The 55,814-nt window shown below is 65.1% G+C and carries 55 protein-coding genes (2 of these 55 only partly in view); 25 read left to right on the top strand and 30 right to left on the bottom strand.

The features are described from left to right. On the bottom strand, window positions 1–132 hold the start of the coding sequence (locus tag AB7290_RS04255; protein WP_085402606.1) for a TRAP transporter substrate-binding protein. The gene continues 897 nt to the left of window position 1, outside the view; only the first 132 of its 1,029 coding nucleotides appear in the window; the start codon lies at window positions 130–132; its stop codon lies off the left edge, out of view. A 158-nt stretch (window positions 133–290) separates the two neighbouring features. Between AB7290_RS04255 and AB7290_RS04250 the strand changes: the two genes are divergently transcribed. From AB7290_RS04250 to AB7290_RS04240, 3 genes are all read left to right on the top strand, one after another. Then, on the top strand, window positions 291–1,025 hold the full coding sequence (locus tag AB7290_RS04250) for a GntR family transcriptional regulator (RefSeq protein ID WP_085402607.1): 735 nt from the start codon (window positions 291–293) through the stop codon (window positions 1,023–1,025). A 198-nt stretch (window positions 1,026–1,223) separates the two neighbouring features. Further along, on the top strand, window positions 1,224–2,453 hold the full coding sequence (gene hemA, locus AB7290_RS04245) for a 5-aminolevulinate synthase (RefSeq protein ID WP_071916882.1): 1,230 nt from the start codon (window positions 1,224–1,226) through the stop codon (window positions 2,451–2,453). A 284-nt stretch (window positions 2,454–2,737) separates the two neighbouring features. After that, window positions 2,738–6,247, top strand: a complete 3,510-nt coding sequence (locus AB7290_RS04240; protein ID WP_085402608.1) for a PAS domain-containing hybrid sensor histidine kinase/response regulator — start codon at window positions 2,738–2,740, stop codon at window positions 6,245–6,247. Window positions 6,248–6,254: 7 nt separating this feature from the next. Here the strand turns inward: AB7290_RS04240 and AB7290_RS04235 are convergent, their stop codons facing one another. From AB7290_RS04235 to AB7290_RS04220, 4 genes are all read right to left on the bottom strand, one after another. Continuing rightward, window positions 6,255–7,079, bottom strand: a complete 825-nt coding sequence (locus AB7290_RS04235; protein ID WP_085402609.1) for an SDR family NAD(P)-dependent oxidoreductase — start codon at window positions 7,077–7,079, stop codon at window positions 6,255–6,257. Between the two features lie 17 nt (window positions 7,080–7,096). Beyond that, on the bottom strand, window positions 7,097–7,660 hold the full coding sequence (locus tag AB7290_RS04230) for a cytochrome P460 family protein (RefSeq protein ID WP_085402610.1): 564 nt from the start codon (window positions 7,658–7,660) through the stop codon (window positions 7,097–7,099). Window positions 7,661–7,732: 72 nt separating this feature from the next. After that, window positions 7,733–8,761: an alpha/beta fold hydrolase gene (locus AB7290_RS04225; RefSeq protein ID WP_085402611.1), complete on the bottom strand. Its 1,029-nt coding sequence runs from the start codon at window positions 8,759–8,761 to the stop codon at window positions 7,733–7,735. Window positions 8,762–8,796: 35 nt separating this feature from the next. Beyond that, on the bottom strand, window positions 8,797–9,216 hold the full coding sequence (locus AB7290_RS04220; protein ID WP_063980781.1) for an organic hydroperoxide resistance protein: 420 nt from the start codon (window positions 9,214–9,216) through the stop codon (window positions 8,797–8,799). 199 nt (window positions 9,217–9,415) lie between these two features. Between AB7290_RS04220 and AB7290_RS04215 the strand changes: the two genes are divergently transcribed. Continuing rightward, the gene (locus tag AB7290_RS04215) at window positions 9,416–12,250 is read left to right on the top strand and encodes an ATP-binding protein (RefSeq protein ID WP_085402612.1); all 2,835 of its coding nucleotides are present in this window, start codon (window positions 9,416–9,418) and stop codon (window positions 12,248–12,250) included. 33 nt (window positions 12,251–12,283) lie between these two features. Here AB7290_RS04215 and AB7290_RS04210 read toward each other — a convergent pair whose 3' ends face one another. Further along, on the bottom strand, window positions 12,284–12,955 hold the full coding sequence (locus AB7290_RS04210) for a response regulator (RefSeq protein ID WP_071917775.1): 672 nt from the start codon (window positions 12,953–12,955) through the stop codon (window positions 12,284–12,286). Between the two features lie 343 nt (window positions 12,956–13,298). Between AB7290_RS04210 and AB7290_RS04205 the strand changes: the two genes are divergently transcribed. Then, window positions 13,299–14,924 carry an MFS transporter gene (locus tag AB7290_RS04205; protein ID WP_193560909.1) on the top strand — a complete coding sequence of 542 codons (1,626 nt, stop codon included), beginning with the start codon at window positions 13,299–13,301 and terminating at the stop codon, window positions 14,922–14,924. A 62-nt stretch (window positions 14,925–14,986) separates the two neighbouring features. Here AB7290_RS04205 and AB7290_RS04200 read toward each other — a convergent pair whose 3' ends face one another. Beyond that, the gene (locus AB7290_RS04200) at window positions 14,987–15,460 is read right to left on the bottom strand and encodes a secondary thiamine-phosphate synthase enzyme YjbQ (protein WP_085402614.1); all 474 of its coding nucleotides are present in this window, start codon (window positions 15,458–15,460) and stop codon (window positions 14,987–14,989) included. 160 nt (window positions 15,461–15,620) lie between these two features. Next, window positions 15,621–16,139, bottom strand: coding sequence for a hypothetical protein (locus AB7290_RS04195; protein WP_085402683.1), 519 nt, complete (start codon window positions 16,137–16,139; stop codon window positions 15,621–15,623). Between AB7290_RS04195 and AB7290_RS04190 the strand changes: the two genes are divergently transcribed. From AB7290_RS04190 to AB7290_RS04165, 6 genes are all read left to right on the top strand, one after another. Then, window positions 16,072–16,362, top strand: a complete 291-nt coding sequence (locus AB7290_RS04190) for a hypothetical protein (RefSeq protein ID WP_167768151.1) — start codon at window positions 16,072–16,074, stop codon at window positions 16,360–16,362. The genes AB7290_RS04195 and AB7290_RS04190 overlap by 68 nt on opposite strands. A 135-nt stretch (window positions 16,363–16,497) precedes the next feature. Next, window positions 16,498–16,872 (top strand): AtpZ/AtpI family protein, encoded by a 375-nt coding sequence (locus AB7290_RS04185; RefSeq protein ID WP_063980777.1) that lies wholly within the window; start codon window positions 16,498–16,500, stop codon window positions 16,870–16,872. Between the two features lie 112 nt (window positions 16,873–16,984). Continuing rightward, complete coding sequence (locus AB7290_RS04180) at window positions 16,985–17,734, top strand: F0F1 ATP synthase subunit A (RefSeq protein ID WP_071916889.1); 750 nt, start codon at window positions 16,985–16,987, stop codon at window positions 17,732–17,734. Window positions 17,735–17,787: 53 nt separating this feature from the next. Beyond that, window positions 17,788–18,018, top strand: coding sequence for a F0F1 ATP synthase subunit C (locus AB7290_RS04175; RefSeq protein ID WP_007599451.1), 231 nt, complete (start codon window positions 17,788–17,790; stop codon window positions 18,016–18,018). A gap of 60 nt (window positions 18,019–18,078) precedes the next feature. Then, on the top strand, window positions 18,079–18,642 hold the full coding sequence (locus AB7290_RS04170) for a F0F1 ATP synthase subunit B family protein (RefSeq protein ID WP_085402616.1): 564 nt from the start codon (window positions 18,079–18,081) through the stop codon (window positions 18,640–18,642). Window positions 18,643–18,647: 5 nt separating this feature from the next. After that, the gene (locus AB7290_RS04165; protein ID WP_085402617.1) at window positions 18,648–19,133 is read left to right on the top strand and encodes a F0F1 ATP synthase subunit B family protein; all 486 of its coding nucleotides are present in this window, start codon (window positions 18,648–18,650) and stop codon (window positions 19,131–19,133) included. A 188-nt stretch (window positions 19,134–19,321) separates the two neighbouring features. Here AB7290_RS04165 and AB7290_RS04160 read toward each other — a convergent pair whose 3' ends face one another. From AB7290_RS04160 to AB7290_RS04140, 5 genes are all read right to left on the bottom strand, one after another. Next, on the bottom strand, window positions 19,322–19,975 hold the full coding sequence (locus AB7290_RS04160) for a hypothetical protein (protein ID WP_085402618.1): 654 nt from the start codon (window positions 19,973–19,975) through the stop codon (window positions 19,322–19,324). A 119-nt stretch (window positions 19,976–20,094) separates the two neighbouring features. Beyond that, window positions 20,095–20,682, bottom strand: coding sequence for a GNAT family N-acetyltransferase (locus AB7290_RS04155; protein WP_014498500.1), 588 nt, complete (start codon window positions 20,680–20,682; stop codon window positions 20,095–20,097). 39 nt (window positions 20,683–20,721) lie between these two features. After that, window positions 20,722–22,011 (bottom strand): M16 family metallopeptidase, encoded by a 1,290-nt coding sequence (locus tag AB7290_RS04150; protein WP_028148714.1) that lies wholly within the window; start codon window positions 22,009–22,011, stop codon window positions 20,722–20,724. Next, window positions 22,008–23,426: a threonine synthase gene (thrC, locus tag AB7290_RS04145; protein WP_014498502.1), complete on the bottom strand. Its 1,419-nt coding sequence runs from the start codon at window positions 23,424–23,426 to the stop codon at window positions 22,008–22,010. Before thrC ends, AB7290_RS04150 begins: the two co-directional genes overlap by 4 nt. 560 nt (window positions 23,427–23,986) lie before the next feature. Continuing rightward, window positions 23,987–24,631 (bottom strand): response regulator transcription factor, encoded by a 645-nt coding sequence (locus AB7290_RS04140; RefSeq protein ID WP_014498503.1) that lies wholly within the window; start codon window positions 24,629–24,631, stop codon window positions 23,987–23,989. An 86-nt stretch (window positions 24,632–24,717) separates the two neighbouring features. Here AB7290_RS04140 and AB7290_RS04135 point away from each other — a divergent pair, with 86 nt between their 5' ends. Further along, window positions 24,718–26,049, top strand: coding sequence for a histidine kinase (locus AB7290_RS04135; protein ID WP_085402619.1), 1,332 nt, complete (start codon window positions 24,718–24,720; stop codon window positions 26,047–26,049). Here the strand turns inward: AB7290_RS04135 and AB7290_RS04130 are convergent, their stop codons facing one another. From AB7290_RS04130 to coxB, 9 genes are all read right to left on the bottom strand, one after another. Beyond that, window positions 26,050–26,415: a nuclear transport factor 2 family protein gene (locus AB7290_RS04130; protein ID WP_085402620.1), complete on the bottom strand. Its 366-nt coding sequence runs from the start codon at window positions 26,413–26,415 to the stop codon at window positions 26,050–26,052. It lies immediately after the preceding gene. 118 nt (window positions 26,416–26,533) lie between these two features. After that, window positions 26,534–27,286, bottom strand: coding sequence for an SURF1 family protein (locus tag AB7290_RS04125; protein ID WP_085402621.1), 753 nt, complete (start codon window positions 27,284–27,286; stop codon window positions 26,534–26,536). Continuing rightward, entirely contained in the window at window positions 27,283–27,684 is a 402-nt protein-coding gene (locus tag AB7290_RS04120; RefSeq protein ID WP_085402622.1) for a DUF983 domain-containing protein, read from the bottom strand. The genes AB7290_RS04125 and AB7290_RS04120 overlap by 4 nt, the downstream gene beginning before the upstream one ends. A 199-nt stretch (window positions 27,685–27,883) precedes the next feature. Beyond that, window positions 27,884–28,780, bottom strand: coding sequence for a cytochrome c oxidase subunit 3 (locus tag AB7290_RS04115; RefSeq protein WP_085402623.1), 897 nt, complete (start codon window positions 28,778–28,780; stop codon window positions 27,884–27,886). 79 nt (window positions 28,781–28,859) lie between these two features. Beyond that, on the bottom strand, window positions 28,860–29,510 hold the full coding sequence (locus AB7290_RS04110) for a cytochrome c oxidase assembly protein (RefSeq protein WP_028151626.1): 651 nt from the start codon (window positions 29,508–29,510) through the stop codon (window positions 28,860–28,862). A 5-nt stretch (window positions 29,511–29,515) separates the two neighbouring features. Beyond that, complete coding sequence (locus AB7290_RS04105; RefSeq protein ID WP_014498510.1) at window positions 29,516–29,692, bottom strand: hypothetical protein; 177 nt, start codon at window positions 29,690–29,692, stop codon at window positions 29,516–29,518. Beyond that, the gene (locus AB7290_RS04100; RefSeq protein ID WP_085402624.1) at window positions 29,689–30,633 is read right to left on the bottom strand and encodes a heme o synthase; all 945 of its coding nucleotides are present in this window, start codon (window positions 30,631–30,633) and stop codon (window positions 29,689–29,691) included. The genes AB7290_RS04105 and AB7290_RS04100 overlap by 4 nt, the downstream gene beginning before the upstream one ends. Before the next feature lie 61 nt (window positions 30,634–30,694). Continuing rightward, window positions 30,695–32,320 (bottom strand): cytochrome c oxidase subunit I, encoded by a 1,626-nt coding sequence (gene ctaD / locus AB7290_RS04095; RefSeq protein WP_085402625.1) that lies wholly within the window; start codon window positions 32,318–32,320, stop codon window positions 30,695–30,697. 87 nt (window positions 32,321–32,407) lie between these two features. Next, complete coding sequence (coxB, locus tag AB7290_RS04090; RefSeq protein WP_063980764.1) at window positions 32,408–33,247, bottom strand: cytochrome c oxidase subunit II; 840 nt, start codon at window positions 33,245–33,247, stop codon at window positions 32,408–32,410. 447 nt (window positions 33,248–33,694) lie between these two features. Here coxB and AB7290_RS04085 point away from each other — a divergent pair, with 447 nt between their 5' ends. From AB7290_RS04085 to AB7290_RS04065, 5 genes are all read left to right on the top strand, one after another. Beyond that, on the top strand, window positions 33,695–34,228 hold the full coding sequence (locus AB7290_RS04085) for an invasion associated locus B family protein (protein WP_085402684.1): 534 nt from the start codon (window positions 33,695–33,697) through the stop codon (window positions 34,226–34,228). A 120-nt stretch (window positions 34,229–34,348) separates the two neighbouring features. Beyond that, window positions 34,349–35,776, top strand: a complete 1,428-nt coding sequence (gene tldD / locus AB7290_RS04080) for a metalloprotease TldD (protein ID WP_085402685.1) — start codon at window positions 34,349–34,351, stop codon at window positions 35,774–35,776. Beyond that, window positions 35,773–36,549 (top strand): signal peptidase I, encoded by a 777-nt coding sequence (gene lepB / locus AB7290_RS04075; RefSeq protein ID WP_085402626.1) that lies wholly within the window; start codon window positions 35,773–35,775, stop codon window positions 36,547–36,549. Before tldD ends, lepB begins: the two co-directional genes overlap by 4 nt. A gap of 9 nt (window positions 36,550–36,558) precedes the next feature. Further along, the gene (locus AB7290_RS04070; RefSeq protein ID WP_085402627.1) at window positions 36,559–36,900 is read left to right on the top strand and encodes an MmcQ/YjbR family DNA-binding protein; all 342 of its coding nucleotides are present in this window, start codon (window positions 36,559–36,561) and stop codon (window positions 36,898–36,900) included. A gap of 12 nt (window positions 36,901–36,912) precedes the next feature. After that, window positions 36,913–37,479 (top strand): nucleotidyltransferase family protein, encoded by a 567-nt coding sequence (locus tag AB7290_RS04065; protein ID WP_085402686.1) that lies wholly within the window; start codon window positions 36,913–36,915, stop codon window positions 37,477–37,479. On the opposite strand, the gene AB7290_RS04060 is transcribed toward AB7290_RS04065, so the two are convergent. Beyond that, window positions 37,480–38,343: a LysR family transcriptional regulator gene (locus AB7290_RS04060; protein ID WP_063986047.1), complete on the bottom strand. Its 864-nt coding sequence runs from the start codon at window positions 38,341–38,343 to the stop codon at window positions 37,480–37,482. It abuts the gene before it with no gap. 98 nt (window positions 38,344–38,441) lie between these two features. On the opposite strand from AB7290_RS04060, the gene AB7290_RS04055 reads away from it, so the two are divergent. Both AB7290_RS04055 and AB7290_RS04050 read left to right on the top strand, forming a co-directional pair. After that, window positions 38,442–39,353: a DMT family transporter gene (locus tag AB7290_RS04055; protein ID WP_085402628.1), complete on the top strand. Its 912-nt coding sequence runs from the start codon at window positions 38,442–38,444 to the stop codon at window positions 39,351–39,353. Window positions 39,354–39,366: 13 nt separating this feature from the next. Further along, on the top strand, window positions 39,367–40,140 hold the full coding sequence (locus tag AB7290_RS04050; protein WP_085402629.1) for an MBL fold metallo-hydrolase: 774 nt from the start codon (window positions 39,367–39,369) through the stop codon (window positions 40,138–40,140). A 95-nt stretch (window positions 40,141–40,235) separates the two neighbouring features. Here the strand turns inward: AB7290_RS04050 and AB7290_RS04045 are convergent, their stop codons facing one another. The 3 genes from AB7290_RS04045 to AB7290_RS04035 form a co-directional block, all read right to left on the bottom strand. Then, window positions 40,236–41,006: a TIGR02186 family protein gene (locus tag AB7290_RS04045; protein WP_063980759.1), complete on the bottom strand. Its 771-nt coding sequence runs from the start codon at window positions 41,004–41,006 to the stop codon at window positions 40,236–40,238. Next, the gene (locus tag AB7290_RS04040; RefSeq protein ID WP_071916904.1) at window positions 41,003–41,920 is read right to left on the bottom strand and encodes a sulfite exporter TauE/SafE family protein; all 918 of its coding nucleotides are present in this window, start codon (window positions 41,918–41,920) and stop codon (window positions 41,003–41,005) included. Before AB7290_RS04040 ends, AB7290_RS04045 begins: the two co-directional genes overlap by 4 nt. A gap of 299 nt (window positions 41,921–42,219) precedes the next feature. Further along, complete coding sequence (locus AB7290_RS04035) at window positions 42,220–45,732, bottom strand: tetratricopeptide repeat protein (RefSeq protein WP_167768153.1); 3,513 nt, start codon at window positions 45,730–45,732, stop codon at window positions 42,220–42,222. Window positions 45,733–46,051: 319 nt separating this feature from the next. On the opposite strand from AB7290_RS04035, the gene AB7290_RS04030 reads away from it, so the two are divergent. Beyond that, complete coding sequence (locus tag AB7290_RS04030; RefSeq protein WP_161495873.1) at window positions 46,052–46,801, top strand: outer membrane protein; 750 nt, start codon at window positions 46,052–46,054, stop codon at window positions 46,799–46,801. Window positions 46,802–46,813: 12 nt separating this feature from the next. Here AB7290_RS04030 and AB7290_RS04025 read toward each other — a convergent pair whose 3' ends face one another. After that, entirely contained in the window at window positions 46,814–47,404 is a 591-nt protein-coding gene (locus AB7290_RS04025; RefSeq protein ID WP_085402632.1) for a PadR family transcriptional regulator, read from the bottom strand. 195 nt (window positions 47,405–47,599) lie between these two features. On the opposite strand from AB7290_RS04025, the gene AB7290_RS04020 reads away from it, so the two are divergent. The 4 genes from AB7290_RS04020 to AB7290_RS04005 all read left to right on the top strand — a co-directional run bounded on the left by AB7290_RS04020 (window position 47,600) and on the right by AB7290_RS04005 (window position 53,454). After that, entirely contained in the window at window positions 47,600–47,986 is a 387-nt protein-coding gene (locus AB7290_RS04020; protein WP_028151642.1) for a nuclear transport factor 2 family protein, read from the top strand. A 40-nt stretch (window positions 47,987–48,026) separates the two neighbouring features. Beyond that, window positions 48,027–49,817, top strand: a complete 1,791-nt coding sequence (locus AB7290_RS04015) for an acyl-CoA dehydrogenase C-terminal domain-containing protein (protein ID WP_085402633.1) — start codon at window positions 48,027–48,029, stop codon at window positions 49,815–49,817. A gap of 69 nt (window positions 49,818–49,886) precedes the next feature. Further along, window positions 49,887–51,095, top strand: coding sequence for an acetyl-CoA C-acetyltransferase (locus AB7290_RS04010; RefSeq protein ID WP_085402634.1), 1,209 nt, complete (start codon window positions 49,887–49,889; stop codon window positions 51,093–51,095). Window positions 51,096–51,240: 145 nt separating this feature from the next. Continuing rightward, window positions 51,241–53,454 (top strand): FAD-dependent oxidoreductase, encoded by a 2,214-nt coding sequence (locus AB7290_RS04005; RefSeq protein WP_085402635.1) that lies wholly within the window; start codon window positions 51,241–51,243, stop codon window positions 53,452–53,454. A 450-nt stretch (window positions 53,455–53,904) separates the two neighbouring features. Here the strand turns inward: AB7290_RS04005 and AB7290_RS04000 are convergent, their stop codons facing one another. The 3 genes from AB7290_RS04000 to gstA form a co-directional block, all read right to left on the bottom strand. Then, the gene (locus AB7290_RS04000; RefSeq protein ID WP_085402636.1) at window positions 53,905–54,213 is read right to left on the bottom strand and encodes a hypothetical protein; all 309 of its coding nucleotides are present in this window, start codon (window positions 54,211–54,213) and stop codon (window positions 53,905–53,907) included. 199 nt (window positions 54,214–54,412) lie between these two features. After that, window positions 54,413–54,757 carry a hypothetical protein gene (locus AB7290_RS03995; RefSeq protein ID WP_085402637.1) on the bottom strand — a complete coding sequence of 115 codons (345 nt, stop codon included), beginning with the start codon at window positions 54,755–54,757 and terminating at the stop codon, window positions 54,413–54,415. A 119-nt stretch (window positions 54,758–54,876) separates the two neighbouring features. Next, window positions 54,877–55,491 carry a glutathione transferase GstA gene (gene gstA, locus AB7290_RS03990; protein WP_071916910.1) on the bottom strand — a complete coding sequence of 205 codons (615 nt, stop codon included), beginning with the start codon at window positions 55,489–55,491 and terminating at the stop codon, window positions 54,877–54,879. A 127-nt stretch (window positions 55,492–55,618) separates the two neighbouring features. Here gstA and AB7290_RS03985 point away from each other — a divergent pair, with 127 nt between their 5' ends. Beyond that, window positions 55,619–55,814: the start of a MarR family winged helix-turn-helix transcriptional regulator gene (locus AB7290_RS03985; protein ID WP_014498535.1), read on the top strand. The gene runs 299 nt beyond the window's last position; only the first 196 of its 495 coding nucleotides appear in the window; it begins with the start codon at window positions 55,619–55,621; the stop codon falls past the right edge of the window.

Genomic DNA, 55,814 nt, shown 5'->3' with positions numbered 1-55,814 from the left:
GTCGGTGTTGTTGAGGTGCCCCCAGCGGATGGTGCGCTCCTGAATGGCCTGCGCCGAGGCCGGCCCCATCGCGCCCAAGGCGACCGCGCCGATCGCCGCCACCAAAGCCAGACCTTTGAACCGAACGGGCATCGCTCCCTCCCCTGTTGATCTCGTTCTTAGGGACAGGAACGTCTTATATGACGAATTATAAATCAACCTATATTTTTGATTTTGTCTGATATTACATGAAACACTTGATAAAGTTTCGAAATTTGGCAAAACGCACGTCCAACGCGCTAGAATGAGGCATGGACACCCTTCCCGACACGACAGCCGAGACGGTGGGCGACAGCGCCTACCGCCGCATCCGCACCGACCTGATCTTCGGCAAGCTGACGCCGGGGCAGAAGCTGAAGCTCGAGCGGATGAGCGGCGCCTATGGCACCAGCATCTCGACGCTGCGCGAGACGCTGAACCGGCTGTGCTCGGAAGGTTTTGTCGTCGCCGAAGGCCAGCGCGGCTTCGAGGTCGCGCCGATCTCGGCAACCGAATTCCAGGAGATCGCGGAGCTGCGCGAGCTGCTCGAGAGCCACATGATCGAGAAGTCGTTTGCGGCCGGCGATCTCGACTGGGAGGCGCACATCGTCTCGGCGCATCACAAGCTCGCGGCGATGGAGCGGATGCTGCTGTCAGGCGAGCGGTCCGATGCGGAAAGCTGGAAACAGTGCGATTTCCAGTTTCATCGCGCGCTCGTCGCGGCCTGCGGCTCGAAGGTGCTGCTCGATGCGCATGCCGCGGTCTATGACCGCTATCTGCGCTACCAGATGATCGCCGTGGTGTTCCGCGGCGAGATGGCTGCTTCCGAGCATCGCGAGCTGAAAGAGCTGGCGCTGAAGCGCGACGCCAAGGGCGCGAACAAGGTGCTGCACACCCACATCCATGATTGCGTGGCGCATGCCTTGCGCAATTCGGATTGGTTAAAGCCGGTGGCCGCCGTCAAGGACGCGCGGAGCGAGCCGCGCAAGAAGGCCAAGGCCGGGTAGACCCGCAGCGCCGCCGATGGTGCAAAGCAACATTGCCTCTCGCGCGAACTTGATCGGGATCAAGTTTCAAATCGCACGATAGGGCATTTTGCCCAAATGCTCCCCATGCCCAAATGTGGGATAGCGCATAGACTCTAGAGCTGGAAAAGCTCTAAGAAGATGCGCCCTTTTTGGTCAGTTCCGTCTTAGGTTTTGCCGATGGATTACGCCCAGTTCTTCAATACCGCCCTCGATCGTCTCCACACGGAGCGGCGCTACCGCGTGTTCGCCGATCTCGAACGCATCGCCGGCCGGTTCCCGCATGCGCTGTGGCACTCGCCGAAGGGCAAACGCGACGTCGTGATCTGGTGCTCCAACGATTATCTCGGCATGGGCCAGCACCCGAAGGTGGTCGGCGCCATGGTCGAAACCGCGACCCGCGTCGGCACCGGCGCAGGCGGCACCCGCAACATCGCCGGCACCCATCATCCGCTGGTGCAGCTCGAGGCCGAGCTCGCCGATCTCCACGGCAAGGAAGCGTCGCTGCTGTTCACCTCGGGCTATGTCTCGAACCAGACCGGCATCGCGACCATCGCGAAGCTCATTCCGAACTGCCTGATCCTGTCGGACGAGCTCAACCACAATTCGATGATCGAGGGCATCCGCCAGTCCGCCTGCGAGCGCGTCGTGTTCCGCCACAACGACCTCGCCGACCTCGAAGAGAAGTTGAAGGCCGCAGGTCCGAACCGGCCGAAGCTGATCGCCTGCGAAAGCCTCTATTCGATGGACGGCGACGTCGCCCCGCTCGCCAAGATCTGCGATCTCGCCGAGAAATATGGCGCGATGACCTATGTCGACGAGGTCCATGCCGTCGGCATGTACGGCCCGCGCGGCGGCGGCATCGCCGAGCGTGACGGCGTCATGCATCGCATCGACATTCTCGAAGGCACGCTGGCCAAGGCGTTCGGCTGCCTCGGCGGCTACATCGCCGCCAACGGCCAGATCATCGACGCCGTGCGCTCCTACGCGCCGGGCTTCATCTTCACCACCGCGCTGCCGCCGGCGATCTGCTCGGCCGCGACCGCCGCGATCAAGCATCTGAAGACCTCGAACTGGGAGCGCGAGCGCCACCAGGACCGCGCCGCCCGCGTCAAGGCGATCCTCAATGCTGCCGGCCTGCCTGTGATGTCGAGCGACACCCATATTGTGCCACTGTTCATCGGCGATGCCGAGAAGTGCAAGCAGGCGTCCGACCTGCTGCTAGAACAGCACGGCATCTACATTCAGCCGATCAACTATCCGACGGTGGCCAAGGGCACCGAACGCCTGCGCATCACACCCTCGCCCTATCACGACGACGGCTTGATCGATCAGCTCGCCGAAGCGCTCTTGCAGGTGTGGGACCGCCTGGGTCTGCCGCTCAAGCAAAAGTCGCTGGCGGCGGAGTAGGCCTGCTTCCACCCTCCCTTGGAGGGAGACGGGGTGGGGTGACAGTCTCTCCACCTCTGACGCTGCTCGTGTGGAAAGATCACCCCACCCCGATCGCGCTTCGCGCGATCGACCCTCCCCCTCCAGGGAGGGTAAGCGGGATCCGCGTCCGCTCGCACCTTAACGACAACCCCAGTTCCCGCCCCGGTACGGCATTTCGCTGTCGCTTGCGACCGCCCAACGCGCTAGATTTGCAGGGAAAATGAGTTCGGGCGCCCCCGCGCCCAGGGAGAAGCGCGCTCGCCATGCTGCACGACTGGGGCGTGATCGCTGCCGCCTTCGGCTATATCGGCTTCCTGTTCCTGGTGGCGAGCCACGGCGACCGCCGCTCGCCGGCCGGGCGCGGCCGCGCGTCCGGGCTGATCTATCCGCTGTCGCTGGCGATCTATTGCACCTCCTGGACCTTCTTCGGCTCGGTCGGCTTCGCCACCCGCGCCTCGACCGACTTCCTCGCCATCTATGTCGGCCCGATCCTGATGATCGGGCTCGGCGCCGGCGTCCTGCGCCGCGTGATCCAGCTCGCGAAAGCGCACAACATCACCTCGATCGCCGACTTCATCGGCGCGCGCTACGGCAAGAGCCAGGCGGTGGCGGCGACGGTGGCGCTGATCGCGATCATCGGCTCGGTGCCCTACATCGCGCTCCAGCTCAAGGCGGTCGCCTCCTCGCTCGAAACGATCCTGAGCGAGGACCAGGCGTTCTCCCACATCCCGATCCTCGGCGACATGGCGCTGATGGTGACGCTGGCGATGGCCGCCTTTGCCGTGCTGTTCGGCACGCGGCAGACCGACGCCACCGAGCACCAGCACGGACTGATGCTGGCGGTCGCAACCGAATCCATCATCAAGCTGATCGCCTTCCTTGCCGCCGGCATCTTCGTCACCTTCTGGATGTTCTCGCCACACGAATTGATCGAGCGCGCGATGAGGACGCCGGAGGCGGTGCGCGCCATCAACTATTCGCCGTCGATCGGCAACTTCCTCACCATGACGCTGCTGTCGCTCTGCGCGATCATGCTGCTGCCCCGCCAGTTCCACGTCAGCGTGGTCGAAAACTCCTCGGATGCCGAGGTCAGCCGCGCGCGCTGGCTGTTCCCGTTCTATCTCGTCGCCATCAATTTGTTCGTGATCCCGATCGCGCTCGCTGGCCTCGTCACCTTTCCGTTCGGCGCGGTCGAACCGGACATGTATGTGCTGGCGCTGCCGATGGAGGGCGGCGCGGGACTTCTCAGCGTCGCCGTCTTCGTCGGGGGGCTGTCGGCGGCGACCGCGATGGTGATCGTCGAATGCGTCGCACTCTCCATCATGGTCTCGAACGACCTCGTGGTGCCCCTGGTGCTGCAGCGGCGGCCGGAGGGGCGCACCGGCGGCGCCGATTTCAGCGACTTCCTGCTGCGCTCGCGCCGGCTTGCGATCTTCGCCATCATGGTGATGGCCTATTTCTACTACCGCGCGCTCGGCAACACCCAGCTTGCGGCGATCGGCCTGCTCTCCTTTGCCGCCATCGCCCAGCTCGCGCCCAGCTTCTTCGGCGGGCTGTTGTGGCGGCGTGCCACCGCGCGCGGCGCCATCGGCGGCATGCTGGTTGGCTTCGCGGTGTGGCTCTACACGCTGTTCATCCCGAGCTTCATGGATTCCTCGACGGCGGGCATCCTGCTGCTCCAGCACGGCCCGTTCGGCATCGAGGCACTGCGGCCGCAGGCGCTGTTCGGCGCCGACCTGCCGCCGCTGATGCACGGCGTGATCTGGTCGCTGTCGCTCAACATCCTGACCTATGTGCTGCTGTCGCTGGCGCGGCGGCCATCTTCGATCGAGCTGGTGCAAGCCGATCTGTTCGTACCCAACACGCTCGCGCCGATCTCCCCGAACTTCCGCCGCTGGCGCACCACCGTTACGGTGCAGGACATCCAGACCACGGTCGCGCAATATCTCGGACCCGACCGCGCCCGGCATTCGTTCGAGGCATTTTCGGTACGGCGCAATGTTCGCCTGGAATCCGGGGCGCCCGCCGATTTCGAGCTGCTGCAGCACGCCGAGCACCTGATCGCTTCTTCGATCGGCGCGGCCTCGTCGCGGCTCGTGATGTCGCTGCTGCTGCGCAAGCGGACGGTCTCGGCGAAGGCGGCGCTGAAACTGCTCGACGATTCCCACGCCGCGCTGCATTTCAATCGCGAGATCCTCCAGACTGCGCTCAACCATGTTCGCCAGGGCATCGCCGTGTTCGACGCCGATCTGCAACTGATCTGCTCCAACCGGCAGTTCGGCGATCTCCTGAACGTGCCGCCGCATTTCATCCAGTTCGGCACGCCATTGCGTGAAATCCTGGAATTCATGGGTGTGAGCGAGCCGGACAATCCGGTCGAGCGCGAAGCCATGCTGGAGCGGCGGCTCGCGGCTTACACCACCGACGGCGAGCCTTATCTCGAGCGCCTGCCCGACCGCCACATGGTGATCGAGATTTTGACCAACCGCATGCCCGGCGGCGGCTTCGTCATCACCTTCACCGATGTCACCCCCACATTCGAGGCCGCCGAAGCGCTGGAGCGCGCCAACGCGACGCTCGAAAAGCGGGTGCGCGACCGCACCGAGGAGCTGACCCGGCTGAATTCCGAGCTGGCGCTGGCCAAGAGCGCGGCCGAGGACGCCAGCATCTCCAAGACGCGATTCCTGGCGGCAGCCAGCCACGACATCCTCCAGCCCCTGAACGCGGCGCGGCTGTATGTCACCAGCCTGGTCGAGCGCCAGCACAGCGGCGAGGAGACGCGGCTGGTCGAGAACATCGACGAATCGCTCCAGGCGATCGAGGAGATCCTCGGCGCACTGCTCGACATATCGCGGCTGGACGCCGGCGCGATGACGACCTCGATTTCGAGCTTCAAGATGGCCGATTTGATGCGCTCGCTGGAGATCGAGTTTGCGCCGATCGCGCGCGCCAAGAACCTCGAGCTCGCCTTCGTGCCCTGCTCGCTGCCGGTCGAGTCCGATCGGCTGTTGCTGCGGCGCCTGCTCCAGAACCTGATCTCCAACGCGATCAAATACACCCCGCGCGGACGCGTGCTGGTCGGCTGCCGCCGCCAGGGCCCTTCGCTGAAAATCTGCGTCTACGACACCGGCGTCGGCATCCCGCCGGTCAAGCGCGGCGAGATCTTCAAGGAATTCCACCGCCTCGAACAGGGCGCGCGGATCGCCCGCGGCCTTGGACTCGGCCTCTCGATCGTCGAGCGTCTTGCACGCGTGCTCAAGCACGGCATCGCCATCGACGGCAACAAGAGCGGCGGCTCGGTCTTCTCCGTGACGGTGCCGACAGCCAAGGCGATCACCCACACCGCTGCCGTCACCAGCGCGACGCCGCTGGCGCGTAGGCCGATCTCGGGCGCCCTCATCGTCTGCATCGAGAACGACGCGGCGATCCTCGACGGCATGCGCACGCTGCTCAAGGCCTGGGACGCCGAGGTGATCGCGGTCGCCGACCCCGAGGGCGCGATCGCCGCGATCGAAGGCGCGGGCCGCCGCGTCACCGGCCTGCTGGTCGATTATCACCTCGACCGCGGCAACGGCATTGCCGCCATCCGCGAGATCCGCCGCCGCTTCGGCGACGGCATCCCTGCGATCCTGATCACTGCCGACCGCAGCCCCGCGGTGCAGGTCGCCGCGCGCGAGGAAAATGTCGCGGTGCTCAACAAGCCGGTGAAGCCGGCTTCGCTCCGCGCCCTGCTGGGACAGTGGCGCACGCAGCAGATGGTGGCGGCGGAGTAAGACGCGGTCAGTAGTCGGTCGAGACGCTGAGCGCGCGCCACTTCTCGAGCTCGTCGAGGCGTTGCCGGTCCGTCGCCGCGATGGCGTTCACGGCGTCGCTGCCGAACGCGATCCGCAGCGGTGGGCTGTCCATGTCGACGAGCTTCAGCACAAGTGCGGCGGCCTTCGCCGGATCGCCAGGCTGGCGGCCATCATAATCGCGCTGCATCCTGACGGCCGCGCCAACGACGGCATCGTACTCCGCCCGCCCTTCGCCGGTCGCATGCGCTGACTGCGCAAAGCCGGTACGGAAGCCGCCGGGTTCGACGATCGTCACGTGCACGCCGATCAACGCCATCTCGCGCGCCAGCGATTCCGAAAAGCCCTCGATGCCCCATTTTGCGGCTGAATAGGCCGCGCGTGCGGGGGCTCCGATCCGTCCGCCGACGGACGAGAACTGCACGATATGCCCGCGGCGCTGCCGGCGCAGCACGGGGATCGCCGCCTTGGTGACGATGATGGTGCCGAGCAGATTGACCTCGATCTGCTGACGGAACGAGGCCAGGCTCGTATCCTCGACCGATCCGAGATCGCCATAGCCGGCATTGTTCACGACCACATCGACGCCGCCGAACGCCTCCACGGCGAGGCCGATGGCCACTTGCGCGGCCGCCTCGTCAGTCACGTCGAGCGTTGCGAGCCGCAGTCTTTCCCCAAAGCGTTCCCGCATCGATTCGAGCGGACCGAGATTCCGGGCAGTGGCAACCACCCGGTGGCCCGCCGCAAGCGCGGCTTCCGTGATGGCGCGTCCGAGCCCGCGTGAGCTGCCGCTGATGAACCAGATCTTTGACACGGTGGGCTCCTGACCGCTCAGGGCGCAAGCCGGGTGAAGACGTAGTCGTGGCTCTTGGCGCGGGCGTCGTGGCAGGTGAAGCAGGTGCGGTGCTGGGCCTCGTCGACCGGCTTGCCATTGATGAAGCGGCCGAATCCCCAGCCGCCGGTGGACGCATATTTCCTGGAATCCTTGACCATCACCTGCACCGTGGTGGCCGCGCCGGGGATCGTCGCGGATGCGAATTCCGGTGACTGTTTCCGCTTCCACGCGCGCTTGACCAGAATGGTGCCATCGGGGAACGGAAGCTTGCCGGCCTGATAAGCGTCGATTGCCGTCTGGTTGCCGACAACGGCGCGAAGCTCGTCGAGTGGCGCCGCCTCCTCGGCGGGCGCGATCAGCTCCCACTGCTTGTAACCCGCAGGAATCGTGACGCCGAAGATCGGCGATGCGTCTGCCGTGTTGCCTTGTGCCGGCCCCTCGGCGAGAGCGATCGAGACCAAGTAGGGCACGCAAGTCAGGAGAACGACGAGAAGGAGCGCGGCAAGCGTGAGAGCCGTCGCATAAGAGCGCTTTTTCATTTCAGGTTCGATGGACGTCATGACGTTCCTTCATGCTGGGAGCGCGGCATAGCCTCGGTCCAGCCGCGCTGGACCGAGGCATCGAATGAACGCTCAGGCGCCGTCGGCGTCGATGACGGCCTTGGCGAAGGCTTGCGGCGCTTCCTGCGGCAGATTGTGGCCGATGCCGCCGGTGATCAGGCGGAAGTCGTACCGGCCTGAGAACCTCTTGGCATAGGCGCTGGGGTCGGGATGCGGCGCACCGTTGGCGTCGCCCTCCATCGTGATCGTCGGGACGCTGATCACCGGAGCTGCGGCGAGCTTCTTTTCGAGCTCCTCGTATTTCGCTTCGCCCTGGGCGAGCCCGAGCCGCCAGCGGTAATTGTGGATCGTGATGGCGACATGATCCTTGTTGTCCAGCGCCGCAGCGCTCCGGCTAAAGGTCGCGTCGTCGAACTTCCATTGCGGCGAGGCGAGCTTCCAGATCAGTTTTGCGAAATCATGCGTGTACTTCTCGTATCCGGCTCGGCCGCGCTCGGTCGCGAAATAGAACTGGTACCACCATTGCAGCTCGGCCGACGGCGGCAGCGGCGCGTTGCCTGCGGCCTGGCTGGAGATCAGATAGCCGCTGACCGACACCAGCGCACGGCAGCGATCCGGCCACAACGCAGCGATGATATCGGCGGTGCGCGCGCCCCAGTCGAACCCGGCGATAACAGCCTTCTTGATGTCGAGCTTGTCCATCAGCGCGATGATGTCGACGGCCATGGCGGCGGGCTCGCCGTTGCGCGGCGTCTCGCTGGAAAGGAAATGCGTCGAGCCGTAGCCGCGCAGGTACGGGATGATCACGCGATAGCCGGCCTTTGCCAGGATCGGCGCGACATCGACGAACGCGTGAATGTCGTAAGGCCAGCCGTGCAACAGGATCGCCACGGGACCGTTCGAGGGACCTGCCTCCGCATAACCGACATTGAGGGCGCCGGCGTCGATCTGCTTGATCGGACCGAACGACGCATTCGATGCGGACGACTTCGGCGCGTCCGTTTCGGCACGGGCGAGGTCGATGACACCGAGACCGACGGCGACGGTTCCCGCGGCGACGCCGAAAAATTTGCGGCGGTGCTGGTCGATGATCTGTTTCATGGTGGTGCTACCTTGTTGATAGTTGGTGATGTCCGTCAGATCAGCGCGACCGTGACGTCGATATTGCCGCGGACGGCCTTGGAATAAGGGCAGGTCTGGTGCGCCTCATCGACGATGCCGCGCGCGATCTCGCGGTCGAGGCCCGGCAGGCTGACGTTGAGGCGCGCGCTGAGCGAATAGGCGCCCTCGTCGAGCACGAGATCGATCTCCGCATCGATCGCGCATTTCCGGGGAAGCTCGATCTTGCGCTTGCGGGCAGCGATCTCCATCGCGCCTTCGAAGCAGGCCGACCAGCCGGCCGCGAACAATTGCTCAGGATTGGTGCCGATGCCTGTGCCGCCCGGCGGCGACAGCTTGACGTCGAGGCGGCCGTCGGAGCTGCGCGATATGCCGTCGTGTCGTCCGCCGCTGGTGTGGGTGCTGGCCGTGTAGAGCAATTTTGCCGCTTGCGTCATGAAGGTCTCCTTGCCGTCGCGCAACTGACTAGCAGCGGCGGCGGCAGGACTCCCGTTTGGACTTGTGAGAAGTTGTGAGGCCCCGGCGCACAGTCCCGCCACAAGGCCTGCATCAGCGGTCTGATGCCGATGCAGGTGCGGCCTTGCCGGATTGCGATCATCTGGCTATCCGGTCCGTTTGAAAGGACAACATTTCGCCATGACCGAGTCGGCCGGCACCGCAACGGGAACCCAATCGTTCGGGCCATTCACCGTGACATCGCATGAAAGGCTCGTGATGCGCGACGGCGTCGCGCTGCCGCTCGGCGCGAAGGCCTTCGACACGCTGATCGCGCTGATGTCGCGGCCAAACGAGGTCGTCAGCAAATGGGACCTGATGGCGCTGGTGTGGCCCGGGCTGACCGTCGAAGAAGCCAATCTGCGCTTTCACGTCGCAGCCCTGCGCAAGGCGCTCGGCGACGGCAAGGACGGCGCCCGCTACATCACCACGCTCTCCGGCCGCGGCTATTGCTTCGTGGCGCCGATCTCGAACGCGGAAATCGCGGCAGAGCGGCGTCCCGCGCAGCGGACGGAATTACCACCCGTCAAGCTGCCGAACCGGCTGCAACGGATGGTCGGGCGCGACGATGCGGTCGCCGCCGTCTCCAACAAGCTCATCGGCTCGCGCTTCGTCACGATCGTCGGCCCGGGCGGCGTCGGCAAGACCGCCGTTGCGGTGGCGATCGCGCACGACCTGCTCGAGACTTTCTCCGACGCCGCGCATTTCGTCGACCTCGCCGCGCTCAGCGATCCCGATCTCGTGATCACCTCGATTCTGCTGATGCTGGGCTTGCCGGCGCAGACCGACGATCCCCTGCCTGCACTGCTCGCGCATCTCGGGGACAAGCGGATGCTGCTGATCCTGGACAATTGCGAGCACGTCATCGCCGCCGCGGCGCCGCTGGCAGCCGAAATCTTTCACGCGGCGCCCCATGTCCATATCCTCGCCACGAGCCGCGAGGCCCTGCGTGTCGAGGGCGAGCAGGTTTATCGATTGGCGCCGCTCGCCGTTCCGCCTGACAATCCCGGGCTGACCGCGGCAGCCGCGCAAACTTATCCCGCGCTTCAGCTCTTCCTCGAACGTGCCATGGCCGGCGGCGCGCAGATCGCGCTCGACGATGCCAATGCCGCGATCGTCGCCGGTATCTGCCGCAAGCTCGACGGCATGGCGCTGGCGATCGAGCTCGCCGCCGGCCGGGTCGAGGCCTACGGCCTGGAGCAGACGGCCGCACTGCTCGACGAACGCCTCAATCTGCTCTGGCAGGGCCAGCGCACCGCGCCGCCGCGACAGAAGACGTTGCAAGCGACACTGGACTGGAGCTACGGGCTCCTGTCCGACACCGAGCGCCTCGTGCTGCGCCGGCTTGCCGTCTTCGCCGGTCACTTCACCATCGACGCCGCGCTCGAAATCGTGCCGGACGAGCGCGTCGACCGCTCGCGCCTGTTCGATGCCATCGACAGCCTGGTCGCCAAGTCGATGGTCGCGCCGCGACCGGTCGGCGCCATGATGCGCTACCGTCTGCTCGACACGACGCGCGCCTATCTGCTCGATATCGAGCCGAACGAGACCGCGCTTGCCGCCCGCCACGCAACCTACTACCGGCGATGGCTGGAGCAGGCCGGCACGACATGGGCGACCGTGCCGAGCGCCGACGAACGCGCGATCCATTTCTCCGCGCTTCACAACGTGCGCGCCGCGCTGGACTGGTGCTTCGGCACGGGCGGCGATGTCGGCATCGGCATTGCGCTCGCCGCCGCGGCGGCTCCGATCTTTCTCGCCATGTCGCTGCTGATCGAATGCCGGCGCTGGTCGGAACGGGCGCTGCTTGCGATCGATCCGCCCTCGCGCGGCAGCGCCGAGGAAATGCACATCCAGGCCGCCCTCGGATTGACCTTGATGTTCACGCGTGGCGGCAGCGAGGCTGCGCGTGCCGCCCTGAGCAGGAGCCTGGCGATCGCCGAGGCGCGCGGCGACGCGACGAACCAGCTCCAGCTGCTCGGCCGCATGCACATCTTCCATGAGCGGATGGGACAGTTCGACGCCGCGCTCGGTTATGCGCAGCAGAGCCTCACGGTCGCCGAGACGCTCGGCGATGCCGCCTCCATCGCGCTCGCCCATTCGCTGCTGGGTGTCTCCTTGCATCTGGCCGGCGAGCATCGCGACGCCCTGAGCATGCTGGAGGCCGCCTGGCACGGGCCGGGCACGGAGCGGATCAGCACGGTCCACGGCTTCGATCACCGCAACCGGGCCGGCATCTCGCTCGCGCGCGAGCTTTGGTTGCAGGGCCGGCCGGCGGCTGCGCGGCAACTGGCGCGGCAGACGGTCACCGAGGCCGCGCAGATGGACCATCCGATCACGCTCTGCATCGCGCTGATCTGGGCGGTCTCGATCGATCTCTGGAGCGGGGATCTCGACGGCGCGGAAGAGAACCTCGACCGCTTCATCGCACATGCCGAAACGCGCTCGATGGGCCCTTATCTCGCGGTCGGCCGCGGCGTCAAAGGCGAGCTGGCGATCCGGCGCGGCGACGCCGCTGGCGGCGTCGAGACGATACGGGCCTGTCTGCGAGAGCTCCACGACGCCGGCTACGAGCTGCTCACCACGACCTTCAACATCGCACTCGTGCATGGCTTGTTGGCGCTCGGGCAGATCGAGCGGAGCGCGCGCCTGATCGACGACGCGATCGGCCTCGTCGAGCAAGGCGGCGACCATCTCTACATGCCCGAGCTGCTGCGCATGAAGGGCAATGTGTTGCTGTCACTGCCGGAGCCGAACCGTGGAGAGGCCGAAAACCACCTGATGCAGTCGTTGGAACTGAGCCGTCGCAACGGTGCAAAAGCCTGGGAGCTGCGGGCTGCGATCGATCTCGCCGAGTTCCTTGCTGAACGTGGCCGGTGTGAGGAAGCGAAGCGGTTGCTGCAGTCGGCGCTCGAGGGCTTTGCCGAGGGCTCCGAAACTGCGGATATCAGGGCCGCCAAAAGGCTCCTGGGGTGACACAGGTTGGCAGTGCGCGCCGGAACGACGGGCTTATCCCGTCGGGGTGCCCTGCTTCCACTGGCCGCCGGCGATCTTCGCCGCGGCAATCACCGCCTGCGTGCGGCTCTCGACGCCGAGCTTTTGCAGGATCGCCGAGACGTGCGCCTTGATGGTGGCTTCGGAGACGCCGAGCTCATAGGCGATCTGCTTGTTGAGGAGGCCCTCCGACAGCATCATCAAGACCCGGACCTGCTGCGGCGTCAGCGTCACCAGGCGGTCACGCAGGCGCGTCATGTCGGGATCGGCGGCAGCCGATAGATCGGTGTCGGTGGGAACCCAGACGTCCCCCTCCATCACCTTGAGGATCGCGTCGCGCAAGGTCTCGACGCCGAATCGCTTCGGGATGAAGCCGGAGGCGCCGAAATCGAGCGAGCGGCGAATCGTGGCGCTGTCGTCGGAGGCCGAGACGATCACCACCGGGATGGCCGGGTACTGCGCGCGCAGATAGATCAGCCCGGAAAAGCCGGAGATCCCGGGCATCGAGAGGTCGAGCAGGACCAGATCGACGTCGGATGTCTGTTCCAGCAGCTTGGTGAGATCCTCGAACGATCCCGCTTCGTCGATCCTGGCCGAGGTCAGGACGCCCGCCACCGCTTGCCGCAACGCGTCGCGGAACAGGGGATGGTCATCGGCAATGACGAGATGGGTCGAAGGAGCGCTCATCGTTCTCTTGCTGGCATTCACACCGGGCCAGTAGGCCGGCCCGGGGCCTTGGTCAATTCTTTCCCGACCGGCCGTGGCATGCAAGTGGGCATTATCCCTTTGCGGGAACGGGGTTAACCCATGGTCGAGCGCGATCGTGCCGGATTGAAAGGTCCGCGGCGTCAGGTGCGCGTCAGTGCGCAAGGCCGAAAGTCGTATTGGGGCGGGTTTCACGCCGATGTTACCTTGGAGCCAAGACCTGGGTTGATCCGGCACGACCGGATATCCGGGGCGCGAGGAAACGCATTTCGGGGAGCGACTCAACATGTCGACAATGGCTGTGTCTCAAGCGGGCGCGGGAGGAATGACGAAGGACGAACGGTTCGTCATTCTCGCCTCCTCGCTCGGTACCGTCTTCGAGTGGTACGACTTCTACCTCTACGGTTCGCTGGCCGGCATCATCGGCGCGCAGTTCTTCTCGGCCTATCCGCCAGCAACCCGCGACATCTTCGCGCTGCTGGCCTTCGCCGCGGGCTTCCTCGTCCGTCCGTTCGGCGCCATCGTGTTCGGGCGCGTCGGCGACATCGTCGGCCGCAAATACACCTTCCTCGTCACCATCCTGATCATGGGTCTGTCGACCTTCATCGTCGGCCTGCTGCCCAATGCGGCGACCATCGGCATCGCGGCCCCGATCATCCTGATCGCGCTGCGCCTCGCCCAGGGCCTGGCGCTCGGCGGTGAATATGGCGGTGCGGCGACCTATGTCGCGGAGCACGCGCCGAACGGCAAGCGCGGCTATTACACCTCGTTCATTCAGACGACCGCCACGCTCGGCCTGTTCCTGTCGCTGCTGGTGATCCTGTTCACTCGCAGCGCGATCGGCGAGGCCGATTTCGCGGCCTGGGGCTGGCGCATCCCGTTCCTGGTCTCGGTGCTGCTGCTCGGCATCTCGGTCTGGATCCGGCTCCGCCTCAGCGAATCCCCGATCTTCCAGAAGATGAAGGACGAGGGGAAGAGCTCGAAGGCGCCGCTGACGGAAGCCTTCGGCAACTGGCAGAACGGCAAGCTCGTTCTGCTCGCGCTGCTCGGCGGCGTGATGGGCCAGGGCGTGGTCTGGTACACCGGCCAGTTCTACGCGCTGTTCTTCCTGCAATCGATCCTGAAGGTCGACGGCTATACCGCTAACCTCCTGATCGCCTGGTCGCTGCTGCTCGGCACCGGCTTCTTCATCGTGTTCGGCGTGCTCTCCGACAAGATCGGCCGCAAGCCAATCATCCTCGGGGGCTGTCTGATCGCCGCGCTGACCTTCTTCCCGATCTTCAAGATGATCACCACCAACGCCAACCCGGCGCTGGAAAAGGCGATCGAGTCGGTAAAGGTCGACGTGATGGCGGATCCCGCGGGTTGCGGCGACCTGTTCAACCCGGTCGGCACCCGCGTCTTCAGCGCGCCTTGCGACACCGCACGCGCCTACCTGTCGGGCGCGTCGGTCAGGTACTCGACCGTGCCCGGCCCGGCCGGCTCCGGCGTGAAGGTGGTGGTCAACGGCAAGGACATCGCCTACGCCAACGCCAAGGACGGCAATCCCGCGCTGCTCGCCGCAGTGCAGGCAGCTGGCTATCCGAAGCCGGGCGATGCGGGCATCGTGAAGATGTCGCATCCGTTCGACATCTTCCGTCCGCAGGTGGCCGCGACCGTCGGGCTGCTGTTCATCCTGGTGATCTTCGTCACCATGGTGTACGGCCCGATCGCCGCGATGCTGGTCGAACTGTTCCCGACCCGCATCCGCTACACCTCGATGTCGCTGCCCTACCACATCGGTAACGGCTGGTTCGGCGGCCTGCTGCCCGCGACCGCGTTCGCGATCGTGGCTTCTACAGGCGATATCTATGCGGGTCTCTGGTATCCGGTCATCTTCGCATCGATTACCGTCGTGATCGGCTTCTTCTTCCTGCCCGAGACCAAGGACGTCGACATCAAGGCGACCTGATCGACAGCAGCGATCGACAATACGAACCGGCCGCGGTCTCCGCGGCCGGTTTTGTTTTGGGATCAGTGATTGCTGCCGATGAATTGCAGCACCACCTCGCGCCGGTGCGGGCGCCTGCGGTGCTCGATCAGGTAGATCGCCTGCCACGTACCGAGCGCGAGCTTGCCGTTCAGGATCGGGACCTGAAGCGAGGCCCCGGTTAGCATCGTCTTGATATGCGCCGGCATGTCGTCCGGTCCCTCGGTGTCGTGCGTCCAGCCGCCGTTTTCAGGCGCGAGCCTGGACAGCGACGTGGTGAGATCGACGAGCACGGACGGATCGGCGTTCTCCTGGATCGTCAGCGAAGCCGAGGTGTGCCGGATGAACAGCGTCAGCGCGCCATCGCGCGCCTGAACCTCATTGATGAACTTCGCGGCTTCGCTGGTGAGATCCGTGAAGCCGCGGCCGGGCGTCTGCACGGTCAGCAGTGACGATGCGACGGTGGTGGCTTGCACCGACGATGGCGCCGAGCGCGTGACGGATTTGCCTGATGTCATGAAAGATCTCTCAACTCGGAATGCCGCCGTAGGGTGGGCAAAGGCGCGTAGCGACGTGCCCACGTCTTCTAACGTCACGGTGGAAACATGGTGGGCACGGCGTAAGAACGCCTTTGCTCACCCTACGGCAGCTCAACGCATGGATAGCGCGAAGAGGTCCTCAAATCTTCCCCGAGACGTCCTTCTGCACGCGGTTGGCCATGTCGATCAGCCGGCGCCAGGCCTTTTCCAGGAACGACATCACCCGATCGACATCCTGGTCGCTGGGCAGCGGAATCTCGATCTTGCGGTCCCCCTCGGCGACCTTCGGGTCCTTCTTGAGCGGATCGGATTTCGGCAGCGCCTCGTCGATCTTGCCGGACACGGTCGGCCCCGCCGCGATCTGCCCCTTCAGCTTCTCGACTTCGGCCTGGAGCCGGCCGATCTCGGCGTCGAGCGCGGTGCGTTCGTCGGGCACCGCGTAACAGGCCCAGCCGGCGCCATTCCTGCTGCAGGTCGATACCGTGCCGGTGCGGGTGTCGAGCCGCAGCACGCCTTCGGGGATGGGCGTCATGCTGTAGCGGCCGTTTTCGCTGTCGGGCGCGGACTGTGCGGTAACCAGGCCGCCGCCGATGGTCATCATCGCGGCGAATACCGCCGCTGCAAGCCATGATGCTGTGGATGAATTTGCTGGTCTCATCGCGCTCTCCGCCATGGCGCTTCTGTGGCTCTCTTCAATTCTACACCGCGGCGAGGCGATCTGCCGCCCAAAACGCGCCACCGATATCAACGATCGCGGCAATCCCTTTGATCCCGCCGGCAGGACGAAATGGTGGTCGCATTCGCCGATCATGAAGAGAGCTGCTGCGGTGCGGCGTCACGCTGTGTGCAGCGTTGCCGGGCGCGCCAATATCATCAAGTAAATCAGATACATAATAGAACGCGACGCAATCGTGACTTGGCTTGACTTGATTATGGGCCATCAGTATGGTCCGCGCGGCTTTTGAGGGTGGCGGGCGTAATTTCCATTCAGCCGCGGCGTTTCGGGTCTTCGTTGCATGACACAGGGCACGGGACACGGCGAGAATGGGGATCGCGATAGATCGTCCGAGGAAGCTGCGCTTTCCGAACGGCTCGGAAATCTTGATCAGCGGTTGTCCGAATTCCGGGACCGACGAATCAAGACCGAGCAACCCGCAGGTGACGGTGAAGACAGAGCGGCCAGAGCTTCGGCGATGGCGCTTGGTTTCCGGTTATCCTCCGAGTTGGTCGCCGGGGTCGTTGTCGGAGCGGGGATTGGCTGGGGTTTCGACCGCTTGCTGTCGACGTCGCCTTTCGGATTTATCGTGTTCCTGCTGCTGGGCTTCGTGGCCGGCGTGGTGAATGTGGTGAGAACGGCAGGCGCGGGTCAAAACAGGCGCGGTGATTCTTAAGCGATCCGCACCAACAGAGGAATGATCGTGCCGGCCATGCCGGTACGGGCCGGCCCGGCCGGCAGACCGAGACCCGCCGGCATTGCCCGGCAGACCAAGAGATGCCGCGCTGATGAAAATCGACCCGATCCACCAGTTCAACATCGAGCCTCTCTTCACCCTGGGCCATATCGGCAATCACACGATCGCCTTCACCAATTCGTCGCTCTACATGCTGGTGGCGGTGGCGATCATCTCGTTCCTGATGCTTGCCAGTGGCACGCAGCTGGTTCCCGGGCGCCTCCAGTCGGTCGCCGAGATCTCCTACGAATTCGTCGCCTCGACCATCCGTTCGACGGCCGGCGCGGAAGGCATGAAGTTCTTCCCGCTGATCTTCTCGCTGTTCATGTTCATCTGCGTCTCGAACCTGGTCGGCATCATCCCCTATACCTTCACGATCTCGAGCCATCTGATCGTGACGGCCGCGCTCGCGCTTTTGGTCTTCTTCACCGTGCTGATCTACGGCGTCGCCAAGAACGGCCTGAAATTCTTCTCGATCTTCGTGCCTCACGGCGTCCCCGGCTACATCCTGCCGCTGGTGATGTTCATCGAGATCCTGTCGTTCTTCCTGCGGCCGGTCTCCCACAGCGTCCGTCTGTTCGCCAACATGCTGGCCGGCCACATCGCGCTCAAGGTTTTCGCGGGCTTCGTCGCCATGCTCGGCTTCTCGCTCGGCGCGCTCGGCTGGGTCGGCGGCGTGCTGCCGCTGGCGCTCACGGTCGCGCTGTACGCTCTCGAGATTCTGGTCGCGTTCCTGCAGGCCTATGTGTTTGCGATCCTGACCTGCATCTACCTGAACGACGCCATTCATCCGGGACACTGAGCGGTCCGGGGAATTTCCACCCACAACCCAATCTTTCTTCCAAGGAGTCTAAAATGGATCCGGCAGCAGCAAAACTTATCGGCGCGGGCATCGCATGCATCGGCATGGGCGGCGCGGGCGTCGGCGTGGGCGTGATCTTCGGCAACTACCTTGCCGCGGCCGTTCGCAATCCGTCGGCCGCTCAGGGCCAGTTCGGCAACCTGATCTTCGGCTTCGCCGTGACCGAAGCGCTTGGCATTTTCTCGCTGCTGATCGCGCTGCTGCTGCTGTTCGTTCCGCTCTGAGGACGATGTTTCGCGCCGCTTCGACCGAAGCGGCGCGCATGACGGCAACAGGAGTAATCCATGGCTGAGAGTCATGGCGGGGCGAAAAGTCCGGCGGCGGGCGCCCACACCGAGTCCGAAGGCGGTCACGGTGGCGGTTTTCCGCCTTTCGAGAGCGGCACCTATGCTTCACAGCTGGTGTCACTCGCGATCTTCTTCGTCGCGCTTTACGTGATCGTGTCCAAGCTCGCTCTGCCGCGCGTCGGCGGTGCGATCGAGGCACGTCAAAACAAGATCGAGGGTGACCTCGCCGAAGCGCAGAAGCTGAAGGACCAGTCCGACGCGGCGCTGAAGGCCTATGAGGGTGAGCTTGCTTCGGCACGTTCGCGCGCGCAGGCGATCGGCAACGAATCCCGCGACAAGGCGAATGCGCAGGCGGAAGCCGAGCGCAAGGCGCTTGAAGAGCAACTGGCGGTCAAGCTCGCCGAGGCGGAAAAGACCATCGCCTCGACCCGCACGACGGCCATGAGCAACGTCCGCGGCATTGCGGCCGATGCGGCAGGCCAGATCGTGCAGCAGCTCACCGGTATCGTTCCGGACGCAGCCTCGGTCAGCACTGCCGTTGACGCGTCCTTGAAGGGTTAGTCGATATGTTCTTCGATCCTGAAACCTGGGTCGCCATCGCCTTCGTGATCCTGATGGTCCTGTTCGGCTATCTCGGGGTCTTCAAGAAGGTGACGACTGCGCTCGACCACCGCGCCGACCGCATCAAGGCCGAGCTCGACGACGCGACGCGCCTCAAGCAGGAAGCGGCCAAGGTGCTCGCCGACTACAAGGCGCGCAGCGCCACGGCCGAGCGCGAGGCTGCCGACATCATCGCCAACGCCAAGTCCGAAGCCGAGCGCATCGCGACCGAGGCCAAGGCGAAGATGGAAGACTTCGTCGCCCGCCGCACCAAGACCGCGGAGAGCAAGATCGCGCTCGCCGAGGCCCAGGCGGTGGCCGATGTCCGCGCCGCAGCCGCGGAAGCCGCCGTCCAGGCCGCCTCCACGATCCTGTCGCAGTCGGTCAAGGGCCAGGTCGCCGACGACCTGCTCGCCAAGGGCATCAACGAGGTTCGGCAGAAGCTGAACTGAGGGGTTTCGCCTCACCAATCAAAAAGCCGGCGCGCGAGCGCCGGCTTTTTTGTTGGGCAGGCCTGTAGCCGCAAATCAGGTGTCATCACCCGCGAAGGCGGGTGATCCAATATTCCAGAGACAGCAATGGGATACGGAGAAGCCGCGGCGTACTGGATGCCCCGCCTTCGCGGGGCATGACAGCGAAGCTATTTCTTCTTCGGCCTTGCCTTTGGCTCGGGCGAGAGCGCCTGCGGGTCGAAGCCGACATAGAAGATGTAGGAATCGGCGATCTTGGCCGAGGGCACCGGATAGGCCAGATCCTCGGCGATGAAGGTGAAGGGCACGCTGCCGCCCTCCGACATCTCGACCGTGGTCCGGTACGCCTTCGAGGCGATCACCTTCTCGCCGACGCCGCCCTGCACCACGGCAATGCGCAAGGGCACCTCGACGGTCGCAGGCGCACCGGCGGGACCGGCGATGACACGGCCCTGGATGCCGATCCGGGCCGTGATATCGCCGCCATTCCGGGTACATTCACGCGCCATCTTGGTGATCGTGGCCTGGAAGCGGATCTCATTGCCGACGGCCGGCTTGCCGGCGGCGCCGACCGCGTAGGTCGAGGCCCCGGCGCGCACCGTGACCTGCGGACAATCGACGTCGTCGGCCGCCGGCTGGCCGGGTGCCGGCGCCGGCGCGGGCTGGGCCGGCTCGTCGGACTTGCCGCCGAACAGGCTCTTGAAGCGGTCGGTGAGCGACTGGGCCGCCACCGGCGAGACGGCGGCGAGGGCAACCGACAACGCCAGCGCGATCCCCGTACCCCGCCGCAACGCATTCCGCGATGACCGAAGCTTCTTCACCATCAACGCCCATACTCCATGACCATCCTCCAGCCGATCGCCGGCCGGCCAGCGGTTTATATCGCCAAAATCGGCGAACCCAAGGCAGCAAACAAGGAGACTTTGGCAGCACGAGCGGCAGCTCAGCCGCGGAAATCCTCGTGCAGCAGGCCGAACAGCAGGTGGTCCTGCCAGACCCCGTTGATGCAGAGATAGCGGCGCGCCAGGCCCTCGCGGGAGAAGCCGCACTTCTCCAGCACCCGGATCGACGGCGCATTGGTCGGGATGCAGGCGGCCTCGACCCGGTGCAGATTGAGCTCGCCGAACAGCGTCGGCAGCAGCACCCGGAGCGCCGCCGTCATGTAACCGCGATGGGCATGAGGCTTGCCGACCCAATAGCCGATGGTGCCGGCCTGGACGATGCCACGGCGGACATTGGCGAGCGTGATGCCGCCAACCATGGCGCCATCGAGCTCACGGAAGATCAGGAAGGGATAGGAGCGGTCCGCGGCGATGTCCTCGGAATAGCGCCGCAGGCGGCGGCGGAAGCCGGACCGGGTCAGGTCATCCGACGGCCAGATCGGCTCCCAGGGCGTGAGATAGTCGCGGCTGGACTCGCGCAAATGCGCCCACTGTATGAAGTCCGACATCTGCGGCGCGCGCAGCAACAGGCCGTTGCCGCGCGGCGCGAGGGCGGCGGGTCCACTGGATGGCAGGCGAAACAGGGCCATGGTGATGCTTCCCGGGGCAGATCAGCCCGTGCGCGGCTCCTAATGCAGCCGCGCCTTGGCACGTGCCCGGGTCAATCCTTCCGCAAAAGATACCGCCGTGTCCAGACCCCTGCCACTGCCCAATGCGACAACTGCAGGGCGGCTCCGCGAAAGCAGCGCACGCGCGGCATCCCGGGTTGATTCGACGCTGACGGCGTCGATCCGGGCCACCAGTTCCTCGACCGTCTGCGGCCGGCCATAGGCCAGCACATGCCGGGCCAGCTGCTCGGCGCGGGACGAGCAGCTCTCCAGCGCCATCAGGAGGCCCGCCTTCATCTGCGCCTTGGCCCGCGCGATCTCGGCCTCGGTCAGCGTCTCCACCGAATCATTCATGATATCGACCACGACCTCCATCATCTCCGGCGCGTCGGCCGGATCGGTGCCGGTGTAGAGGCCGAAGAAGCCCGTGTCGGTGTAGGGCGCGTGGAACGAGTAGATGGAGTAGCAGAGGCCGCGCTTCTCGCGCACCTCCTGGAACAGCCGCGACGACATCCCGCCGCCGAGGATGTTGGTGAAGACCTGGAGCGAGAATAACGACAGATCGCTCTGCGGCACGCCTTCCAGCGCCAGCGTCAGATGCGCCTGCTCGAGCTCGCGATGCACCACCTTGGCGCCGCCCTTGCCGAACTGGGCGGCTTGCGGCTTCGGACCCGGCGTCCCTTCGAAGCTCGCAAAGCGCTTCTCGACCTCGGCGACGACCTGCTTGTGATTGACCGCGCCGGCTGCCGCCACCACCATGTCGGGGCCGCGATAATGCGTCGACAGATAGCCGCGCAGCATGTCGCGGTTGAAGGCGCGCAGGGTCTTGGCGGTGCCGAGCAGCGAGCGGCCCATCGGCTGGTCGGGATAGCAGAGCTCGTTGAGATGCTCGAACACGACGTCGTCGGGCGTGTCCTGCGCGGCACCGATCTCCTGCACGATGACGTTCTTCTCGCGCTCGAGCTCGTCGGGCTCGAAAGCGGGATTGGCGAGGATGTCGGCGAGTACGTCGAGCGCGAGCGGCACGTCGGCCTTCAGCACCCGCGCATAATAGGACGTGGTCTCGGTCGAGGTGCCGGCATTGAGGTCGCCGCCGACCGCCTCGATCTCCTCGACGATCTCGCGCGAGGAGCGCTTGGTCGTGCCCTTGAACGCCATGTGCTCGAGCAGATGCGAGATGCCGTGCTCGTTCGGCTTCTCGTCGCGCCCGCCAACGCCGGCCCAGACGCCGAGCGCCGCGGTCTCGAGATGGGGCATCTCGTCGGTGACGACGGTCAGGCCGGAGGCAAGCTTGGACATCTCGACACTCATCCGGCAACTCCCTGTTTTGCGGCCCGACTGACCGACAGCACGAACCGCTCGACCTCGGCCTGATCGTTCTTCATCACCTTCATGTGTTCGGATTTGGTCATGAGACCGTCGAGCCAGGCGGGCAATTGCGGCCGCTGGCCGCAGGCTGCCTCGACCGCATCGGGGAATTTGGCCGGATGGGCGGTGGAGAGCACGATGCTGGGCACCGTCGTATCGGTGGTGTCGCGGTCAGCGACAGCAAGCGCGACCGCGGTATGGGGATCGACCAGCTCGCCCGCCTCGCGCCAGGCGGCGCGGATCGCGGCTGCGGTTTCGGTCTCGTCGGCCCGGCCGGCGTCGAATTCTTCACGGATTGCGGCCAGCATCGCGTCAGGCAACACGAAGCGCCCCGACTGCTTCAGCGAGTCCATCAGACGGCGCACGCCGGCCGCATCGCGCCGGCCGGCCTCGAACAGCAGCCGCTCGAAATTCGAGGAGATCTGGATGTCCATCGATGGCGACGCGGTGGCGTGCACCTCGCGCACCTCGTAGATCCCGGTCTTGAGCGTGCGCGCCAGGATGTCGTTGACGTTGGCGGCGATGCGCAGCGTGCGCACCGGCAGCCCCATCCGCTTGGCGACATAACCGGCAAAGATGTCGCCGAAATTTCCGGTCGGCACGACGAAATCCACCGTGCGCGCCGGCGCGCCGGCGGCGACGGCGGAGGTGAAGTAGTAGACCACCTGGGCGACGATGCGCGCCCAGTTGATGGAGTTGACGCCGGAGAGCGAGGTCGCATCGCGGAAGCGATGGTTGTTGAACATCCCCTTCACGAGCGCCTGGCAGTCGTCGAAATTGCCCTCGATGGCGAGCGCATGGACGTTGGCCGCGCCCGTGGTCGTCATCATCCGCTGCTGCACTTCGGAGATGCGGCCGTGCGGGAACAGCACGATGAGATCGACATTCTCCAGGCCCGCGAACGCGTCGACCGCGGCGCCACCGGTGTCGCCGGAGGTCGCGACCACGATGGTGGTGCGCTGGCCGCGCTTGGCGAGCACGTGGTCCATCAGCCGCGAGATCAACTGCATCGCCACGTCCTTGAAGGCGAGCGTCGGACCGTGGAACAGCTCCAGCACGAATTGATGCGGCGTCATCTGGCGCAGCGGCACCACCGCCGGATGGCGGAAGGTGGCATAGGCCTCGTTCGCCATGCGGCCGAGCTCGGCATCCGAAATCTCGCCGCCTGCGAACGGACGGATCACGTCGACTGCGACCTCCCAATAGGGGCGGCCGAAGAAGCCAGCGATGGCCTCGGTCGAGAGCTGGGGCCAGGTCACTGGCACATACAGGCCGCCGTCACGGGCAAGCCCAGTCAGCATCACGTCACAGAAGCCGAGTTCTGGGGCCTCACCCCGGGTCGAGATATAGCGAGTCAAACTGCCCTCCAAAGGCCGGCCGGCCTTGAGCCAGATCCATAAGCCTTTGATTTCATGAAACTACTTGTTAACGGCCAGAGGCGTTGGGCCACCATAAAGTGTTTTGCGGCATCGGGAAACCGCTTCCCGCCTGTGCCCCGCTCAACGAAAAAGGGCTGCGGCGATGCCGCAGCCCTCTCTTGGAAGGTCTGTCGTTGATATGTGCAGACCCGGTTTGCCTCGTGCGGGTTGCCGGCCCGCCAAAACTGTCGGCCAAGTTCTCGGCGCCCGTCACGAAATCGTCAAGAGCCAAAACGGCGGGGGCAAGAAAATGTTCCTATTTTTCCCGGCGCGTTACGAGTTTCGCAAAGGCATCCCTGCGAGCGCTCGCGCACCATTGCCGCTTTTTCCCGAAATTTCGGGTGGTTCAGGAACGAATAGCACTCCGGCCCATTGTGTCGGCGGATGGTGTCGGCGCTGTCCATGCATTGCCCGGCTAAGCGTCGAGACCCGATCCGCCCGGCCGGACCGGCTGCATCCTGGAGCAGCCGGTTCGGTGCCGGGCCGCAAGTGCGCGGGCGTCAGCTCATCCCGATTTCGACCGCGATCCTGATCAGGTCGGAATGGTTCTTGGCGCCGAGCTTCTGCTTGAGCAGGGACGTGGTGTTGGCGACCGTCTTGTAGGAGATGCCGAGCGCCTCGGCGACCTCGACGATCTTGTCGCCACGGCCGAGCAGGCGGAGAATCTCGAGCTCCCGCGGCGTCATCTGCGAGGCCGGATTGGCCTTGATCGCCGCACCGGAGAACGTGACCGCCTCCGCGAGCTGCGGCGAGATGAAATTGTCGCCGGCGACCACCTTGCGCACCGCCTTGAGCAGAATCCGGGGATCGTCGCCCTTGGAGACATACCCCTGCGCGCCAAGCTCGACCGCCCGCACCACGAAGGCCGGATCGTCGTTCATGCTGAACATGATGATCTTGGCATCAGGGTCGTCCTTGCGGATCCGCCGCATCAGCTCGAAGCCGGAGACGTCGGGCAGGCTGATGTCGATGACGGTGACGTCGGGCCGCTTGCTGATATAGGCGCGATGCCCGGATTTGGCGTCGGTCGCCTCGTCGATACGGATCGAGTGGTCGGACGCGAAAAGGGTGCGGCATCCTGACAGCACCACGGGATGGTCGTCGACGATCAGAACTCGGGTCGCCGGTTTGGCGGTATCTTGCATCGCGCGCTCTCTTGTTTTTCGACTCATAGACCGACGGGAACAAATGGAAAGAGCAAATCCCGTCAATGCGCGTTAGAATTGACCTAATGTGGCAGCGGCTCTCATTCAGAACACAATTGTTTCTTCCGCTCGGCTTGAGCTTCCTCGCCGCACTGGTCATGGGCGGCGTGCTGCTCCAGAGCTTCGCGACGGGGCAGCTTGCCGACGAGAATGAGCCGGGCCGACGCTCGACCCGGACGGTCGCCGAGGCCCTCAACAACAGCCTGAAGGCCTCGGACGACCCGCGGAAGATACTCGATGCATTTGTCCATTCTTTGGACAGCTCCTCGGATATTCAATTCCGTTCAGTGGAAGCAGGTCCCGCCCCCTCTCCAAAGGACAGCCTGCGTGATCTGCATGGCGTGCCGCATTGGTTCGTGGACCTGATCGCCATCCCGGAGATGGACGCAGCATCTCCCGTCATCATCGACGGCAGGCGCGTCGGCGACATCGTGTTCATGCCGGACCTGTCAGCCGATCTGTTCGAGAAATGGATCGGCTTCCTGGCGCTGACGAGCCTCATCGCCGTGCTGATGATGCTGACTGGGACAATTGCCTATCTCTTTGCGGGATCGGTGCTGCGTCCCCTGCAAGATCTCGGCGCGGGCCTCACGCGAATCCGGCGCGGCGATTATGCAACGCCTATCCCGGTCGCAGGACCGCAGGAGATCCGGCAGAGCTGCGAGGAAGCCAATGCGCTGGCGATGACGCTCGCGCAATTGAGTCAGGATAATCGCGACCTGCTGCACCGCCTGGTGTCGCTCCAGGACGACGAGCGGCGCGATCTCGCGCGCGAGCTGCACGACGAGCTCGGACCGCTATTGTTCGGCATCCGCGCCAGCACGATCGCGCTGAGCGAGGCCTCGGGAAATCTCGGCAACCCGGCGCAGGAGGTGATGCGATCTGTCGAAGCGCTCCAGCAGACCAACCGCCGCATCCTCGACCGGCTGCGGCCGCTTTACATCGAGGAATTGGGGCTCAAGACCAGCGTGCAGACGCTGCTCCAGAACTTTCGCAGACAGGCGCCGCATATCAGCCTGACGGCCACGATCGATCCTGGCCTGAACGAGATCGACCGACCGCTGGCCCAGACCGTCTATCGCCTGATCCAGGAGGCGCTGACCAACGTGCTGCGCCACGCCGGGGCGAACAATGTCCATGTGCTGGCGACCATGGCCGGCAAGGTGCTCACGATTGAGATCTCCGACGACGGCGGCGGCTTTCCCGCCGACAACGTCTTCGGCCGCGGCCTGACGGGCATGCACGAGCGCGTGCGCGCGCTCAGCGGATCGCTGTCACTGCTGCGCGCCGACGAGCGCACCTATGTACGCTGTCGCCTGCCGGTCGAGACGGCGCGGGACGAGCCGGCTGCCGGCTAGCTAGCACGCACCATCGGCATGCGGAGTCTGCTCCGCCGGCTCGCACATGGTGCTGTAGATCTTGCCTTCGGGACTGAAGCGAAACGAGGCGTGGATACGCAGCGAGCCCGCGACGGAATATTCGAGATCGATGCCATGCGGCACTGGATTGATCTCCTCCAGACCGAAGCCTGCCGACGAGAAGGTGCTGAGCCGCGGTCCCCAGTAGGTTTCGAGCTCGCGCCGCCCGCGATAATGTCGCTTGCCGTTGCACATGCATTCGACCCGGGCGTCGTCCGCATAGAGATCGAGGAGCGTCGCGAGGTCGCCCTTCCGGCAGGCGTCCACCCAGTCGACGACAATTCCCATCTGGTCGAAATCGCTCACACCAAAATCCTGTCTGCCGCGAAAAATTTGCGTGCGGCTTAGGACCACCCTCGTGAATATGTCCTGAATAATAAACCCCGGGCGATACCGGGTTCCCTCCGGGAGCCTACGGAAATTTTCAGGCCGGACGCCGCCCCCTCGCCCAGACCCCGAATGCGATCAGCACCGCGCCGGCGAGCGCGAACCAGGTGATGGCGTATTGCAGATGATCGTCCTTCAGATGGACGTCGAGCGGGCCGGGACGCGGAATGCCGTTCTCGGGGACGGGTTGCTCGAGATCGACGTAGAACGGTGCGACCGTGCCCCAGCCGAGCGCCCGGGACATGGCGAGATGATCGCGGGTGAACCACAGCCGTTTGTCACGCTCAGCGTCAGGCATCAGCACGCTGGCTGTTTCGGGGAAACGGACGTAGCCGGTCAACATCGCCGGCTTGTTGGTAATGAGTCGCGCGACCGCCCGATCCTGCAGGGCGCGGTCCTGTTGGGTGTTCGGCACGAAGCCCGCGTTGACCGCGACCATATCGCCGCCAGGCAGCCGTGCGGGAAGGAAAGCCCAGGTGCCGGGGCCGGAAATGTCGGAGCGGATGGCGGAGCCGGAACTGTAGACCATCGCATCCAGACGGGACTCGTAGGTCGCCGTAAATGTGACCCGACGGAATTCGTCCCGCTCCGGCGTCAGCGTGCTCCATTGCGACGGCGGCGGCAACGCAACAGGTGCCGCCGCGAGACGCTCGGTCAATGCGGCGATCAACTGATGTTTCGCGACGCGGCGCTGCAATTGCCAGACGCCGAGCGCGACCAAGACGGCGGCCAGGAAAAGCGTGAACAGCGCGAAGCCGGCCACGCGGGGCTTGCGCGCGGTCTCGTTCATTTCGCGCGGTCGACCAGCCGGCCCGGCGCCGCCTTGTGGTGGAATTGCAGCGCGATCAGCAGCGACTTCATCGCGCGCAGCGGCAAGAGCGTGGTCACGAGGATCAGCGGCAGCCACAGCGCGGCATGCAGCCAGTACGGCGGCTGGTATTTGACCTCGACGATCAGCGCGCACGCAACGACGATCCCGCCGGCCAGCATGATGATGAAGATCGCAGGACCGTCGCCGGTGTCGATGAAGGCATAGTCGAGGCCGCAGCGGTCGCAGCTGGGCGCGAGCGTCAGGAAACCCGCATAGAGCTTGCCCTGGCCGCAGCGCGGGCACTTGCAGGCAAGCCCGCGCAGCGCGCTTTGCAGGACGGTCGTCTCGGGCTCGGATGGGCCGGTGGTATCGTTCATGATGACGGACTCTAGAGCATTATCGGTTCTGATTGAATCAGAACCGAAGCTCCAGACTCTTGTTTTGACGCGTTCTCTTCACGCGAACCGGTATCCACTTCGCTCGAAAACGCTCAATCACGGTTTCCGCCAAGCTTCCGGCGGCCCAAAAGCGAAAGGGCGGCCCTGCGGCCGCCCTTTCTGATCGGTCCAATGCGGCTCAGTGCGCGCCGTGGGCCATGGTCTCGGCGCCGTGTCCCCACACATAGATGCAGAGGAACAGGAACAGCCAGACCACGTCGACGAAGTGCCAGTACCAGGCGGCGAACTCGAAGCCGAGGTGCTGTGTCGGGGTGAAGTGGCCGGCATAGGCGCGGAACAGGCAGACCAGCAGGAAGATGGTGCCGACCAGCACATGGAAACCGTGGAAGCCGGTCGCCATGAAGAAGGTCGCGCCATAGACGTTGCCGCCGAACGAGAACGCCGCGTGGCTGTACTCATAGGCCTGCACGCAGGTGAAGAGCGCGCCGAGCACGACGGTGAGGATCAGGCCGTATTTCAGGCCCTGGCGATCGTTCTCGAGCAACGCGTGGTGCGCCCAGGTCACGGTGGTGCCCGACGTCAGCAGGATCAGCGTGTTCAGGAGCGGCAGATGCCAGGGATCGAAGGTCTCGATGCCATGCGGCGGCCAGGTGCCGGGCACGGCGCAGGCGCCAGCCGCGGTGCCGAGACCGCAGCCGAACACGGCGTCGCGTGTGGCGTGGACGGCGTCGGCCGGGAACAGCGCCGCGTTGAAATAGGCCCAGAACCAGGCGACGAAGAACATCACCTCGGAGGCGATGAACAGGATCATGCCGTAGCGGTGATGCAGCTGCACGACGCGGGTGTGATCGCCCTTGTACTGGGCTTCCCTGATCACATCGCCCCACCAGCTCACCATGGTGTAGATCACGCCGACGGTGCCGGCACCGAAGATGATCGGCGCGGCCGAGAACATGTGGTGCATCCAGGTGATCGCGCCGACCGCCATGACGAAGGCCGAGATGGAGCCGACGACGGGCCACGGGGAGGGATCCACCAGGTGGTAGTCGTGATGCTTGGTGTGCGCCGTTGCCATTTGCGGTCTCTCTCCTCAATCCCGTGCCTGTCCGGCACTTATCCCCTTGTGTCCGACCCCCGCGGCATGAGCCCGGCGGTCAGAGATTTCCCTTGCGTTTGTCGTCCTCGCCCGACGCCAGCGGCTTCACCACGGGATCGCGCACCGGATAGAACGTGTAGGACAACGTGATCGTGTTCAGCCCGTCGTTCTCGTGATCGTCGGCGATCGACGGATCGACGTAGAACACGACCGGCATCTCGCGCTTCTCGCCCGGCGCCATGGTCTGTTCGGTGAAGCAGAAGCAGTTGATCTTCTGGAAGTAGGAGCCGACCGTCAGGGGCGCGACGTTGTAGGCCGCCTGGCCCGCGGTGGTGCGCGCGGCCTGGTTGGTCACGGTGTAAAAGACGGTCACGACCTGGCCGATATTGACCTCGATCTCGCTCTGCTCCGGCTCGAACTTCCAGGGCAGGCCGGGCGCGACGTTGGAATCGAAGCGCACCGCGATCTTCCGCGCGATCGGGCCGGTGGCCGGCGCCGAGGTCGCAACCTGCGTCGTGCCGTTGAAGCCGGTGGCGCGGCAGAACCAGTTGTAGAACGGCACCGCCGCGTAGGAGGCACCGACCATCAGCGCCACCACGCCGCCGCAGATCGAGGCGACCAGCACGTCGCGGCCAAGACCCTTGGAAGGCCCCCGCCCCTGCCTAGCTGTCCGGCTCTGATCCCGCGATATGGTGGGCTCTCGATCCATGTTTCCTACATCGGCCGGACGAGTACTGCCGGTCCCTTGACGATGGTGACGGCGAAGAACAGCACCACGAGCACGCCGAGCGCGAGCGCGATCGCGATCGAGCGCTGGCGGCGGCTCTTCTTCTGCGCCTCCGTGAGGACGATTCCATTCATCTCAGGTTTGTCGGCCATTCCAGCGATCATGCGCCCCCTACCATCGGAGCAAGCGCCCGGAACACGACTTCGGCCAGCAGGGTCGCAAACAGTGCGAACAGATAAAGGATGGAGAAGGCGAACAGCTTGCGGGTCGCGCGCAGCGATTGGCTGCGCTCGCGGCGCATATAGACGTTGATCGCGAGCACAAGCATGCCGGCGCCGAGGATCAGCGAGACGATGCCGTAGATGGCGTCGAAATAGCCGAGCGCCCACGGGGCGGCGGCGACCGCGATCAGCACGATGGTGTAGAGCAGGATCTGAAGCCGCGTCGCGTCGGGACCGGCGACGTTGGGCAGCATCGGAATGCCGGCACGCGCATAGTCGTCGGAGCGGAACAGCGCCAGCGCCCAGAAGTGCGGCGGCGTCCAGAAGAAGATGATGGCGAACAGCAGCAGCGGCTCGACGTCGACGGTGCCCGTGACCGCGGCCCACGCCACCACTGGCGGCAGCGCACCAGCGGCGCCTCCGATTACGATGTTCTGTGCGGTCCGGCGCTTCAGGATCATCGTGTAGATCACGACGTAGAAGAAGATGGTGAAGGCGAGCAGCGCGCCCGCGATCCAGTTGACGAGGATGCCGAGCGTCATCACCGAGAAGAAGGCGAGCGTCATGCCGAACGCCATCGCCTCGGGACGGGTGATGCGGCCGCGCGGAATCGGCCGGTTTGCCGTGCGCGACATCTTGGCGTCGATATCGCCTTCGAGCGCCATGTTGAGCGCTCCGGAAGCGCCGGCACCGACCGCGATGCAGAGCAGCGAGGTGATGGCCAGCACCGGGTGGAAATGCCCGGGCGCCATCGCCAGTCCGACCAGCGCGGTGAAGATCACCAGCGACATCACCCGCGGTTTGAGCAGCGCAATGTAGTCGCCCACGTCCGCTTCGGAGATGCGGGGATCGATGTCGATGGCGTTATGGTCGAGGACGGACACTAGTTTTGACTCGCTTCGCTAAAGAGCCGCGGCGCCCGTCACGGGCGCCGCGAGCGTTGGTTTACTGCACGCGGGGCAGCACTTCGAACTGATGGAACGGCGGCGGCGAGGGCAGCGTCCATTCCAGCGTGGTCGCGCCCGCACCCCACGGATTGTCGCCAGCCGGCACCTTTTTCGCGAAGGCGTCGAACACGCAGTAGAGGAAGATCAGCACGCCGAAGCCGGAGATGTAGGAGCCGACCGAGGAGACCAGGTTCCAGCCGGCGAACGCGTCGGGATAGTCGACGTAGCGGCGCGGCATGCCCGACAGGCCGAGGAAGTGCTGCGGGAAGAACACAAGGTTCACACCGATGAAGGTGACCCAGAAATGCGCCTTGGCCAGCCCCTCATTGTACATGTAGCCCGACATCTTCGGGAACCAGTAGTACCAGCCGGCAAAGATCCCGAACACCGCACCGAGCGACAGCACGTAATGGAAGTGCGCGACGACGTAGTAGGTCTCCTGGAGCACGCGATCGACGCCGGCATTCGCCAGCACGACGCCGGTGACGCCGCCGACCGTGAACAGGAAGATGAAGCCCACCGCCCAGATCATCGGCGCACGGAACTCGATCGAGCCGCCCCACATCGTGGCGATCCACGAGAAGATCTTCACGCCGGTCGGAACCGCGATGACCATCGTCGCGGCGACGAAATAGGCCTGCGTCGCCGAGGACATGCCGACCGTGTACATGTGGTGCGCCCAGACCACGAAGCCGATGCCGCCGATCGCGACCATGGCGTAGGCCATGCCGAGATAGCCGAACACGGGCTTGCGAGAGAAGGTCGAGACGATCTGGCTGACCATGCCGAAGGCGGGCAGGATCAGGATGTACACTTCGGGGTGACCGAAGAACCAGAACAGATGCTGGAACAGCACGGGATCGCCGCCGCCGTCCGGCGCGAAGAACGTCGTGCCGAAATTGCGGTCGGTGAGCAGCATGGTGATCGCACCGGCGAGCACCGGCAGCGACAACAGCAGCAGGAACACCGTCACCAGGATCGACCACACGAACAGCGGCATCTTGTGCAGGGTCATGCCCGGCGCGCGCATGTTGAAGATCGTGGTGATGAAGTTGATGGCGCCGAGAATCGACGAGGCGCCCGCCAGATGCAGCGACAGGATCGCGAAGTCGACGGCCGGGCCCGGATGGCCGGAGCTCGACAGCGGCACATACATGGTCCAGCCGGCGCCGACGCCGTTGGCACCCGGCTCGCCCTCGACGAAGGTCGACATCAGCAGCAGCGCGAAGGAGGCCGGCAGCAGCCAGAACGAGATGTTGTTCATGCGCGGGAACGCCATGTCGGGCGCGCCGATCATCAGCGGCACGAACCAGTTGCCGAAGCCGCCGATCATCGCGGGCATGACCATGAAGAAGATCATGATCAGGCCGTGAGAGGTCACGAACACATTATAGGTGTGCGTTTCGTGGAAGATCTGCACGCCCGGATACATCAGCTCGGCACGGATCGCGATCGACATCGCGGCACCGATGACGCCGGCGATGACCGCGAAGATCAGGTACATCGTACCGATGTCCTTGTGGTTGGTCGAATAGACATAGCGCCGCCATCCGGTCGGATGGGCGTGCTCGTCATGTCCGTGGTCTTGCGCGTGATCGCCGTGTGCCGCTGCGCTCGTTGCCATTTTCAAATCCTGCCTTGCGTCCCGTTCGGACCTTCTGCGGTCCCGCCCTTTATGTCGCTTTCTGTCCCTCGAGCCTTCGCCCGGCGCTTACTGCGTCGGGCCGGCCGCGGAGGCGAAAGTGCTGGTGCCGCCGCTCGCATATTTCTTCTTTGCCGTTTCGACCCAGGAGGCGAAGTCCTTGTCCTCCACGACGCGAATCGCGATCGGCATGAAGGCGTGGTCCTTGCCGCAGAGCTCAGAGCACTGGCCGTAGAACATGCCGGTCTTGGTGGCCTTGAACCAGGTCTCGTTCAGCCGCCCCGGAATGGCGTCGATCTTGACGCCGAAAGCCGGCAGCGCAAAGGCGTGGATGACGTCCGCGCCGGTGACCTGGACACGAATCACCTTGTTGACCGGCACCACCATCTCGTTGTCGACGCCGAGCAGGCGGGGCTGCTTGTCCTGGGCCATCAGCGAGTCGAACTCGAACTTGCCGTTATCAGGATAGGCATAGGACCAGTACCACTGCTTGCCGGTGGCCTTGATGGTCAAATCCGCCTTCGGCACGTCGAGTTCGAGGAACAGCAGGCGGAACGACGGCACCGAGATACCGACCAGGATCAGCACCGGAACGAGCGTCCAGGCCACCTCGATCAGCGTGTTGTGCGTGGTCCGCGACGGCACCGGATTGGCCTTCGCGTTGAACTTCATGACCACGATCACCAGCAACGCCAGAACGAACAGCGTGATCAGCGTGATCAGCACGAACAGAAAGTTGTGGAACCAGACGATATTGTCCATCACCGGCGAGGCGGATTGCTGGAGCGTCCATTCCCACGGCGCCGGCTGCCCGAGTTCGGCGTATGCCGCACCGCCCGTCGCCAGCGTCAGACCCGCCACGGCCAATCCCAGCAAGTGCCGGCCCACATGGCCCATCGACATCCTCATGCCGTTCGCGCTCCCCTAACGAAATCACCCCAAGTGCATCCCCCTATTTCCGGGAAACGCTTATTCGATCCGCCCGTCTGACAAACCGCCGCGCAAGAATACCTCTAAGAGGAATTGGGGCCAGATCGCTAGAACGCCGAAATCAAGCCTCTCAAACCATAATTCTTGATCTATCGCAATGCAGTCTTGAGACCCGTCTGTCAGCCATCACCCGCAAGATATTTCCTAGTAACATCAGAGAAAAATACCGTTTCCCGGGATGCCGCGGCTTGACAGCGGCATTGCCCGCGGTAGGCACTGGCAGACAGCCGCGCAGGAACCTGATTCGTGCGGGCGATGGCGGTGTTGGCGGCGCGGAATTTGCTTGCGAATTGCCTTCAAGACGCCGTCATTCCCGTATCAGTCCGCCAGGCGCGAGCGACCCAGGCGAGCAGAGGGACCGACCCGATGGGGTTTTCGAGAAGCATGGCAAGGCAGGCGAGCGGCCCCACGATGCTGGCGGCCCTGCTGGCGGCGGTCGTCGTCTTGGCGATCCCGGGCCTCGCCCATGCGCAGGGCGCGGTGCGCTCCGTCCATGGCGACTGGCAGATCCGCTGCGACACCCCGCCCGGCGCCCAGACCGAGCAATGCGCCCTGATCCAGAGCGTGGTGGCCGAAGACCGCTCCAATGCCGGCCTTACCGTGATCGTGCTCAAGACCGCCGACCAGAAGAGCCGGCTGATGCGGGTGGTGGCACCGCTCGGCGTGCTGCTGCCCTCCGGCCTTGGACTGAAGCTCGACAACCAGGACGTCGGCCGCGCCGGCTTCGTCCGCTGTCTGCCCAATGGCTGCGTCGCCGAGGTCGTCATGGACGACAAGCTGCTCGGCCAGCTCCGCACCGCCAAGACCGCGACCTTCATCATCTTCGAGACCCCGGAAGAAGGCATCGGCTTCCCGCTCAGCCTGAACGGGCTCGGCGAGGGCTATGACAAGCTGCCGTAGGGCGGCAGGCGCGTCCGCGCGCGGCGAATCCTATCGTTTCGTAATGTGGCACCTGGCACCCTCGCGGAACCGCCGGGAAACCATTATCTTGCCCTACATCTTTCGATAATGGACGGACGCATGACCAATCCAGCCACAACCTCCCTGCTCGACCGCGCCAATCTCGACCGCGACCAGGTTCGCAACGAGGTCGCACGCGGGCTTGCCGGTGCCGACGACGGCGAATTGTTCCTGGAATACAGCCAGACCGAAGCGCTGATGTTCGACAATGGGCGGCTGAAGCAGGCGACCTATGACACCTCGCAGGGCTTTGGCCTGCGCGCCGTCAAGGACGACGCGGTCGGCTATGCCCATTCCTCCGACGTCTCGCTGCCGGCGCTGATTCGCGCCGCCGACGCGGTCGCCGCCGTGCGCGGCGGCTATTCGGGCAGCTTTGCGGCCCCGCCCCCGCACACCAATGTGCGGCTCTATGCCGACGACAATCCGCTTGATGCGCCGGGCTTCGAGACCAAGGTGAAGCTGCTCGCCGAGATCGACGCTTACTTACGCGACAAGGATCCGCGGGTGCGGCAGGTCAGCGTCAGCCTGGGGGCGACCTGGCAGGTCGTCGAGATCCTGCGGCCCGACGGCGAGAGCTATCGCGACATCCGCCCGCTCGTGCGCGTCAATGTCTCCGTCGTCGCCGGACAGGGCGATCGCCAGGAGAGCGGCAGCAAGGGCTATGGCGGCCGCGCCGGCTATGCCGAATTCATCGAGAGCAAGAACTGGCGCGACGCCGCCGACGGCGCGCTGCGCGAAGCCCTGGTCAATCTGGAATCGATCCCCGCCCCCGCTGGCGAGATGGACGTCGTGCTCGGGGCCGGCTGGCCCGGCGTGATGCTGCATGAGGCGGTCGGCCATGGCCTCGAAGGCGATTTCAACCGCAAGAAGACGTCCGCGTTCGCCGGCCTGATGGGCCAGCAGGTTGCGGCCAAGGGCGTCACCGTGATCGACGACGGCACCATTGCCTCGCGCCGCGGCTCGCTGTCGATCGACGACGAGGGCACGCCGACCAACCGCACCGTGCTGATCGAGGACGGCATTCTGGTCGGCTACATGCAGGACCGCCAGAACGCGCGCCTGATGAACATGAAGCCGACCGGCAACGGCCGCCGCCAGGGCTACGCCCATGTGCCGATGCCGCGCATGACCAACACCTACATGCTCGCGGGCGACCGCGATCCGGCCGAGATCCTGGCGTCCGTGAAGAACGGCGTGTTCGCCGCGAATTTCGGCGGCGGCCAGGTCGACATCACCTCGGGCAAATACGTCTTTCAGTGCACCGAGGCCTACAAGATCGAGAACGGCAAGATTGGCGCGCCGCTGAAGGGCGCCATGCTGATCGGCAACGGGCCGACCGATTTGCATCGCATCCGCATGATCGGCAACGATCTCGCGCTCGATACCGGCATCGGCACCTGCGGCAAGAACGGTCAGGGCGTGCCCGTCGGCGTCGGCCAGCCGTCGCTTCTGATGGAACGTATTACTGTAGGTGGAACGGGCGCATGAGCGTTGAGAAGGTAACTGTCACCGCCAAGCGGAAGAGCAGCGGCTGGGCTGGTCAGCTCATGCAGCTCGCCGGCATCGTCGCCGCCGTGTTCATCGCCAAGGGCGCGCTTGCCGAGCCGTTCTACGTACCGTCGGGTTCGATGGAGCCGACGCTCCTGATCGGCGATGCGCTGCTCGCCTCGAAATTCCCCTATGGCTACGGCACCTCGTCGCTGCCGATCCAGATCAACCTGCCCGAAAGCGGCCGCGTCTTCGCGGAGACGCCGAAGCAAGGCGACGTCGTCGTGTTCCGCTGGCCCGGCGATCGCTCGCAGGCCTGGGTCAAGCGCGTCGTGGGTCTGCCCGGCGACCGCATCCAGATGCGGCAGGGGCAGCTCTTCATCAACGACCGTCCCGCCGAGCTGAAGCCGGATGGTGTCGGCGCTGCCGAAGACGACAATGGCGGCAGCGAGCCCGCCTACCGCTATGTCGAGACGCTGCCGAACGGCGTGTCGCATCTGATCTTCAAGATGCGCGACAACGGTCCGCTCGACAACACGCCTGAAGTGACGGTGCCGCCCGGCCATCTCTTCGTGCTCGGCGATAACCGCGACAATTCCGCCGACAGCCGCGTGCCCCTGCGCTCCGGCGGCGTCGGCCTGCTGCCGATCGACAATCTGGTCGGACGCGCGGATGCCGTGCTCGGCTCCTGGGATCTGGGCATGCGCGGCCAGCCGGTGTGGACCTGGCTCTCCGGCTTCCGGCTCGCGCGATTCTTCACCGCCGTGCACTGAGCTGATCTCGTGACCTTCGACGACGTCAGAAAACTTGCGCTGACGTGGCCGGAGGTCGAGGACGGCACCTCCTACGGCACGCCGGCACTGAAAGTGCGCAAGAACATGCTGGTGCGTCTGAAGGAGGACGGCGACAGTCTGGTGATGCCGGATGTCCCGATCGACGAGCGCGCCATGCTGGTCGGGAGCCAGCCAAAAATCTTCTATTTCACCGATCACTACGCCGACTATCCGATCGTGCTGATCCGCCTGTCCAAGGCGAAGCGCGCGATCGTCGAGCCGTTCCTGCGGCGGCGCTGGCGTGGCCTCGCCTCGAAGACGGCACGCGCGGCGTACGATGCCAGCGCGTGAATGATGGCCGCGATGGATCGCGACCGCTTCCTCACGCTGGCGCTGAAGAACCCGGTCAATGTTGCAATCATCGGCGAGCTCGCCTCGCTCGCGCTTCCCGATGCGTGGCTTGTGTCGGGGTGCCTGGTGCAGACGGCGTGGAACGTACTCACGGACCGCGCGGTCGATCATGGCATCGCCGATTACGACGTGTTCTATTTCGATCCTGACACCTCATGGGAGGCGGAGGACACGGTGATCCGCACGCTGCACGCGCGGCTCTCGCATCTCGGCGTCAAGATCGAGACCCGCAACCAGGCGCGCGTGCACCTTTGGTATCCCGGCAAGCACGGCCTGCCCTATCCGCCTCTAACCTGCTCGACCGACGGCATCGACCGTTTCCTCACCCAGAACACGCAAGTCGGTGTGAGGCACGCTGGCGACAGCTTTGAGGTCTACGCGCCGCACGGCTTCGACGACATAACCGGATTGATCGCGCGGCCCAATCCGGGTCCGAACTTCTCTGCGGCAAGTTACGCGGTGAAGGCCGCGCGATGGAAGGCGTTGTGGCCGGAACTCACAGTGATTGCCGCGGAGTGATCACGCCGCCTTGGCCTGTACATTGTCGCAGAACTCTGCGAGCCGATCCGCCAACCGCAGCGTCGCGGGGCTGGCACCGGGCGAGGCCATCAGCGCCACTTCGGTCCGGTTGATCGGCTCAAATCCGTCCTTGGCCGTCAGCACGCGGTGGTCGGACTGGATCGACATCTCCGACAAGATGCTTAAGCCCATGCCCGCGGCGACCGCAGCCTGGATGCCCGCGAGACTCGATGACGAGTAAGACATGTGCCAGGCGCGGCCCGCGCTTTCCAGTGCGTGGATGGCGCCGGCGCGATAGAGACAGCCGAGCGGAAATCCGATCAGCGGCACCGACGAGGCGTTGACGTCGACCGGATGGCTCTTGCTGGTGACCCAGTGCACCCGCTCCGGCCACACCGCGATAGCGCCTTTCGCGCCGGCCTCACGCTTGAACAGCGCCAGGTCGAGCTCGCCGCGTTCGAGGTCGCGGGACAGGTTCTTGCTCTGGTCGGCGCGCACATCCATTCGCAGACCCGGATGTGAGCGCGAGAAGGCGCCGAGCAGTTTTGCCAGCCGGTACGCCGCAAAATCCTCGGGGATGCCGAGCCGGATCGCGCCTTCACTGTCGGGCTCGCGCAGCACGTCGCGCGCCTCCTCGGCGAGCGTGAGCAGCCGCCGCGCATAGGACAGCAACCGCTCGCCGGCCTCGGTGGGGCGCACGTCCTTGCCGTCACGGTGCAAGAGCACCTGGCCGACGTCCTCCTCCAGCCGCTTGATCTGCTGGCTGACGGTCGATTGCGTGCGGTGGACGCGCTCGCCGGCGCGGGTGAAGCCGCCGGCCTCGACCACCGAGACGAAGCTGCGCAGGAGCTCCAGGTCGAGCATGGCCGCCTCCATTCGAAAATCCACTGATCGGAAGTTAATCATTTAATTTCCAAATGACAAGCCGTCTCCCTAGATCGAGGGCTCAGGAGAATGCCCTCATGTCGCTCGCCACATCTATTCCCGCGCCCCGCAGCCGGTTCAACACGCTGCCGCTCGCCATCGGACTGTTTTGCCTGCTCTGGAGCTATGCCTTCGTCGCCGGCAAGATCGGCGTCACCCATTGCCCGCCGCTGATCCTGCTCGCCGCGCGCTTCTCGCTCGCCGGCATTTTGATCCTCGGTGCGACGCTGATCCGCGGTGATGGCTGGTCCTTGTCCTGGCGCGATGTCGCGATCTTCGCCGTGCTCGGCATCGCCAACAACGCGCTCTATCTCGGGCTCGGCTACACCGGCCTGCAATCGGTCTCCGCCGGCCTCGGCGGCCTGATCGTCTCGGCCAATCCGGTCTTCACGGCGGCGCTCGCTGCGTTGCTGCTTGGCGAAGGCATGACCTGGCGCAAGGCGGGCGGTCTCCTGCTCGGCATCATCGGCGTCACCCTGATCGTCTGGCATCGCCTGTCGGTCGGCACCGACTCCCTGCACGGCATCGTCTTCACCCTGGCCTCACTCGCCTCCATCGTCGCCGGCACGATTCTGTTCAAGCTGCTCGCGCCGAAGGGAAGCCTGTGGATCGGCAACGGCGTGCAGAACCTCGCCGCCGGCATCGTGCTGACGCCGGTCGCGTTCACCTTTGCCGACGTCCACGCAATCGATTTCACCCCGGGCCTGGTCGGCGCCTTCGCCTTCCTCGTGCTCGGTGGCTCGATCCTCGCCTACTGGCTCTGGTTTCATCTCCTGAAAGTGTGTGGCGCAACGGCTGCGAGCGCCTATCATTTCCTGATGCCGCCGCTCGGCATGCTGTTCGCCTACATCGTGCTCGGCGAGCATGTCGAGGCCCGCGACCTGCTCGGCATCATCCCGGTCGCGCTCGGAATTTACCTGGTGACGCGCCCCGCAAAGCCCGTCGCGTAAGAGGAGTTTTCTGATGCCCATTTCCATCACCCTGATCGGCGGCCCCACTGCGCTGATCGAGATCGACGGGTTCCGCCTGCTCACCGATCCGACCTTCGATGCGCCGGGCGCCTATCAGCTGCCGCATGTGACGCTGGAGAAGACAATCGGTCCCGCACTGAAGGCCGACGCGATCGGCCCGATCGATGCGGTCCTGCTCAGCCACGACCAGCACTCTGACAATCTCGACAATTCCGGCCGCGCGTTTCTCAAACACGCAAAGCGCGTGCTGACGACCGAGGCCGGCGCAGAACGCCTGGGCGGTCATGTCGAGGGCCTCGCGCCCTGGGCGACCTCGCATCTGAAGGACCGTGACGGCAACACGCTGACGATCACCGCGACGCCCGCGCGCCACGGCCCCGCCGGCATCGAGCCGCTGTCGGGCGACGTCATCGGCTTCGTGGTGTCCTCGAGCCGCACGGACACGAGCGACGTCTACATCAGCGGCGACACCACCTGGTTCGACGGCGTCGCCGAGGTCGCGCGCCGCTTCAAATGCGGCGTGGTGCTGCCGTTCGCGGGCGCGGCGCAAACGCGCGGGCCGTTCCATCTCACCATGGACACCAACGACACCATCGAGACGGCGCGCGCCTTTCCGGATGCGATGATCGTGCCCTTGCATACCGAGGGCTGGGCGCATTTCCGCCAGGACGGCGAGGATCTGCGCAAGACCTTTGATGTGCTCGGCTTCGGGACCCGGTTGCGATTGCTGGAGCCGGGCCTGCCGACGGTGGTTGAGGCGCCGTGATCGCGCCCCACCGTCATTGCGAGCGCAGCGAAGCAATCCAGAGTCCCTCCGCGGCGACAGTCTGGATTGCTTCGCTGCGCTCGCAATGACGGACGCTAATCCTTCCGAAACACGATCGACGCCATCCAGCCCGTCATCAGCGCCATCGCGGCGGTCGCGAGGCCATAGATCAGCCCGTGCTGGCGCGCACTGGTCGCGACGAACTGCTCGAAGCCGACCTTGACGATCTCGAACGCGGTCTCGGTCTTGGTGACCAACGCGCCATTGGCGAACAATTTGATTTCCACCTCATAGGTGCCGATCGGCACCTCCTCCGGCAGTGGAATGCCGGTACGGAACAGCGTCGGTGTCAGGAACGTCACCGCGCTCGGGTCCTCGCGATAGAGACCTTTTTGGGTTCGCAGGCGGATGAAGGCCGAGCGGAACGCATCGTTCGGCACCACGTCGGCATAGTCGCCGCTGACCCGTTGGGTCAGCAGCACGTTGTTGAGCCCGATCTGCTGCCGCCGCGCGATCTCGGGTGAGGTGATGACATCGAAGGGGCGGTTGGCGAACAGCGCGAGATAGCTCGGCACCGCCAGGAACTGCCGGTAGTCGGTGTTGATCCAGATCCCGAAGGTGCGCTCCTTGCGTCGCGTCACCATGTCGGCGCGCGGGCCCATCACGGTGACGACGAGATCGTAGCTCTTGCGGTCCGCGGGCGTGGAGGCGTCCTTCTCGACCGAGCCGAACAGCACCAGTTCCTCGCCGGAATAGTTCGGCGTCACCGTGACACGATGGTTGGAGACCGACACGATCAGTCGCTCGGCACGCGCGGCCGAGCCGAGCAGCAGGACGAGAAGGACCGCGAGAGCTGCGCGCATCATCCGCTCACTCCCAATTCACGGATGGTGAAGAGATCCTCGGGCCGGATCACCAGCTCGATGGCGAAGCGGACGCCGACCGAAAGGATCAGCAGGCCCAGCAACAGCCGCAGCTGCTCGCCCCGGATCTTCTGGCCGGCGCGGGCGCCGAACTGCGCGCCGGTGACGCCGCCGACCATCAGGATCAGCGCCAGCACCGCGTCGACGAGGTGATTGGTCACCGCATGCAGCAAGGTCGCGAACAGCATCGTGACCAGCGTCAGGACCATCGAGGTCCCGATCACGGTCGAAGTCGGCACCCGCAGCAGATAGATCATGATCGGCACCAGGATGAAGCCGCCGCCGATGCCCATGATGGCGCCGATGAAGCCGATCACGATGCCGACGATCACGACCGGAATGACCGAGAGGTAGATCTTCGAGCGCTTGAACCGCATTTTCAGCGGCAGGCCGTGGATCCAGCTGTGCGTGCGCCGTGGCGGCACCGCGCCGCGACGGGTCCGCATCAGGGCGCGCAGGCCCTCGGAGAACATCAGGCTGCCGACCGTGGTGAGCAGCACCACGTAGGACAACGCGATCATCAGATCGAGTTGGCCGAGCGCGCGAAGCTGCGTGAAGGTCCACACTCCGAGCGCCGTGCCGGTGACACCGCCGCATAACAGCACACTCGCCAGCGCCGGATCGATCGCACGCCGCCGCCAGTAGGACAGCGCGCCGGAAAAGGAGGAGGCCGCGATGTGGCTCGCAACGGAGGCGACCGCGACCGCCGGCGTGATCCCGATGAAGATCAGAAGCGGCGTCATCAGGAAGCCGCCGCCGATCCCGAACATGCCGGAGACGAAGCCGACCGCCGCGCCCATCGCCAGCACCAGGAAGATGTTGACCGGCAGATCGGCGATCGGGAGATAGAGCTGCATCGAAGGACCACACTCCGGCGAAATGGATCGATTGCGCGGGAATGCTCGCCGGACGGTCGGAACGATTGCCGCGCCCCTCAATAGCGGAATTCGTTGTCGGGCGGGACCATGAATTTAGGGCGTGGTGAATGCGGCGCGCGAGCTGTCTCCCCTCACCCTGAGGAGCCTGCGCAGCAGGCGTCTCGAAGGGCGAGGCCCGGATCGGTGGTGGGGGCCTGCATGGTTCTCGCGGCGATGCGAAGCATCGTCCGCTACGCGCGCCAGGGCGCGCTCCTCACCATGAGGAGTGAGAGTGCGCTTTAGTGCGCCGCTGACGCCGCGCGCTTGGTTGCGACCGGCTTCGGCGCGGGCTTTGCGTTTGCCTGCGGCGCGCTGTCCCAGCCGCCGTTCGGGGCGGGAACATTGACCGCGTCGTCGGGCTGCGGCTCGGCGCTGAACGTCTGGATCGCGAGCTTGGCGGCGGCGAGCGACTGCGGATCGAGCCGCTTGGCGACGTCGTCGCGCTTGCCGGATGCATCCGCGTCACCCTGGGCGGCTGCGAGAGTGAACCATTTGTAGGATTCGGCGAGGTTCTGCTCCACGCCGATGCCGCGGGCATAGAGGATGCCGAGGTTGAACTGGCTGTCGGCGACGCCGCGATCGGCGGCCTTGCGGAACCACTGCGCCGCGCTCTTGTAATTGGCGCCGCGTCCGCCGCCGTCGGCGTCGAGCACCGCGAGATTGTGCATCGCCTTGGCGTTGCCGCGCTCGGCGGCCTGCGTGTAGTACCGGCGGGCGATGTCGGCGTCCTTCTTCACCCCGAGGCCCTTCTCATAGAGCGTGCCGAGGCGGAAGGTCGCGGGCACCACGCCGGCCTGCGCCGCGCGGTCGTACCATTTGGCGGCTTCATCGTAATTCGCAGCGACGCCCTTGCCCTCGGCAAAGCGCACGCCGATCTCGTAGGCCGCGGTCGCATCGCCCTTCATCGCGGCGGTGCGCAGCACCGGACCGCCGATGCCGTCAGGGAGCTTCTCGCTCGGCGGCACCTGGATCATGCCAAGCTTCGCGCGGCTCATGCCCGACAGCGCGCCGGTGACGTCGTTGCTCGCCGCAGGCGGTGGTGGCGTCGCGGGGACCGGCGGGATTTCGACCGAAGCCGAGCTGCCCGCCCCTGCCATGGGAGCCGGCGCGGGATTATTCAGCGACTGCTTCCCGATCGGCGTCGGCGAGGTCATCGACGGCGTGACCTGCTCGGGCGTGGCGGGCTTGGTCTCGACCGGCGGCGGAGGAGCCTGCGGCGCGGGCGCGCTCGACGAATTCTCCATCGCCTGCGGTGACGGCGGCGGGCTGCCGCCATCGAGCAGGTTCATCGCCATCTTGAAGGTGCCGAGCACGATCACGACCACGCTGGCGCCGACCAGCAGCGAGCGGATCTTCGAGGTGATGGTCGAGCCACCTTCCTGGCCCGTGTCCTTGGCGCGGCCTGCGATGGCCGCCTTGGCAGCTGCCTTTGCACTTGCCTTGGCACCGCGGGCCGGCTTTTCCGGCTGCGCGGCGGCGGCCTGCGCGGCACGGCGCGCGGCCGCGATAAAGCTCGACGACGACACCGGCTCTTTCGGCGCGGCGGGGATTTCGCTGATCGCGCTTTCGGACGCGGCAATGCGCTCCGAGGGCGTGGCGACGCGGCCGCCCGGCCGTGTGCCCGGCTCGAGCGGATGGTCCGGCGGCAATTCCGGTGCGAGCGCGGCGCGCGCGGGCGCCGTGTGCGGCTCGAGGATCTCGCTGATCGCACGCGGCGGAACGGGCGGTGCGGTTGGCACCGGCGGCGGCGCGGCCGGTGCGGCGGCATGGAATTCGCGCGGCGCGGCGACGAAGGCGCCCTGTGGCGGCTGTTGCGCGGCGGCCGGGTTCTGCAGCTCCGGCTTCGGATCGTATTTCGGCTGCTGCTGCGGCTGCTGCCACGGCTCGCGCGCGACAGGCGGGGGCTCCATGGGCGCGGCCATTGGCATCGACATGGACGTCGAACTGGGCATCGGCTGCGGCGCGGGTGCCGGCGGCGCCGTGCGCACCGCGCGCAGATCACCCTCGATCATCGAGAGGCGATCGACGACATGGCCGAGCGCGCTGTGCACGGCCTCGAGCGAATCCTGGGTGCTGCGGTTGGTCTCGGCCTGGCTGAAGCGGATGTCGGAGAGCTCGCGCTTGACCAGATCGACCATGCCGGAATCGGCAGATGGTGCCGAATTGCGGCTTTCGGCGAGGGCGGAATAGGTCGCCTGCTGCCGCTCCAGATGCCGCAGGATGTCGTGCAGCCCGTCCTCGACGCGGCTTAGATTGCCGTTGCGCGGATCGGAGGCAGCTTCGATCCGCTCCAGCAGATACGAGACCCGCTGTTCGAGATGCGCAAAGGTCGACGCGGAATCGTTGCCGACCTGCATGCGGTCGAAACGGTCCGACAGCGCGCGGATCGCGGCTTCGAGATGCTCGCTGCTCTCGGTGGGCTGCGGCCGCTCGCGCGTTTCCAGCGCGGCGGTGAGCGCCGCGATGCGCTGCTCCAGTACCGCAAAGCTGTCGCTGGGGCCGGACGAGCGGGTGACCTGGTCGACCTTGGAGGACAGCAGCTGCACGTCGTCGGAAAGACGCGCCAGGGCTTCGTTGGAAGCGACGTTGGAGACGATGCCGCGCAACGCCGAGATCGCGCCTTCGAGCTGGCGCACCGTCGACGGGTCGTCATTGGCGCGCAGGATCAGATCGAGCTTGGCGCCGAGGTTGCGGATCGCTTCATCATAACCGGTGAGCTGCTCGGCCGGTGTCAGCGTGCGCAGCACCTGCTTGATCTCGGACAGCGCGTGCTCGATGCCCGACAGGACCTGGCCATCCGTCCCGGACGAGCGGGTCTCGTCGATGCGACGGTGCAGCGAGCGGATCTCGTTCTCGATCGATTCGATCGCACGGCGCGGCATCGCCTCGGTGATGGCGTGGCGGATCTCGGCAAGCTCGCTGCGGAAAGCGTTGATTGCCTGCTCGGTGTTGTCAGGGCGCTGGAGCGACTCGATCTGGCTCGTGATCTTGAGCAAATGGCGCTCGAGCGACGAGAAATCCGGCCCCGGCTGCGGGGGCGGCGGGGCATAGGCAGGCGCGGGCGGCGCCATCGGGGGCGCGAAAGGAGCTGCCGTCGGTGCAATCGAGGGCGCTGCGCGCGGCGGTATCTGCCGCGGCGCAAAGCCGTCGAGCTCGCTCTGCCGGGCCGTGATCTCGGCGACGGCAACGTCGAACGACGCGGGGCTCAAGGGAGGTGAATTGCGATAGACCTGTGCGGCCGCGCGCTCGACCATATCGGCCTGGCGCTGGCGCGTCTCGACGGGTGCCGGAGCCGGTACCGGCCGCTGAGGCTGCTGCGGCTTTGAGATTTGCGACAGCCGCGCATCGAGCCGCGAGATCGCGTCGTTGAGCTGGCGCGCGACGCCCTGCTCGCGCGAGACGTCTGGTCGCGACGCGTCCTGTCGTGAAGCATCTTGGCGCGGCGCGGGCTTTGAAATCCGTTCGATCTGCTGGGTGATCGCGTCGAGCCGCTGGTGGATATCGGCGACGTCGCGGCTCTCCTGGCTCGGCATCTGTTGCGGGCGCTGATCCTGGCGCTGCTCTTGACGCTGGTCTTGACGTTGTTCTTGGCGTTGATCGTAAGGTCCGCGAAAATTCGGCGGGGCCGTCTCGCCGAGCGTGGAGTTCAGCCAATCGTTGAGTGACATGCCGGCACGACGCGCAGCAGCTTCGGCCCGCTCCCTGACGGATGGATCGATGCCGTCAACACTCCACGATACGCGCGAATTCATGACTCTGTCCGGTTCCGACTCCGGCGCCCCACCCGGCGCCTCCAGCCTCCCCACGCGTGCCGGTTGTGAAGACAATCGGATTTGGCGCGGGTCGTCTGCCTCGAAAACCGACTTTTTCCTGTTACGGTAAATAACGGGTTAAGGAACGCGTTGCCGGTGTCTTAAAGTTGGGCGCCGGGAACCCGATTGCCGCCGTTGGCCCCGCCCCAAAGCTGCGTCCCGACAAAGATTTCGCCACGCGCCCGATCCGCACGTCTCAATGGATAGAGAGCGGCCCGATCCACGGGCGGGTTCTTGCCTGACTGGATTGTTGGCTGACATGAAAAGGTTGCTCGTGGCCGCGATGGCGGCCGGACTGGCATCGCATGCTGTTGCCGCCGATGCCCCGGCGGCAGCGCCTGCGGTGAAGGCACCGGCGCCCGCGGGATACAATTGGACCAGCTGCTATGTCGGCATCCAGGGCGGCGGCAACTGGGGCAAGAGCGAGCATGTCCGGCGCGCTGGCGACGACTCCGGGCCAACGATCACAGGGACTTTCAATCTCAGCGGTGCTGCCGTCGCGGGCGGTGTCTTCGGCTGCGATTTCCAGATCGAAAAGACCGTGCTCGGCTTCGAGAACGACGCGTCATGGACCAACCAGCACGGCAAGGTGCAGGATCTGCCGCCCTTCAACGTCGGGGTGACGAGCGGCACGCGGGAAAAATGGATCGATATGTTCCGCGGCCGTGTCGGTTACGCGCTCGATCAGTTTCTGATCTATGGCACGGCCGGTATCGCCTTCGCGGGCACCGAGGTCACCGTGTCCAACCAAGTGGTGCAGGTCACCAGCTCCCAGACCCGCACCGGCCTGGCGGCCGGGCTCGGTGGTGAATGGGCGGCCTATGTCGATACCTGGGGCGCCGTGACCCTCAAGCTCGAATATGTGCACGTCGATTTTGGCAGCAAACGATATGTCGATCCGCCGATCAGCGGCGCCGTCACGCGCGACGTCAGGCTGACGGACGACATCGTCCGCGCCGGCGTCAATGTCCGGTTCAACTGGGATAGGCCGGTCGTCACGAAGTACTAGGGCTGCGCGGGCTCAGCCCTTCCCCTCGCGCTTGCCGTCCTCCAGCGGCACGACCGTGCTCTTGCCGCTCATCGCCGATAGCGCCTGGAGCGCCTCTTCGCAGAAATCGGCCACCATCTGCTCGTGGCGGGCACCGAGCTGAAGCAGCAGCAGATTGCCGAGGTCGAGCACGCCCGACGCCGAGCCCTCCGGAAATCGCTTCTTGAGGATCCGCTCGTAATTCTCGTGCCGGTCGCGATGGTGCTCCAGACGGGCCATCAGATCGGTGCGCATGGGCTCGATGTCGATGCTGTCGAGCGCGTGCAGCCGCACCAGCAGGTCGTCCTTGATCGAGGGCGGCGTGCTCGGCCGCGCGGCCCAGTGCCGCAGCGCTGTTCGCCCCTCGGGAGTCAGCGTATAAATCAGTTTGTTGGGCTTGCCCGATTGCACGACCTCGCGGCCCTGGATGTAGCCGCGGTCGCGCAGCTTGGAGAGCTCGCGGTAGATTTGCTGGTGGTCGGCTTTCCAGAAGAAGCCGATCGAGGAATCGAATGTCTTGGCGAGCTCGTAGCCCGTCATCGGACGTTCGGTCAGGCATGCGAGGATTGCGTCGCCGAGCGCCATGGCACCAGCTCCCTTTCGAGGTCTCGACCAATTGACTTGACTTTATGCGCATTGGTGCATATGCGTCAATGTGCATATGAGGCGGGCTTCAGACCCGCCCTTATCGGCCATCGCGCTACTGTGCATGGGGTTGTTTTCGCGTTTTTGCCAAGGCCTTTGATCGAGAAGGCCTTTGACTAAGGGAGGCACCTGAGAATGACCGGCCTCGACTCCTGGTACGCCTTTATGAAGTCCCACGACCGCGCCGCGCTCTGGGACCTGCTCCATCCTGACGCCGTGTTCGAAAGCCCCGTCGTGCATTCGCCGCAGCGTGGCCGCGACATCACCTTCAAATATCTCGCCAGTGCCGAGAAGGTGCTCGGCGGTCCCGGCTTCACCTATGTCGGCGAGTGGAAAAGCGCCAACGGCGCGGTGCTCGAATTCAAGAATGTCATCGACGGCATCGAGATCAACGGTGTCGACATCATCACCTTCGATGCTGAGGGACGCATCACCCATTTCAAGGTGATGGTGCGTCCGCTCAAGGCGATCAACATGCTGCACCGCCTGATGGCGGAGCAGTTGGCCGCCGCCCAGTCATAAGCCAACATCATCACTTCAGACCGCCTGCCGGGAGACCATCATGCCGATCTATAAAGCCCCCGTCGAAGACGTGAACTTCCTGCTCAACGACGTCTTCCAGATCGACCGCTACGACAATCTGGCCGGCTTCTCCGATGCGTCGAGCGACGTGCGCGAAGCCATTCTCGGCGAAGCCGCGAAGCTTGCGGAAGAAGTGCTGCAGCCGCTCAACCGTGTCGGCGATCTCGAAGGCTGCAAGCGCGCCGATGACGGCAGCGTCACCACGCCGAAGGGCTTCAAGGACGCTTTCAAGCAAGTGGCAGAGGGCGGCTGGCTTGGCCTGTCGGCGCCGACCGAGTTCGGCGGCCAGGGCCTGCCGGTGACACTGAGCCAGGCGGTCAACGAATTCCAGATCTCCGCCAACATGGCGTTCTCGATGTATGGCGGCCTCACCATGGGCGCGACCGCGGCGCTGATCGTGCACGGCTCGCCCGAGCAGAAGCAGACCTACGTGCCGAAGATGGTGGCGGGTGAGTGGACCGGCACCATGAACCTGACCGAGCCGCATTGCGGCACCGATCTCGGCATGCTCCGCACCAAGGCGGTCCGCCAGCCCGACGGCAGCTTCAGGATCACCGGCACGAAGATCTTCATCTCGGCCGGTGAGCATGACCTTGCCCCCAACATCATCCACCTCGTGCTCGCCCGCATCGAGGGCGCACCCGCCGGCATAAAGGGCGTGTCGCTGTTCGTGGTGCCGAAATTCCTGGTCAATGCCGATGGTTCGGTCGGCGCACGCAACGGCGTGGTGTGCGGCTCGATCGAGCACAAGATGGGCATTCACGGCAATTCCACCTGCGTGATGAACTACGACAGCGCCACCGGCTGGCTGATCGGCGAAGAGAACAAGGGCATGCAGGGCATGTTCGTGATGATGAACGAGGCCCGCCTCGGCGTCGCCGTGCAGGGTCTCGCGCAGTCCGAGGTCGCCTATCAGAACGCGGTCGCCTATGCCCGCGAGCGCATCCAGGGCCGTTCGCTGACCGGCGTGAAGGCGCCGGACAAGCAGGCCGACCCGATCATCGTGCATCCCGACGTACGCCGCACGCTGCTCTCGATCCGCGCCTTCAACGAGGCGGCGCGCGCCTTCGTGATGTGGACCGCGCTGAAGAGCGACGTCGCCCATCGCTCCGAGGACCCGAAGGACCGCCAGGCCGCCGACGACCACATGGGCCTGATGACGCCGGTGCTGAAGGGCTTCCTCACCGATTACGGCTTTGCCAACGCGGTGCAGGCGCAGCAGATGTATGGCGGCCACGGCTACATCGCCGAGCAGGGCATGGAGCAGTTCGTGCGCGATGCCCGCATCGCCATGATCTATGAAGGCGCCAACGGCATCCAGGCGCTCGACCTCGTCGGCCGCAAGCTGCCGCGCGACGGCGGCCGTGCCATCATGGCCTTCTTCGGCGAGGTCATGGCCTTCGCCAAGGAGAACGGCGGCGACGAGGCGCTGAAGCCTTTCATCACCCCGCTCTCGGCCTCGCTCGGCCATCTCCAGCAGGCCACGACCTGGCTAATGCAGAACGCGATGGCGAAGCCGGACAATGCGGGCGCTGCCGCAACCGATTACCTGCATCTCTTCGGCTTCGTCGCGCTCGGCTACATGTGGGCGAAGATGGCCAAGGTGACGCAGGCGAAGATTGCCGCGAGCGGAGCGACGCCCTATCTCTCGACCAAGCTCGTCACCGGCCGCTTCTTCATGGAGCGCATGCTGCCGGAGACCGCCGCCAATCTCGCGCGCATCCAGGCCGGCTGCGCCACCATCATGGAACTGCCGGCGGAAGCTTTCTGAGGCTTCCCGCTTCGCCAATGATCCGACCGCGCCGCGGTCGTAACCAATAACTGCAATCAGGAGGCTCCCATGGCAGATGCCTATATTTACGACCACGTCCGAACCCCGCGCGGCCGCGGCAAGGCAGACGGCGCGCTGCATGAGGTGACGGCGCTCGCGCTCGCCACCGTGCCACTGAAGGCGCTGAAGGACCGCAACAATTTGCCGGAAGATTCCGTCGACGACGTCGTGCTCGGCGTGGTCGACCCCGTCGGCGAAGCTGGCAGCGACATCGCGCGCTTCGCCGCGCTCAAGGCCGGCCTCGGCGAAGCCGTGCCCGGCGTACAGATCAGCCGCTTCTGTGCTTCCGGCCTCGACGCCGTGAATTTTGCCGCAGCCCAGGTGATGAGCGGCCAGCATGAGTTGGTGATCGGTGGCGGCGCCGAATCCATGAGCCGCGTCGGCATCGGCGCCTCCGGTGGCGCCTGGCCGATGGACCCGTCGATGGCGGTGCCGGCCTACTTCATGCCGCAGGGCGTCTCGGCCGATCTGATCGCCACGAAATACGGCTTCTCGCGCGACGACGTCGACGCCTATGCCGTGCAGAGCCAGCAGCGCGCCGCCAAGGCCTGGGACGAGGGCCGTTTCAACAGGTCCGTCGTGCCGGTGAAGGACATCAATGGCCTCACCATCCTCGCCAAGGACGAGCACATGCGGCCCTCGACGACGATGCAGTCGCTGGCACAGCTTCAGCCGTCGTTCACGATGATGGCGCAGATGGGCGGCTTTGACGGCGTCGCGGTGCAGTCGCACCCAGAAATCGAGCGCGTGAACTACGTGCACCACGCCGGCAACTCGTCGGGCATCGTCGACGGCGCCGGCGCCGTCCTGCTCGGCAGCAAGGAAGCGGGTAGCAAGTACGGCCTGAAGCCGCGCGCAAAGATCCGCGCCTTCGCCAATGTCGGCTCCGAGCCGGCGATGATGCTGACCGGTCCGGTCGACGTCACCGAGAAGCTGTTCGCGCGTTCGGGCATGAAGAAGTCGGACATCGACCTGTTCGAGCTCAACGAAGCCTTCGCTTCCGTCGTGCTGCGCTACATCCAGGCCTTCGACATCGACAACGCCAAGATCAACGTCAATGGCGGCGCGATCGCACTCGGCCATCCGCTTGGCGCCACCGGCGCGATGATTTTGGGCACCGTGCTCGACGAGCTCGAGCGCACCAACAAGGCGACCGCCTTGGTGACGCTGTGCATCGGCGGCGGCATGGGCACCGCGACCATCATCGAGCGGGTCTAACGAGCTGCCGTCGGGTGGGCGTGCCCACCATTGCTGTCTCCGCGAAGGATGGTGGGCACGGCGCAAGAGCGCCTTTGCCCACCCTACGAGATCTCAAGTCAACCGCCGCGCCTGAGATTGGCTGCGGCACCGAGGAGCAACCAACATGGCTTACAAGAACTTCAAGGTTGAGACCGATTCCGACGGCATCGCGCTCGTCACCTGGGACATCCCGGGCCGTTCGATGAACGTGCTCGACGAGACCTCGACCAGCGAGCTCGATGCGATCGTCAAGGAAACCACGGCCGACGCCGCCGTGAAGGGCGTCGTCATCACCTCCGCCAAGGAGGCGTTCTGCGCCGGCGCCGACCTGTCGATGCTCGAGGGCATGAACCAGGCCTACGCCAAGGTCTTGAAGGAGCAGGACGAGACCGCCGCAAACCAGATGCTGTTCGACCAGAGCCGGCGCTTCTCGCAGGTGCTGCGTTCGATCGAGACCTCCGGCAAGCCGTGGGCGGCCGCGATCAACGGCCTCGCGCTCGGCGGCGGTTTCGAGATCACGCTGTGCTGCCACTATCGCGTCGCGGCGGAAAATCCCAAGACGCGCCTCGGCCTGCCCGAGGTCAAGGTCGGCCTGTTCCCCGGCGCCGGCGGCACGCAGCGCGTGCCGCGCCTGGTGCCGCCGCAGGACGCGATGACGATCCTGCTCAAGGGCGATCCGGTCACGGTCGAGAAGGCCAAGGCGCTTAATCTGATTCACGCCATCGTTCCGGCCGCCGACCTCATTAAGGCAGCGAAGGACTGGATCAAGGGCGGCGGCAAGGCCGTCGCGCCCTGGGACGAGAAGGGCTTCAAGCTGCCGGGCGGTCCGGTGTTCTCCAAGGCCGGCATGATGATGTTCCCGGCGGGCAACGCGATCTATCGCCGCGAGACCTACGACAATTATCCGGCCGCGCGCGCGATCATGAGCTGCGTCTATGAAGGCCTGCAGTTGCCGATCGACGCGGCACTGCGCGTCGAGTCGCGCTACTTCACCTCGGTGCTGCGCTCGAAGGAAGCGGCCGCGATGATCCGCAGCCTGTTCCTGTCGATGCAGGAGCTGAACAAGGGCGCGCGTCGCCCGAAGGACGTAGCCCCGACCAAGGTGAAGAAGATCGCCGTGATCGGCGCCGGCTTCATGGGTGCGAGCGTCGGCTACGTCTCGGCCCGTGCCGGCCTCGACGTCGTCCTGATCGACCGCGACCAGGAGAGCGCCGACAAGGGCAAGGCGCATGCGCAGAAGGTGATCGAGGAGCAGATCAAGAAGGGCCGCGCCAAGCCCGGTGACGCCGACGCGCTGCTCGCGCGCATTACGCCGACTGCCGATTATGCTGCACTCAAGGACGTCGACCTCGTCATCGAGGCCGTGTTCGAGGATCGCAAGGTCAAGGCTGATACCTTCGCGAAGGCGCAGGAGTATATGAAGCCGGACGTGATCTTCGCGTCGAACACCTCGACGCTGCCGATCACCTCGCTGGCCGAGGGCTTCAAGGACCAGGGCAAGTTCGTCGGCATCCACTTCTTCTCGCCGGTCGAGAAGATGATGCTGGTCGAGATCATCAAGGGCAAGAACACCGGCGATCTCGCTCTGGCGACGGCGCTGGACTACGTCCGGCAGATCGGCAAGACGCCGATCGTCGTCAACGACAGCCGCGGCTTCTTCGCCAATCGCTGCGTCGGCCGCTACGTCGCCGAGGGCAACGAGATGTTCCTGGAAGGCGTGCCGCCGGCGATGATCGAGAACTGCGCCAAGATGGCCGGCATGCCGGTCGGTCCGCTCTCGCTCTCGGACGAAGTCGCACTCGACCTCGGGCTCAAGATCATGAAGGCGACGGAAGCCGATCTCGGCCCGAACGCCATCAACCCCGATCAGAAGAAGCTGATGGTGGAGATGGTCGAGAAGCAGGGCCGTCTCGGCCGCAAGAACAGCAAGGGCTTCTACGATTACCCCGAGAAGGGCAAGGGTCAGAAGAGCCTGTGGCCGGGCCTCTCGGCGCTGCAGCCGAAGCAGCTCGACCCTGACACGCTCGACATCGAGGAGCTGAAGCAGCGTTTCCTGGTGGTGCAGGCGGTGGAAGCCGCGCGCACGGTCGAGGACCACGTCATCACCGACCCGCGCGAGGCGGATGTCGGCTCGATCCTCGGCTTCGGCTTCGCGCCGTTCACCGGCGGCACGCTGTCCTACATCGACTTCATGGGAACGAAGAAATTCGTCGAGCTCTGCCACAAGCTGGAGGCGAAGTACGGCTCGCGCTTCACCCCGCCGAAGCTTCTCGAGGAGATGGCCGCGAAGGGAGAAACCTTCTACGGCCGCTTCGCGCCGAAGAAGGCCGCGGCCTGATCACCCAAGATCATTTGAGAAAGAAGGCCGGATCGTCGATCCGGCCTTTTTGTTTGGGGAGACGTCATCACGGTTGCGTCAGATTTGTTCCCGGCTTGTGGAACCAATCACAGAATTCGCGTAGGACCCGTGTCAGAGTCCCCCGCTGCCGCGGTGTCGCGCAATTGTCATAGGCGTGTCGAAGCGGCGCCGTTCTTTTGCTCGGCCCTGGCACTAGTCTTGCTCCGGGTCAGGGTTCCGAATCCGGTTGGGACACTTGCCGAGCCATCGGCAGGTTGAAGACAAAATAAGAAAGTATCCTTGATGAACTCTTTGGTGCTGCGGAAGACCGCGCTCGGTCGCGATCTCACCGCGAAATATGCTGTTGGACCCGCCACTCGCCGCCTCTCGCCGCAACAGAAGCCGGCGCGCCTGCGCCGCAAGGGGCCGATGCTTTGGGCCGCTTTGGCGCTACTTGTGCTGGCGGCGGATTTTATGCTGGCTTCCCTCGCCTGGCTCGCCGTCGACTTCGTCATGGGCTGAGACCGCCCGCGCGTGCAGCAGGTAGGCCGCCGCGAAGTAGGCGAGCTGGCAGGCGGCAAGACAGATGGCGATGACGGTCACACCCGCCATCATGCCGAATTCGTAAACGCGAAGAATGATTGCCGAGAAAACCGCGATCGCCGGCGCAATCAATATCAGCGCCCAGATCCTGAAAGCATAACCTGTCGCTATTCCCACCAATGCACTTGCGACGATCAGGACCAAGGCAATCGTCAAGTTCAACTCCGATGAAATAATCCTCTAACAATTCCGCCAAGCTCGCGCGCTTTACGGGTACTGACAAGACAGCACTACTTACATTCGGCGAACAGTAGTTCATAAGTCTAATGATAGGTACGATGATCCGGCGAGATGGGTTCGTGCCACCCCGCTCGGGGCAGAATAAAAACGGGCCGGATCGACGATCCGGCCGTTCTTATTTGCGGTCTCCGAGCGGCGAGAACGCCCGGCCCGAGACCGCATCGTCGGCAAGACTCGCTCTCCAGCTGCCTTCATCGCCACGGCCGATGCGCACCTCGAAGCGCCAGCCATTCTGGTTGGTGAAGGCGATGTCCGTTCCGCCCATCTTCCTGACATAGCTGCACGGATATTCGGTCGGCCGATCGGGAAAGACGATTTTTCCTTCCTTGCTCTCGAACACGGCCGAGGTGACCTGCGGATGGATCATGAGGATGCAATTGCGCTGCGGCAGGTCCGGCGTCGACAAGCCAAGCATCGCGAGCGGCGCGCCCGCGGCGGTCATAAGGACGATCATGTTCATGGCGGCGGCTGTCTCATGGAGGCGCTCCGCGATTTCGACGTGGCCGCCGATCTAATGGTTCACAAAGAAAAAGGCCGGATCGTCGATCCGGCCTTCGATTGTTGCATCTTGCGATGCGCTTACTTCGCCTGCGCAAGGCCTTCCTTCTTCAGCGCCTCCTGCACCTGCGGCCGCGCCGCGACGCGAGCCTTGTAGGCGGTCAGGTTCGGCATGGCCGAGAGGTCGAACTTCATCCGATCGCCCCAGGTCAGCATCGTGAAGAGATAGCCGTCGGCCACCGTGAACTGCTTTCCCATGAGGTAGTCGCGGCCGGCGAGCTGGCTGTCGATGTATGTCAGCTTGCCCATGACGCGATCCCTGAAGAAGGCCTTGGCCTCGTCGTTCAGCGCCGGCGCGAACAGCGGTCCGAAGCTCTTGTGCACCTCCGAGGTGAGGAAGTTCAGCCATTCGAGCAGCTTGTAGCGCTCGGAGCTGCCGTGAGCTGGCGCCAGCGCCTTGGCCGAAGCCTGGTCGGCGATCATCTGGACAATGACCGGGCCTTCGGTCACGATCTCGCCGCTGTCGAGGCCCAGCGCAGGGACCTGGCCCTTCGGGTTCAGCTTCAGATAATCCTCACCATTTTCGAGCTTCTTGGCCCGGATATCGACCTTGACCAGCTCATAGGGCAGGCCGGCTTCCAGGAGCGCGATGTGGGGGGACAGGGAGCAGGCGCCGGGCGAGTAATAGAGTTTCATGGAATTTCTTTCTCTTGACGCTTGGTTGGGGCGAAGGAACGCCTACATGCATTTGCATCCAATAGTCAAGATTGATGCAGGTGCATTGAGTGAGGTAAGAGACGGAACGACGAGCTTGAGCGGGACCATGAAACGCAAACCATCGACCGAGGCAACTTCGGCCTGGATCCGCCTGATGCGGGTGCAGAGCCGCGTGCTCGATTGCGTCGAGCAGGACTTGAAGAAGGCGGGGTTCCCCCCGCTGGCCTGGTACGACGCGCTGCTCGAATTGTCGCGGGCGCCCTCGGGGGAGCTGCGGCCGGTGGAACTCGAGCGGCAGATGC

This window comes from Bradyrhizobium sp. 613_E4_N2_2 (genome assembly GCF_052075995.1).
GTDB classification, from domain to species: domain Bacteria; phylum Pseudomonadota; class Alphaproteobacteria; order Rhizobiales; family Xanthobacteraceae; genus Bradyrhizobium; species Bradyrhizobium barranii.
The sequence above is the reverse complement of the archived record's forward strand: the minus strand, read 5'-3'. Positions and strand labels throughout refer to the sequence as shown.

Bases quoted from the DNA above. Each gene is read 5' to 3' on its own strand.
- AB7290_RS04205 (WP_193560909.1), top strand. From the start codon at position 13,299: ATGACGAAGGACGAACGGTTCGTCATTCTCGCCTCCTCGCTCGGTACC.
- AB7290_RS04140 (WP_014498503.1), bottom strand. From the start codon at position 24,631: ATGCAAGATACCGCCAAACCGGCGACCCGAGTTCTGATCGTCGACGAC.
- AB7290_RS04240 (WP_085402608.1), top strand. From the start codon at position 2,738: ATGCTGCACGACTGGGGCGTGATCGCTGCCGCCTTCGGCTATATCGGC.
- AB7290_RS04200 (WP_085402614.1), bottom strand. From the start codon at position 15,460: ATGACATCAGGCAAATCCGTCACGCGCTCGGCGCCATCGTCGGTGCAA.
- AB7290_RS04155 (WP_014498500.1), bottom strand. From the start codon at position 20,682: ATGGCCCTGTTTCGCCTGCCATCCAGTGGACCCGCCGCCCTCGCGCCG.
- AB7290_RS04010 (WP_085402634.1), top strand. From the start codon at position 49,887: ATGGCAGATGCCTATATTTACGACCACGTCCGAACCCCGCGCGGCCGC.
- AB7290_RS04020 (WP_028151642.1), top strand. From the start codon at position 47,600: ATGACCGGCCTCGACTCCTGGTACGCCTTTATGAAGTCCCACGACCGC.
- AB7290_RS04225 (WP_085402611.1), bottom strand. From the start codon at position 8,761: ATGAAACAGATCATCGACCAGCACCGCCGCAAATTTTTCGGCGTCGCC.
- AB7290_RS04230 (WP_085402610.1), bottom strand. From the start codon at position 7,660: ATGACGTCCATCGAACCTGAAATGAAAAAGCGCTCTTATGCGACGGCT.
- AB7290_RS04055 (WP_085402628.1), top strand. From the start codon at position 38,442: ATGTCGCTCGCCACATCTATTCCCGCGCCCCGCAGCCGGTTCAACACG.
- AB7290_RS04250 (WP_085402607.1), top strand. From the start codon at position 291: ATGGACACCCTTCCCGACACGACAGCCGAGACGGTGGGCGACAGCGCC.
- AB7290_RS04165 (WP_085402617.1), top strand. From the start codon at position 18,648: ATGTTCTTCGATCCTGAAACCTGGGTCGCCATCGCCTTCGTGATCCTG.
- AB7290_RS04085 (WP_085402684.1), top strand. From the start codon at position 33,695: ATGGGGTTTTCGAGAAGCATGGCAAGGCAGGCGAGCGGCCCCACGATG.
- AB7290_RS04115 (WP_085402623.1), bottom strand. From the start codon at position 28,780: ATGGCAACGGCGCACACCAAGCATCACGACTACCACCTGGTGGATCCC.
- AB7290_RS04170 (WP_085402616.1), top strand. From the start codon at position 18,079: ATGGCTGAGAGTCATGGCGGGGCGAAAAGTCCGGCGGCGGGCGCCCAC.
- AB7290_RS03995 (WP_085402637.1), bottom strand. From the start codon at position 54,757: ATGAACATGATCGTCCTTATGACCGCCGCGGGCGCGCCGCTCGCGATG.
- AB7290_RS04185 (WP_063980777.1), top strand. From the start codon at position 16,498: ATGACACAGGGCACGGGACACGGCGAGAATGGGGATCGCGATAGATCG.
- coxB (WP_063980764.1), bottom strand. From the start codon at position 33,247: ATGAGGATGTCGATGGGCCATGTGGGCCGGCACTTGCTGGGATTGGCC.
- AB7290_RS04135 (WP_085402619.1), top strand. From the start codon at position 24,718: ATGTGGCAGCGGCTCTCATTCAGAACACAATTGTTTCTTCCGCTCGGC.
- AB7290_RS04025 (WP_085402632.1), bottom strand. From the start codon at position 47,404: ATGGCGCTCGGCGACGCAATCCTCGCATGCCTGACCGAACGTCCGATG.
- AB7290_RS04210 (WP_071917775.1), bottom strand. From the start codon at position 12,955: ATGAGCGCTCCTTCGACCCATCTCGTCATTGCCGATGACCATCCCCTG.
- AB7290_RS04150 (WP_028148714.1), bottom strand. From the start codon at position 22,011: ATGAGTGTCGAGATGTCCAAGCTTGCCTCCGGCCTGACCGTCGTCACC.
- AB7290_RS04215 (WP_085402612.1), top strand. From the start codon at position 9,416: ATGACCGAGTCGGCCGGCACCGCAACGGGAACCCAATCGTTCGGGCCA.
- AB7290_RS04160 (WP_085402618.1), bottom strand. From the start codon at position 19,975: ATGGTGAAGAAGCTTCGGTCATCGCGGAATGCGTTGCGGCGGGGTACG.
- gstA (WP_071916910.1), bottom strand. From the start codon at position 55,491: ATGAAACTCTATTACTCGCCCGGCGCCTGCTCCCTGTCCCCCCACATC.
- AB7290_RS04030 (WP_161495873.1), top strand. From the start codon at position 46,052: ATGAAAAGGTTGCTCGTGGCCGCGATGGCGGCCGGACTGGCATCGCAT.
- AB7290_RS04220 (WP_063980781.1), bottom strand. From the start codon at position 9,216: ATGACGCAAGCGGCAAAATTGCTCTACACGGCCAGCACCCACACCAGC.
- AB7290_RS04045 (WP_063980759.1), bottom strand. From the start codon at position 41,006: ATGATGCGCGCAGCTCTCGCGGTCCTTCTCGTCCTGCTGCTCGGCTCG.
- AB7290_RS04035 (WP_167768153.1), bottom strand. From the start codon at position 45,732: ATGAATTCGCGCGTATCGTGGAGTGTTGACGGCATCGATCCATCCGTC.
- AB7290_RS04180 (WP_071916889.1), top strand. From the start codon at position 16,985: ATGAAAATCGACCCGATCCACCAGTTCAACATCGAGCCTCTCTTCACC.
- AB7290_RS04120 (WP_085402622.1), bottom strand. From the start codon at position 27,684: ATGAACGATACCACCGGCCCATCCGAGCCCGAGACGACCGTCCTGCAA.
- lepB (WP_085402626.1), top strand. From the start codon at position 35,773: ATGAGCGTTGAGAAGGTAACTGTCACCGCCAAGCGGAAGAGCAGCGGC.
- AB7290_RS04105 (WP_014498510.1), bottom strand. From the start codon at position 29,692: ATGATCGCTGGAATGGCCGACAAACCTGAGATGAATGGAATCGTCCTC.
- AB7290_RS04110 (WP_028151626.1), bottom strand. From the start codon at position 29,510: ATGGATCGAGAGCCCACCATATCGCGGGATCAGAGCCGGACAGCTAGG.
- AB7290_RS04050 (WP_085402629.1), top strand. From the start codon at position 39,367: ATGCCCATTTCCATCACCCTGATCGGCGGCCCCACTGCGCTGATCGAG.
- AB7290_RS04060 (WP_063986047.1), bottom strand. From the start codon at position 38,343: ATGCTCGACCTGGAGCTCCTGCGCAGCTTCGTCTCGGTGGTCGAGGCC.
- AB7290_RS04005 (WP_085402635.1), top strand. From the start codon at position 51,241: ATGGCTTACAAGAACTTCAAGGTTGAGACCGATTCCGACGGCATCGCG.
- AB7290_RS04065 (WP_085402686.1), top strand. From the start codon at position 36,913: ATGGATCGCGACCGCTTCCTCACGCTGGCGCTGAAGAACCCGGTCAAT.
- ctaD (WP_085402625.1), bottom strand. From the start codon at position 32,320: ATGGCAACGAGCGCAGCGGCACACGGCGATCACGCGCAAGACCACGGA.
- AB7290_RS04125 (WP_085402621.1), bottom strand. From the start codon at position 27,286: ATGAACGAGACCGCGCGCAAGCCCCGCGTGGCCGGCTTCGCGCTGTTC.
- hemA (WP_071916882.1), top strand. From the start codon at position 1,224: ATGGATTACGCCCAGTTCTTCAATACCGCCCTCGATCGTCTCCACACG.
- AB7290_RS04190 (WP_167768151.1), top strand. From the start codon at position 16,072: ATGGTCATCATCGCGGCGAATACCGCCGCTGCAAGCCATGATGCTGTG.
- AB7290_RS04175 (WP_007599451.1), top strand. From the start codon at position 17,788: ATGGATCCGGCAGCAGCAAAACTTATCGGCGCGGGCATCGCATGCATC.
- AB7290_RS04195 (WP_085402683.1), bottom strand. From the start codon at position 16,139: ATGAGACCAGCAAATTCATCCACAGCATCATGGCTTGCAGCGGCGGTA.
- AB7290_RS04040 (WP_071916904.1), bottom strand. From the start codon at position 41,920: ATGCAGCTCTATCTCCCGATCGCCGATCTGCCGGTCAACATCTTCCTG.
- tldD (WP_085402685.1), top strand. From the start codon at position 34,349: ATGACCAATCCAGCCACAACCTCCCTGCTCGACCGCGCCAATCTCGAC.
- AB7290_RS04015 (WP_085402633.1), top strand. From the start codon at position 48,027: ATGCCGATCTATAAAGCCCCCGTCGAAGACGTGAACTTCCTGCTCAAC.